The sequence below is a fragment of the Salipiger sp. ABF4_146 genome, from assembly GCF_056161345.1.
Genome location: NZ_JBSWYX010000006.1, coordinates 111,489 through 167,755, shown reverse-complemented (window position 1 = coordinate 167,755; position 56,267 = coordinate 111,489). Strand labels below are relative to the sequence as shown.

Annotated in this window: 51 protein-coding genes (2 of these 51 cut by a window edge); 26 read left to right on the top strand and 25 right to left on the bottom strand. The window is 66.4% G+C overall.

Features of this window, described 5'->3' with window-relative positions; translation table 11 throughout:
- Both ACXAJT_RS10760 and ACXAJT_RS10755 read right to left on the bottom strand, forming a co-directional pair.
- Window positions 1–303 carry the beginning of a pyridoxal phosphate-dependent aminotransferase gene (locus tag ACXAJT_RS10760; protein ID WP_475235154.1) on the bottom strand. 882 nt of this gene lie to the left of the window's left edge, so the window shows 303 of its 1,185 coding nt (coding positions 1–303); its start codon is at window positions 301–303; its stop codon lies beyond the left edge, outside the window.
- Between the two features lies 1 nt (window position 304).
- Entirely contained in the window at window positions 305–967 is a 663-nt protein-coding gene (locus ACXAJT_RS10755) for a TetR family transcriptional regulator C-terminal domain-containing protein (RefSeq protein ID WP_475235153.1), read from the bottom strand.
- 155 nt (window positions 968–1,122) lie between these two features.
- Between ACXAJT_RS10755 and ACXAJT_RS10750 the strand changes: the two genes are divergently transcribed.
- The 4 genes from ACXAJT_RS10750 (at window position 1,123) to ACXAJT_RS10735 (ending at window position 4,368) form a co-directional block, all read left to right on the top strand.
- Window positions 1,123–1,896: an ABC transporter ATP-binding protein gene (locus ACXAJT_RS10750; RefSeq protein ID WP_475235151.1), complete on the top strand. Its 774-nt coding sequence runs from the start codon at window positions 1,123–1,125 to the stop codon at window positions 1,894–1,896.
- Between the two features lie 63 nt (window positions 1,897–1,959).
- Window positions 1,960–2,736, top strand: a complete 777-nt coding sequence (locus ACXAJT_RS10745) for a transporter substrate-binding domain-containing protein (protein WP_475235149.1) — start codon at window positions 1,960–1,962, stop codon at window positions 2,734–2,736.
- A gap of 71 nt (window positions 2,737–2,807) precedes the next feature.
- The gene (locus ACXAJT_RS10740) at window positions 2,808–3,527 is read left to right on the top strand and encodes an ABC transporter permease (protein WP_475235148.1); all 720 of its coding nucleotides are present in this window, start codon (window positions 2,808–2,810) and stop codon (window positions 3,525–3,527) included.
- A 10-nt stretch (window positions 3,528–3,537) separates the two neighbouring features.
- A complete protein-coding gene (locus tag ACXAJT_RS10735) occupies window positions 3,538–4,368 on the top strand; it encodes an ABC transporter permease (RefSeq protein WP_475235147.1) in 831 nt (276 codons plus the stop codon).
- A gap of 21 nt (window positions 4,369–4,389) precedes the next feature.
- Here ACXAJT_RS10735 and ACXAJT_RS10730 read toward each other — a convergent pair whose 3' ends face one another.
- The 15 genes from ACXAJT_RS10730 to ACXAJT_RS10660 all read right to left on the bottom strand — a co-directional run bounded on the left by ACXAJT_RS10730 (window position 4,390) and on the right by ACXAJT_RS10660 (window position 20,756).
- Window positions 4,390–5,346 (bottom strand): NAD(P)-dependent oxidoreductase, encoded by a 957-nt coding sequence (locus ACXAJT_RS10730; RefSeq protein WP_475235146.1) that lies wholly within the window; start codon window positions 5,344–5,346, stop codon window positions 4,390–4,392.
- Between the two features lie 147 nt (window positions 5,347–5,493).
- Entirely contained in the window at window positions 5,494–6,492 is a 999-nt protein-coding gene (locus tag ACXAJT_RS10725) for a zinc-dependent alcohol dehydrogenase family protein (RefSeq protein ID WP_475235350.1), read from the bottom strand.
- A 139-nt stretch (window positions 6,493–6,631) separates the two neighbouring features.
- Window positions 6,632–7,366, bottom strand: a complete 735-nt coding sequence (locus tag ACXAJT_RS10720; RefSeq protein ID WP_475235349.1) for a class II aldolase/adducin family protein — start codon at window positions 7,364–7,366, stop codon at window positions 6,632–6,634.
- Between the two features lie 21 nt (window positions 7,367–7,387).
- Window positions 7,388–8,821 (bottom strand): carnitine 3-dehydrogenase, encoded by a 1,434-nt coding sequence (locus ACXAJT_RS10715; RefSeq protein ID WP_475235145.1) that lies wholly within the window; start codon window positions 8,819–8,821, stop codon window positions 7,388–7,390.
- Window positions 8,818–9,738, bottom strand: coding sequence for a 3-dehydrocarnitine:acetyl-CoA trimethylamine transferase BcoG (gene bcoG / locus ACXAJT_RS10710; RefSeq protein ID WP_475235143.1), 921 nt, complete (start codon window positions 9,736–9,738; stop codon window positions 8,818–8,820). The genes ACXAJT_RS10715 and bcoG overlap by 4 nt, the downstream gene beginning before the upstream one ends.
- 10 nt (window positions 9,739–9,748) lie before the next feature.
- Window positions 9,749–10,534, bottom strand: a complete 786-nt coding sequence (locus ACXAJT_RS10705; protein WP_475235140.1) for a carnitinyl-CoA dehydratase — start codon at window positions 10,532–10,534, stop codon at window positions 9,749–9,751.
- Complete coding sequence (locus ACXAJT_RS10700; protein ID WP_475235138.1) at window positions 10,531–12,585, bottom strand: acetate--CoA ligase family protein; 2,055 nt, start codon at window positions 12,583–12,585, stop codon at window positions 10,531–10,533. Before ACXAJT_RS10700 ends, ACXAJT_RS10705 begins: the two co-directional genes overlap by 4 nt.
- A gap of 3 nt (window positions 12,586–12,588) precedes the next feature.
- Window positions 12,589–13,749, bottom strand: coding sequence for an acyl-CoA dehydrogenase family protein (locus tag ACXAJT_RS10695; RefSeq protein ID WP_475235136.1), 1,161 nt, complete (start codon window positions 13,747–13,749; stop codon window positions 12,589–12,591).
- Between the two features lie 80 nt (window positions 13,750–13,829).
- A complete protein-coding gene (locus ACXAJT_RS10690) occupies window positions 13,830–14,642 on the bottom strand; it encodes an ABC transporter permease (RefSeq protein WP_475235134.1) in 813 nt (270 codons plus the stop codon).
- A complete protein-coding gene (locus ACXAJT_RS10685) occupies window positions 14,639–15,448 on the bottom strand; it encodes an ABC transporter permease (RefSeq protein ID WP_475235130.1) in 810 nt (269 codons plus the stop codon). The genes ACXAJT_RS10690 and ACXAJT_RS10685 overlap by 4 nt, the downstream gene beginning before the upstream one ends.
- Before the next feature lie 56 nt (window positions 15,449–15,504).
- Window positions 15,505–16,617 carry an ABC transporter substrate-binding protein gene (locus tag ACXAJT_RS10680; protein ID WP_475235128.1) on the bottom strand — a complete coding sequence of 371 codons (1,113 nt, stop codon included), beginning with the start codon at window positions 16,615–16,617 and terminating at the stop codon, window positions 15,505–15,507.
- Window positions 16,618–16,731: 114 nt separating this feature from the next.
- Window positions 16,732–17,763 carry an ABC transporter ATP-binding protein gene (locus ACXAJT_RS10675; RefSeq protein ID WP_475235127.1) on the bottom strand — a complete coding sequence of 344 codons (1,032 nt, stop codon included), beginning with the start codon at window positions 17,761–17,763 and terminating at the stop codon, window positions 16,732–16,734.
- 104 nt (window positions 17,764–17,867) lie between these two features.
- On the bottom strand, window positions 17,868–18,845 hold the full coding sequence (locus ACXAJT_RS10670) for a LysR substrate-binding domain-containing protein (protein WP_475235126.1): 978 nt from the start codon (window positions 18,843–18,845) through the stop codon (window positions 17,868–17,870).
- A gap of 37 nt (window positions 18,846–18,882) precedes the next feature.
- Entirely contained in the window at window positions 18,883–19,629 is a 747-nt protein-coding gene (locus ACXAJT_RS10665) for a class II aldolase/adducin family protein (protein ID WP_475235125.1), read from the bottom strand.
- Entirely contained in the window at window positions 19,626–20,756 is a 1,131-nt protein-coding gene (locus ACXAJT_RS10660) for a TauD/TfdA family dioxygenase (protein WP_475235124.1), read from the bottom strand. The genes ACXAJT_RS10665 and ACXAJT_RS10660 overlap by 4 nt, the downstream gene beginning before the upstream one ends.
- 125 nt (window positions 20,757–20,881) lie before the next feature.
- Here ACXAJT_RS10660 and ACXAJT_RS10655 point away from each other — a divergent pair, with 125 nt between their 5' ends.
- The 3 genes from ACXAJT_RS10655 to ACXAJT_RS10645 all read left to right on the top strand — a co-directional run bounded on the left by ACXAJT_RS10655 (window position 20,882) and on the right by ACXAJT_RS10645 (window position 24,377).
- Complete coding sequence (locus tag ACXAJT_RS10655; protein ID WP_475235122.1) at window positions 20,882–21,808, top strand: LysR substrate-binding domain-containing protein; 927 nt, start codon at window positions 20,882–20,884, stop codon at window positions 21,806–21,808.
- A 181-nt stretch (window positions 21,809–21,989) separates the two neighbouring features.
- Entirely contained in the window at window positions 21,990–23,141 is a 1,152-nt protein-coding gene (locus ACXAJT_RS10650) for a mandelate racemase/muconate lactonizing enzyme family protein (protein WP_475235120.1), read from the top strand.
- A gap of 312 nt (window positions 23,142–23,453) precedes the next feature.
- Window positions 23,454–24,377 carry a GNAT family N-acetyltransferase gene (locus ACXAJT_RS10645; RefSeq protein ID WP_475235117.1) on the top strand — a complete coding sequence of 308 codons (924 nt, stop codon included), beginning with the start codon at window positions 23,454–23,456 and terminating at the stop codon, window positions 24,375–24,377.
- Window positions 24,378–24,448: 71 nt separating this feature from the next.
- On the opposite strand, the gene ACXAJT_RS10640 is transcribed toward ACXAJT_RS10645, so the two are convergent.
- Entirely contained in the window at window positions 24,449–25,750 is a 1,302-nt protein-coding gene (locus ACXAJT_RS10640) for an NAD(P)/FAD-dependent oxidoreductase (protein WP_475235115.1), read from the bottom strand.
- Window positions 25,751–25,946: 196 nt separating this feature from the next.
- Here ACXAJT_RS10640 and ACXAJT_RS10635 point away from each other — a divergent pair, with 196 nt between their 5' ends.
- From ACXAJT_RS10635 to ACXAJT_RS10600, 8 genes are all read left to right on the top strand, one after another.
- Window positions 25,947–26,315, top strand: a complete 369-nt coding sequence (locus ACXAJT_RS10635; RefSeq protein WP_475235114.1) for a cupin domain-containing protein — start codon at window positions 25,947–25,949, stop codon at window positions 26,313–26,315.
- A 195-nt stretch (window positions 26,316–26,510) separates the two neighbouring features.
- Window positions 26,511–27,887 (top strand): aminotransferase class III-fold pyridoxal phosphate-dependent enzyme, encoded by a 1,377-nt coding sequence (locus tag ACXAJT_RS10630; protein WP_475235113.1) that lies wholly within the window; start codon window positions 26,511–26,513, stop codon window positions 27,885–27,887.
- Window positions 27,884–28,795: a 2-hydroxyacid dehydrogenase gene (locus tag ACXAJT_RS10625; RefSeq protein WP_475235112.1), complete on the top strand. Its 912-nt coding sequence runs from the start codon at window positions 27,884–27,886 to the stop codon at window positions 28,793–28,795. Before ACXAJT_RS10630 ends, ACXAJT_RS10625 begins: the two co-directional genes overlap by 4 nt.
- 276 nt (window positions 28,796–29,071) lie before the next feature.
- Window positions 29,072–29,803 (top strand): HAD-IA family hydrolase, encoded by a 732-nt coding sequence (locus tag ACXAJT_RS10620; protein WP_475235111.1) that lies wholly within the window; start codon window positions 29,072–29,074, stop codon window positions 29,801–29,803.
- 65 nt (window positions 29,804–29,868) lie between these two features.
- Window positions 29,869–31,476: an ABC transporter substrate-binding protein gene (locus ACXAJT_RS10615; protein ID WP_475235109.1), complete on the top strand. Its 1,608-nt coding sequence runs from the start codon at window positions 29,869–29,871 to the stop codon at window positions 31,474–31,476.
- A gap of 76 nt (window positions 31,477–31,552) precedes the next feature.
- Window positions 31,553–32,509 (top strand): ABC transporter permease, encoded by a 957-nt coding sequence (locus ACXAJT_RS10610; RefSeq protein WP_475235108.1) that lies wholly within the window; start codon window positions 31,553–31,555, stop codon window positions 32,507–32,509.
- On the top strand, window positions 32,509–33,369 hold the full coding sequence (locus ACXAJT_RS10605) for an ABC transporter permease (RefSeq protein ID WP_475235106.1): 861 nt from the start codon (window positions 32,509–32,511) through the stop codon (window positions 33,367–33,369). Before ACXAJT_RS10610 ends, ACXAJT_RS10605 begins: the two co-directional genes overlap by 1 nt.
- Entirely contained in the window at window positions 33,369–35,039 is a 1,671-nt protein-coding gene (locus tag ACXAJT_RS10600) for an ABC transporter ATP-binding protein (RefSeq protein WP_475235103.1), read from the top strand. The genes ACXAJT_RS10605 and ACXAJT_RS10600 overlap by 1 nt, the downstream gene beginning before the upstream one ends.
- A 58-nt stretch (window positions 35,040–35,097) precedes the next feature.
- Here the strand turns inward: ACXAJT_RS10600 and ACXAJT_RS10595 are convergent, their stop codons facing one another.
- Window positions 35,098–35,592, bottom strand: a complete 495-nt coding sequence (locus tag ACXAJT_RS10595; protein WP_475235101.1) for an Lrp/AsnC family transcriptional regulator — start codon at window positions 35,590–35,592, stop codon at window positions 35,098–35,100.
- Between the two features lie 343 nt (window positions 35,593–35,935).
- Between ACXAJT_RS10595 and ACXAJT_RS10590 the strand changes: the two genes are divergently transcribed.
- A complete protein-coding gene (locus ACXAJT_RS10590; protein WP_475235100.1) occupies window positions 35,936–36,982 on the top strand; it encodes a tartrate dehydrogenase in 1,047 nt (348 codons plus the stop codon).
- A 1-nt stretch (window position 36,983) separates the two neighbouring features.
- Window positions 36,984–38,456 carry an NAD-dependent succinate-semialdehyde dehydrogenase gene (locus ACXAJT_RS10585; protein WP_475235098.1) on the top strand — a complete coding sequence of 491 codons (1,473 nt, stop codon included), beginning with the start codon at window positions 36,984–36,986 and terminating at the stop codon, window positions 38,454–38,456.
- Between the two features lie 315 nt (window positions 38,457–38,771).
- Here ACXAJT_RS10585 and ACXAJT_RS10580 read toward each other — a convergent pair whose 3' ends face one another.
- Genes ACXAJT_RS10580 through ACXAJT_RS10560 form a run of 5 tightly spaced genes read right to left on the bottom strand, consistent with a single transcriptional unit; the run spans window position 38,772 to window position 44,455 of the window.
- Entirely contained in the window at window positions 38,772–39,707 is a 936-nt protein-coding gene (locus ACXAJT_RS10580; RefSeq protein ID WP_475235096.1) for an ABC transporter substrate-binding protein, read from the bottom strand.
- A gap of 46 nt (window positions 39,708–39,753) precedes the next feature.
- Window positions 39,754–40,758 carry an ABC transporter permease gene (locus tag ACXAJT_RS10575; protein WP_475235094.1) on the bottom strand — a complete coding sequence of 335 codons (1,005 nt, stop codon included), beginning with the start codon at window positions 40,756–40,758 and terminating at the stop codon, window positions 39,754–39,756.
- Window positions 40,755–42,260 carry a sugar ABC transporter ATP-binding protein gene (locus ACXAJT_RS10570; RefSeq protein ID WP_475235092.1) on the bottom strand — a complete coding sequence of 502 codons (1,506 nt, stop codon included), beginning with the start codon at window positions 42,258–42,260 and terminating at the stop codon, window positions 40,755–40,757. The genes ACXAJT_RS10575 and ACXAJT_RS10570 overlap by 4 nt, the downstream gene beginning before the upstream one ends.
- Window positions 42,253–43,380 carry a Gfo/Idh/MocA family protein gene (locus tag ACXAJT_RS10565; RefSeq protein ID WP_475235091.1) on the bottom strand — a complete coding sequence of 376 codons (1,128 nt, stop codon included), beginning with the start codon at window positions 43,378–43,380 and terminating at the stop codon, window positions 42,253–42,255. The genes ACXAJT_RS10570 and ACXAJT_RS10565 overlap by 8 nt, the downstream gene beginning before the upstream one ends.
- 16 nt (window positions 43,381–43,396) lie before the next feature.
- Entirely contained in the window at window positions 43,397–44,455 is a 1,059-nt protein-coding gene (locus ACXAJT_RS10560; protein ID WP_475235089.1) for a sugar phosphate isomerase/epimerase family protein, read from the bottom strand.
- Between the two features lie 122 nt (window positions 44,456–44,577).
- Between ACXAJT_RS10560 and ACXAJT_RS10555 the strand changes: the two genes are divergently transcribed.
- The 3 genes from ACXAJT_RS10555 (at window position 44,578) to ACXAJT_RS10545 (ending at window position 47,260) form a co-directional block, all read left to right on the top strand.
- Entirely contained in the window at window positions 44,578–45,591 is a 1,014-nt protein-coding gene (locus ACXAJT_RS10555) for a LacI family DNA-binding transcriptional regulator (protein ID WP_475235087.1), read from the top strand.
- Window positions 45,592–46,055: 464 nt separating this feature from the next.
- Entirely contained in the window at window positions 46,056–46,214 is a 159-nt protein-coding gene (locus ACXAJT_RS10550) for a hypothetical protein (protein WP_475235084.1), read from the top strand.
- Between the two features lie 53 nt (window positions 46,215–46,267).
- Window positions 46,268–47,260, top strand: a complete 993-nt coding sequence (locus ACXAJT_RS10545; protein WP_475235082.1) for a Gfo/Idh/MocA family protein — start codon at window positions 46,268–46,270, stop codon at window positions 47,258–47,260.
- A gap of 81 nt (window positions 47,261–47,341) precedes the next feature.
- Here ACXAJT_RS10545 and ACXAJT_RS10540 read toward each other — a convergent pair whose 3' ends face one another.
- Window positions 47,342–48,349: a LacI family DNA-binding transcriptional regulator gene (locus ACXAJT_RS10540; RefSeq protein WP_475235080.1), complete on the bottom strand. Its 1,008-nt coding sequence runs from the start codon at window positions 48,347–48,349 to the stop codon at window positions 47,342–47,344.
- Window positions 48,350–48,482: 133 nt separating this feature from the next.
- Between ACXAJT_RS10540 and ACXAJT_RS10535 the strand changes: the two genes are divergently transcribed.
- The 6 genes in view from ACXAJT_RS10535 to ACXAJT_RS10510 are tightly spaced (at most 56 nt apart) and all read left to right on the top strand, a layout consistent with a single transcriptional unit that may run on beyond the window.
- Window positions 48,483–49,565, top strand: a complete 1,083-nt coding sequence (locus ACXAJT_RS10535; protein WP_475235078.1) for an ABC transporter ATP-binding protein — start codon at window positions 48,483–48,485, stop codon at window positions 49,563–49,565.
- A 3-nt stretch (window positions 49,566–49,568) separates the two neighbouring features.
- Window positions 49,569–51,635, top strand: a complete 2,067-nt coding sequence (locus ACXAJT_RS10530) for a hydantoinase/oxoprolinase family protein (protein ID WP_475235077.1) — start codon at window positions 49,569–49,571, stop codon at window positions 51,633–51,635.
- Entirely contained in the window at window positions 51,632–53,629 is a 1,998-nt protein-coding gene (locus ACXAJT_RS10525) for a hydantoinase B/oxoprolinase family protein (protein ID WP_475235076.1), read from the top strand. Before ACXAJT_RS10530 ends, ACXAJT_RS10525 begins: the two co-directional genes overlap by 4 nt.
- 56 nt (window positions 53,630–53,685) lie before the next feature.
- Window positions 53,686–54,726, top strand: coding sequence for an ABC transporter substrate-binding protein (locus ACXAJT_RS10520; RefSeq protein ID WP_475235074.1), 1,041 nt, complete (start codon window positions 53,686–53,688; stop codon window positions 54,724–54,726).
- A 56-nt stretch (window positions 54,727–54,782) separates the two neighbouring features.
- Entirely contained in the window at window positions 54,783–55,625 is an 843-nt protein-coding gene (locus tag ACXAJT_RS10515; protein ID WP_475235073.1) for an ABC transporter permease, read from the top strand.
- A gap of 1 nt (window position 55,626) precedes the next feature.
- Window positions 55,627–56,267: the 5' portion of an ABC transporter permease gene (locus tag ACXAJT_RS10510; protein WP_475235069.1), read on the top strand. The gene runs 151 nt beyond the window's last position; the window shows 641 of its 792 coding nt (coding positions 1–641); it begins with the start codon at window positions 55,627–55,629; the stop codon falls past the right edge of the window.

Genomic DNA, 56,267 nt, shown 5'->3' with positions numbered 1-56,267 from the left:
CTGTGTGCCCGGGAAACACAGCACGTTCTCTGGCCCGATATCCGGCTGGCGCGGGCGGTAGGCCTCGACCAGCGCCGACACCAGCCCCGGCTCGCCGCGCCCATTGGAATATTGCGTGCGCCCGGCGCGCAACGCGGCAACGCAGGTCTCGACCAGTTCGGGGTCGGGCGCGATGTCCGGCTCGCCGATGGTCAACTCGATGATGTCCTCACCAGCCTCGCGCCGGGCGCGTGCGGCATTGTGGACCGCCCATTTGTCTCCGCCCAGCGTGCGCAGGCGCTCGGTGATCGCGGCATACCGCATGTCAGACCCTTTCGTTGTCGGGCGCCATATGGCGCGTCAATGTGGTTTCGGGCAGGCGCAGGATGCCCTCGGCGGCGCCAAGCGCGATGCCCGGCAGGCGGCGCGCGTCGTAAAGCCCGTGCGCCAGCGACCCTTCGATCCACAGCCCGTCGATCAGCCCGTTGAGCGCGATCGCAAACTGCTGGCAGCGTGCCGGATCGGCCGCGCGGCCCTGCGCCAGCAGCACCGGATGGATCATCGTGGCAAGCAGATCGAGCAGTTCGCGATAGCCTTCGCGGTGGATGTCGGCATAGCCGGGGTCGGCGCGGATCCGGCCGATGAAGGTCGCCCAGAGCGATACCTTGGTGCTGGACAGGCTGGGGGCGGCGAAGTTGGCGGCGATGACCTGCGCCAGCGCGGCCTCTGCCGACAGGCCGTCGCGGCTGCCGGAATCATGCACGGCGGCGGTCATCTGGCCCATCAGATAGGCGTAGGCGGCGCGCACCATGTCGTCCTTTGACGGAAAGTAGTGGCGGATCAGCCCGGCAGACACCCCGGCCCGCTCGGCGATCTGCCGCGCCCCGGCCTTGTCGAGACCCAGATCGGCAACGCAGGCCAGCGTCGCCTCAAGCAGATCGGTGCGCCGCCGGTCCTGCGACAGGCGGCTGTAGGCACGGCGGGTCATGCCAGACCTCCTGCCAGCAAATGCATCATGTCGCGTCGGTTCCGTATGGTCACTTTGACTTCCTCGTCGAGATTTGTTTTACAGTCGTACAACAGCGACGAAATTGCAAGAGATGCAGCCGCCCGGATGTGCCCGGTGCCGGCAGAGGGACAGCCATGAACAACGCAACGCCGGCCGTAGAGATCCGCGATCTTCACAAGCGCTTCGGACAGCTCGAAGTGCTCAAGGGAATCTCCCTCACGGCGCGTCCCGGCGACGTGGTGGCGGTGATCGGCGGCTCGGGCTCGGGCAAGTCGACCATGCTGCGCTGCATCAACATGCTCGAGACGCCGAGCGATGGCGAGATCGCCATTCACGGCGAGGCCTATGCCATGCGCCCGGCGCGCGGCGGCGGGCTGGAACCGGCGGACCGGGCGCAACTGCAGCGCATCCGGGCGCAGCTCGGCATGGTGTTCCAGAATTTCAATCTGTGGCCGCACCGCACCGTGCTTGGCAATGTCATCGAGGTGCCTGTGCAGGTACTGGGCATGCCCAAGGACGAGGCCGTGGCCCGCGCCCGGCAGGTGCTGCGCCGCGTCGGGCTAGCCGAGAAGGAAGATGCCTACCCCGCCCATATGTCCGGCGGCCAGCAGCAGCGCTGCGCCATCGCCCGGGTCCTAGCGGTGGAGCCGCTGGCGATGCTGTTTGACGAGCCGACTTCGGCGCTCGATCCAGAACTCGTTGGCGAGGTGCTGAACGTGATCCGCGATCTCGCCGCCGAGAAACGCACGATGATCCTCGTCACCCACGAGATGGGCTTCGCCCGCGACGTGGCCAGCCACGTCGTCTACCTGCGCGATGGCCGGATCGAGGAGCAGGGTCCGCCCGAGCAGATCTTTGGCGACCCGCAATCGCCGCACCTTCAGCAGTTCATCCGCTCGGTGGCCTGACCCGCGGGCAGGCCATGGCCCGACCACAAAACGAACACCCAAAAGACCCAGAGAGGAGACCTCATGTTCAAGACACTCGCGCTTGCCGCAACTGCCGCCGCCGCGCTCGCCGCTCCGGCCCTCGCCGAGCCCTACAAGGTCGGCATCGCCGCCGAGCCCTACGCGCCCTTCTACAGCCCGGATTCGAGCGGCAACTGGAGCGGCTGGGAGATCGACTTCGCCGATGCGCTCTGCGCCGAGATCGAAGCCGACTGCGTGATCACCCCGGTGGCATGGGACGGCATCATTCCGGCGCTCAACACTGGCAAGATCGACATGATCGTCGCCTCGATGAGCATCACCGAGGAACGCGCCAAGCAGATCGCCTTTTCGGACAAGTACTACGACACGCCGACCGGCGTGATCGCCCTCAAGGAAAGCTCGGTTGAGCCCACGCCCGAGGGCGTCGACGGGGCCTACCTCGGCGTCTCGGTCGGCACGATCCACGAGACCTACGCCCGCGCGCATTTTGCCGAAACCGCCGCCGACATCCGCAGCTATCCGACCGTTGACGAAGAACTTCAGGACCTCGCGGCGGGCCGCATCGACGCGGTGATCGGCGATATGCTGGCGATGATGCCCTTCCTTGACACCGAGGCCGGCGCGGCCTGCTGCGAGTACCGCGGCGCGGTCGAGAGCGATCCGGCAATTCTTGGTCAGGGCGTTGGCGTCGGCCTGCGCAAGGAAGACGGCGACCTGCTCGACCGCATCAACGCCGGCATCGCGGCGATCCGCGAGAACGGCACCTACCAGAAGATCTCGGCGCCCTACTTCGAAGGCTTCGACATCTACGGCAGCTAAGCCGCTTTGCCGGGCCGCGAAAACCACGTCGCGGCCCGGTCAGTCTCAACAACAAAGGACACAGCCGCACGATGTTCGACGCTCTTGATTTCAGCCTGCTCGCGCTCTCCTCTCCAGGATGGGGCGGCGCGCTCCTCGCCGGGTTTCTGCGTTCGGTGGAACTGGCGGCAGGCGGCTATCTGCTCGGGCTCGTCATCGGCCTGCTGGGCGCCAGCGCCAAGCTCTACGGCGGCAGCGTGCTGCGCGACATCGCCGAGATCTACACGCTGCTGATCCGCGCCGTGCCAGAGCTGGTCTTGATGCTGCTGTTCTACTACGCGGGCACCGATCTGCTGAACAAGCTGATGGCCACCATGGGGCGCGAGGGCATCGACATCGACGGGCTCAGCGCGGGCATTCTGGTGATCGGCCTCGTGCAGGGTGGCTATGCCACCGAGGTTCTGCGCGGTGCCATCCGCGCCGTGCCGCCGGGCCAGATCGAGGCGGCGCAAGCCTTTGGCATGTCGCCGCTGAAAGTGCTGCGCCGCGTCACCCTGCCTGCGATGACGCCGCACGCCCTGCCCGGCATGGCCAATCTGTGGATGATCGCCACCAAGGACACTGCCCTGCTCGCCGTCATCGGTTTTTCCGAATTGACGCTGGTGACCAAGCAGGCCGCCGCCGCAACGCGCGAATACTTCCTGTTCTTCGCCGCCGCGGGGCTGCTCTATCTCGCGCTCACCCTTGTCTCCAATCTCGGCCTGCGCTGGTTCGAACGGCGCGCGCGCCGCGGCCTGCCCGCCGCCGCCTGAGGAGCCCGAGATGCCTGACATCGATATCGCAACCCCGATCCGCCCGGCCCCCGCCCTGCCGCTGCGTACACGCCTCGCGCCGATGCTGATGCCGCACCGGCTGGCAATGGTCGCACTGGCTCTCGCGGCCCTTGCCGCGATCATCACCCAGATGGACTGGCACTGGCTGCCCGCCTACCTGCCAAAGCTGGGCCATGGTCTGCTGGTCACGCTTGCGCTTCTGGCCGCAAGCGTGGCGGCGGGCTTTGCGCTGGCGCTGCCGCTTGGCGTGGTGCAGGTTGCCGGGCCTGCGCCGCTGCGCTGGCTTGCGGCGGTGTTCTGCACGGTGATCCGCGGCACGCCGCTGCTGCTGCAGCTTTGGCTGATCTACTACGGGCTCGGCGCGCTCTTCGCACAGTTCCCCGAGATCCGCGGCTCGTGGCTCTGGCCCTATCTGCGGCAGGCATGGCCTTACGGGTTGCTGACGCTGACCCTGTCCTTCGCCGCCTATCAGGGCGAGGTCATGCGCGGTGCCTTCGCCGGTGTGCCCCGCGGCGAGTTGGAGGCGGCGCGCGCCTTCGGCATGTCGCGGTTCAAGGTGTTCCGCCGGGTGTGGTTCCCGCGCGCCGTGCACCGAGCCCTGCCAACGCTCGCCGGCGAGATCATCCTGCAGCTGAAAGCAACGCCGCTGGTGGCGACGATTACCGTGACCGATCTTTACGCGGTGATCACCCGCGTCCGGCAGGACACCTATCTGACCTACGAGCCGCTGCTGCTGCTGATCGCCATCTACCTGTGCCTGAGCGGCACGCTGACCCTGCTGCTGCGCTGGCTGGAAGGGCGGGTGCCCAGCGGGCGCTGAGCCCCGCCGGGCGTCGCGCGCTCAGTAGCCGCGCGACCGGTCCACCGCATAGGTCATCGGTGCCCCGTCACGCAGCGCTCGCGCAGTCTCGATCACCTGCGCGGCCACCACCTCGGGCAGCGAGTCGCTGGCCACATGCGGGGTGAGCCGCAGCCGCCCGTCGCGCCAGAACCGATGCTCTGGCGGCAGCGGCTCTTCGCGGAAGACATCCAGCGTTGCCGCCGCAAGTTGGCCGCTGTCCAGCGCCGCCTCAAGGTCGGCTTCGACAAGATGCTCGCCCCGGCCGATCTGCACCAGCGTCGCCCCCGGTGCCAGCCGCGCGAAAAGCGCGGCATTCAGCACATTCTCGGTCTCGGCGGTCAGCGGCAGCACGTTGACCAAGTGCTGCGCGCCTTCGGCGGCCCGCGCCACCGCGCCCGGTCCGCTCAGGTAGCTGACACCCGGCGATTGTTCCTGCGGCTGGCTGCGGCAGGCGACGCGCACGGCAAAGCCCACCGCCCGCAGCGCGCGCACCACGGCCCGGCCCATGGTGCCGTGCCCCAGCACGGCCACCTGCACCGACGCAGGCGCCCGCATGCGCAGTGGGGTCCAGCGCGCCTGCGCCGCATTGCGCGCCATCTCGGGAAATCTGCGTTCGGCGTGCAGCACCGCATGCACCGCGTAGCCGGCCATAAGCTCTGCCTGATGCGGATCCCGCACCCGCGCAATAGCGACCGGCTCGGGCAGGCCGGGGTGCGCCAAAAGCGCATCCACCCCCGCCGCCACCGACATCGCCAGCCCTAGGTTCGGATAGGCGGCGAAGGCCTCTTCCCCCGGCTCCCAGCAGATCGCGAAGCGCACATCTTCGGGACGGTCGATCTCGCGGGGGTGACGCAGCACCACATCCTGCGCGGCACAGCGCAGCGCCGCTCCGTAGAGCGCGTCTAGATCGGCCGTGTCGCTGAGGTAAACGCCAAGGATCGGTGATTGCACGGGCATGGTGTCGGCTCCCTTTCATACGGTTTCCGACTTATTGCACAACCGTACAACAGGTGCCACGCAACAGTGCAGGCGCGCGGTCGAAAATGGCAGGTCCGACCCGGCGTGCAGCAGGGCGGCCCCCCGTCCGGGGGGACCGCCGCAGGATCACATACTCACGCAGATCTTGCCGAAGTGCGCGCCGCTTTCCTGATGCCGGAAGGCATCGGCCAGTTCGTCGAGTGGGAAGCTGCGGTCGATCACCGGGCGCAGCTTCAGCACGTTCATCGCCTTGACGAAATCGAGCTGGTGCTGCCGCGAGCCGACGATCAGCCCCTGCAAGCGCTGTTGACGCGCCATCAGCGCCGCCGTCGGGATCTCGCCGGCAAAACCGGTCAGCACCCCGATCAGCGCCAGATGCGCACCGGGACGACCTGCGACGATGGACTGCGCCAGCGTTGCCGGGCCGCCCACCTCAACCACGATGTCCACACCGCGCCCGCCGGTGAGACGGCGCATTTCCTCGCCCCATTCGGGCGTGGTGCGATAGTTGATCACGTGATCGGCGCCAAGCTCGCGCAGGCGCCCGAGCTTCGCGTCCGACGAAGAGGTCGCGATCACCGTGGCACCCATCGCCTTGGCAAGCTGCAACGCGTAGATCGACACACCACCGGTGCCCAGCACGGCAACCGTGTCACCGGCCTTGATCTTCGCATCGACCACCAGCGCTCGCCACGCGGTCAGTCCGGCGGTGGTGATCGTGGCGGATTCCTCGTGGGTCCAGCCCTCGGGGGCATGGGTGAACCAGTTGGCGGGCCGCGTCACCCGCTCGCGCGCGTAGCCGTCGCGCCCGTCGCCCGGCGTCGTCGAGAAATCGCTGGGCCGGTCGTCGCCGGTCTGCCAATCGGGGAAAAAGCACGACACCACGGCATCGCCCACGGCGAACTCTTCGACGCCGTCACCGACGGCTTCGACCACGCCCGCGCCGTCGGCCATTGGGATCCGCCCATCCGGCAGCGCGCCTTCGACGGCGCAGACCCGGTAGTCGTGGTAGTTGAGCGAACTGCCGTGCACGCGCACGGTGATTTCGCCGGCGGCCGGCGCCGCGGGCTCTGCGACATCGCTCATCACGAGGTTGTCGAGGCCACCCGGCGCTTTGATCGTCACCTGTTTCAAGAGATTGCCTTCCTTTTGTCTTGGCCCTCGGACGGACCAACGCCCGCCTTATCGGCGGATCTAGTGCGCCCTCCCGAGAATCCATTCACGGGAGGGTCTCCTTAGTGGCAGCGGCAGGACCGCCGCAACCTCAGGCCCGGAAGTCGCTGCCAACGCCCTCGACCGAGCGCAGGTGCGCCTGCCACTCAAGTTCCAGATCGCCGTCTTCCTCGTTCATCTGCACGTATTGCTGATGCACGCGCCCAGCGATCTCGTCATCGACCATGCGCAGCGGCTGGCCGCTGGAGGTGGCGGCGATCTGAATTTCGCAGGCGCGTTCGAGATAGAAGATGTTGTTGAACATCTCGGCGGCGCTCCGCCCCGTCGCGATGAGCCCGTGATTGCGCAGCACCAACACCGGGTGATTGCCGAGGTCCTCGACGATGCGCTCACGCTCTTCGAGGTCCAGCGCGATGCCCTCGAAATCGTGATAGCCAACGCGACCCGCGAACTGCAGCGAGATCTGGTTGAGCGGCAGCAGTCCCTCTTCCATGCAGGACACCGCCACGCCCGCGCGGGTGTGGGTGTGCATGATCCACGCGGCATCGTGCCGGTTCATGTGCACCGCCGAGTGGATGGTGAAGCCCGCCGGGTTCACCCGATGCGGGCTGCCATCCACCTTGTTTCCATCCACGTCGATCTTCACCAGCGAAGAGGCGGTGATTTCTTCCCAGCGCCAGCCGTAAGGGTTGATCAGGAAGTGCCCGTCTTCGCCCGGAACGCGGGCGGTGATGTGGGTGTAGATCAGATCGGTGAATTTGTGCAGCGCCGCGAGACGGTAGCAGGCAGCCAGGTCTTCGCGGGTCTGTTTCTCTTCGGGGGACATGGTCATCTGTGTCTCCGGTCGTCAGTTGCGTTGGCCGACGGCGCCGCCGGCACCTTCGGCGGGGTGGCCGGCATGGGCCGCAGCGAGGGCTTCGAGAGCCTGCGCCACCTGCGGGTCGGGCGCGCAGGCACGGCGGGTGGTCAGATCGGTGTGCAGAAGCAGAGTTTCGAGCGTGGCTGCAAGGGTTCCGTCGGGCTTGGTGACCCGATGGAACAGCTTCATCTTCTTGCCCGCGCCCTCGAGCACCTGCGTGGTCACCGTCAGCACCGTCCCGCGATGCACCTCGTCGAGATAGCGAATGCGCGTGTCGACGGTGAAGAAGCTCTTGCCCGCTGCCACATAGGCCTCATCGGCGCCCACCAGCTTCATCAGCCCGTCGGTCGCCCATGTGCCAAGCTCGAGGTAGGCGGCCTCGTTCATGTGACCGTTGTAATCGGTCCATGTGACAGGCACCGCTTGGCGCAGGGTGATCGGCAGACCATCCAGCTCGCCCCCGGTCTCCAACGTCTCTTCGTGGCCAAGCACCACGCCTCCCGCGCCGCTGCCGGTGCGACGCAGTCCGCGCAGGATCGCCACCAGATTGTCGTCACGCAGCCGTTCCAGCGCACGAATGCTCATGTGGCCCGACTGGGCGTCGGACTGGCTGCTGATCGTTTCGATGAGCGCGGCGTCCAGTTCGGGCACGTCCATCAGCTTTGTCCACGGCCAGCTGAGCGTGGGGCCGAACTGTTCGATGAAACTCTGCATCCCGGCCTCACCGCCGGCGATACGGTAGGTCTCAAACAGGCCCATCTGCGCCCAGCGAAGACCAAAGCTCATCCGGATCGCGTCATCGATCTCGGTGGTGGTGGCGATGCCGTCCTTGAGCATCCACAGCGCCTCGCGCCAGACCGCCTCTTGCAGACGGTTGCCAACGAAGGCGTCGATCTCCTTGCGCAGCACCAGCGGGTGCATGCCGATTGCGCGGACCACCTCGACCGCCCTAGCGCAAACAGCCGGATCGCCCGAGATCTCGGCCAGCGGCAGCAGGTAGACCGGGTTGAACGGATGCACCACGGCCACCGGCGCGCCTTCGGCAGCAAGATCGCTGGCTTTGAAGCCAGAGGTGGAGGAGGCGATGAAACCGCCCGCGGGCAGGGCCTCGGCGATCTCGGCGTAGACCTCGTGCTTCAGATCGAGCCGTTCCGAGACACTTTCCTGCACCCAGTCCGCCGCTTCCACCGCCTCGGCGACGGACGCGGCGAAGCCTAGCGTGCCCTCAGGCGGCAGCGGACGGTCGTAAAGCGCGGGGAGCGACGCGCGGGCGTTGTCCAGCACCTCGCCGATCTTGCGCTCGGCCTCGGGGTCGGGATCGAAGACGGTCACGTCCCAGCCGTTCAGCAGGAACCGGGCGGCCCAGCCGCCACCGATGACGCCGCCGCCGACGATGGCCGCTTTCTTCGCGGTCCGCGTCATGCCAACACCGGCATGTCGCGTTTCACCAGGCCCAGCTGGTCGCGGACCTCCTGCGGGGTCATCAGCGATGCGCCCATGTTCGACAGGAGGCTCGCCGCCCTTTCAACCAACTGCGCGTTCGTCGCGAACACGCCACGATCGAGGTAGAGGTTGTCCTCAAGACCCACGCGGACGTTGCCCCCGGCCAGTGCCGCGGCGGCGACATAGGGCATCTCGTCCCGGCCAAGGCTGAAGGCGGACCACGTCCAATCGGCGGGCACGTTGTTCACCATCGCCATGAATGTGTTCATGTCGCCCGGCGCGCCCCAAGGAATGCCCATGCACAGCTGAACCAGCGCAGGGCTATCAAGGACGCCTTCCTGAACCAGCTGCTTGGCGAACCACAGATGGCCGGTGTCGAAGGCCTCGATTTCCGGCTTCACGCCCAGATCGGTCATTTGGCGGCCCATGGCGCGCAGCATGTCCGTGGTGTTGGTCATCACATAGGTGCCATTGCCAAAGTTCATCGACCCGCAGTCCAGCGTGCAGATTTCCGGCAGGCAGTCACGGATATGCGCCATGCGTTCGGTCGCGCCGATCATGTCGGTGTTCGGCGCATCCAGTTCCATCGGCGTCTCGACGTCGCCGAAGGTCAGATCACCGCCGGTGCCGGCGGTCAGGTTCAGCACCATATCCACCTCGGACGACCGGATGCGGTCCGTCACTTCGCGGAACAACGCCCGGTCGCGGCAGGGCGCGCCGGTCTCCGGGTCGCGGACGTGGCAATGCACCACGGCGGCACCGGCCTTGGCCGCGTCGATCGCCGCTTCGGCGATTTCCTGCGGCGAGCGCGGCACGAGGCGGCTCTTGTCCTGGGTGGCGCCCGCCCCGGTGATCGCAGCGGTGATGAAGGGTTTGCGGTTCATCGTCAGGGACATCGGGTTCTCCTTACCGGCCGGTCCAAACCGGGTCGCGTTTTTCGGCGAAGGCGCGAGCGCCTTCCTTCTGGTCCTCGGAGCGGTAGAGCCGCTCGACCGTCTCGAACTGGCTGCCGTTGATCCGGTTTAGCGCGTCCTGGAACTTCATATCCTCGGCTTCGCGGGCGATCTCCTTGATCGCGGCAAAGACCAGCGGCGGCCCGGCGGCCAGGTCGTCGGCCATCTTGCGCGCCTCGGCCATCAGATCGGCGGCGGGCACGATGCGGTTGATCAGCCCCCAGCGGTGGGCCTCCTCCACGTCGAACCAGCGGCCAGTGTAGAGCAGCTCCATCGCGATATGATAGGGGATGCGCTTGGGCAGTTTCAGCGTCGCGGCGTCGGCCACGGTGCCAGACTTGATCTCGGGCAGCGCAAAAGAGGCGTGATCGGCGGCAAGGATGATGTCGGCGCTGATCGCCAGTTCCAGACCACCGCCGCAGGCGATGCCGTTGACCGCGGCGATCACCGGCTTGTTCAGCCCGCGCAGTTCCTGCAGGCCGCCGAAGCCGCCCTTGCCGTAATCGCCATCGGCCCCCTCGCCACCGGCGGCGGCCTTGAGGTCCCAGCCCGGGCAGAAGAATTTCTCGCCCGCGCCGGTGATGACCGCAACGCGCAGGTCCGGATCGTCGCGGAAGTCGGTGAAGATCTCGCCCAGCTCGCGGCTCGTGGCCATGTCGATCGCATTGGCCTTGGGCCGGTTCAGCGTCACCTCGAGCACCGCGCCGCGGCGCTCGGTGAGCACGTTCGAAGAGGTCATTGGCTCTCTCCCATCCTGATGAGTGCATCCGCCGCCACCGCGCCCGCGGCGCGGCAGATCAGCGGGTTGATTTCGATTTCATGCAAGCTGTCCGCGTAGCCGCGGACCAGTTCCTGCAGCGCCATGATCGTGTCGAGCACCGCCTCCATGTCCGCCGCCGGGCGTCCGCGGTAGCCGGTGAGCAGAGCGCCGGTGCGCAGCCCTGTGAGGGCGCCTTGCACCTCGTCGCGGCTGGCGGGGATCAGCAGCGAGGCGGTGTCGCCGATCAACTCGGTCAGGATCCCGCCCAGCCCCAGCGTCAGCACGAAGCCATGCGCCGGATCGCGGGTCACACCGATCAGCAGTTCGGCGACGGTGCCGGTGATCATCTCTTCGACAAGGAAGCTTTTCGCGGGCATGCCCGCCGCCGCCTCGGTCACCGCCTCGCGGCAGTCGAGATTGAGCGCCACCGCCCCGGCCTCGGTTTTATGGGCGATGCCCTCGCCTTTCAGCACCACCGGAAAGCCGATGGCAGAGGCGCGGGCCCCGGCGGTTTCGGCGCAGTCGGCCCGGTCGGCTTTCGGCACCCGGATGCCGGCCTCGCGCAGCAGCGCCTTGGCCTCGGCCTCGGGGTAGATGCGGGGGGTGCCTTGGCCGCGCTGCGGCATCAGCACCGGCGCGGGCGGGCAATTGTCGCCCGTGCTGCGCGTGCCGACCTGCGCGGCGGCCCGGATCGCCCGCAGCGCCTCGCCCATGCCGCAGAGCGGGGTGATCCCCAAATCAAGCGCCTTGCCAGCCACCGCCTCGGGCAAGCCCTCGGCCAGCAGCGAGACCAGCGCCATCGGCGTGCCGGTGGTGGTCTTGGTGGCCGCAACCGCGCGCAGCACCTGATCATAATCGGGCGCGGTGAACCGGTCGTCGCGCGGATAGTCGATCACCACGCAGCCAAGTGCCAGATCGGCATCGCACAGCGCGGTGAAGGTGGCCTCGAGCGCCGCCTCGTCGCCCCAGATGTAGGTGTTGTAGTCGAGCGGGTTGGCCAGCGCGACCTTGGGCCCGAGCGCACCGCGCAGGGCGGTTTTCTGGCTTTCCCCGAGCGGCGGGAAATCCACGCCGACGCCCTCGCCCATATCGGCCATCAGCGAGGCCTCGCCGCCCGAGCAGGAGGCCGAGGCGATGCGCGCCGACGCCAAGCCACCGGTGACATGCAGCAGCTTCAGCGTCTCCACCAGTTCCGAGGGCGTGTCGACCTGTGCCATGCCAAGCCGGCGCAGCAGCGCCCGCGCCCCGGCATCGCTGCCGGTCAGTGAGGCGGTGTGCGACACCGCCGCCTCCTGCGCCTGCTGCGACGCGCCAACCTTCAGCGCGACGATGGGTTTGCCCAGTTCCTGCGCCCGGCGGGCCAGCCCTTCGAAGGCCGGCAGGTCGCTGATGCCTTCGATGTGCAGACCCAGCGCGGTGATACGCGGGTCTTCCAGCAGGGCAATCCCAAGATCGGCCATCGAGGTCTGTGCCTGATTGCCCGCCGCCACGACGGCTGCCAGCGGCAGGCCGCGGCGCTGCATGGTGAGGTTTATCAGCACGTTCGACGACTGTCCGATGACGGCGACGCCGCTGTCCACCGGCGCCATGCCGTGCCGGTCCGGCCAGAGCGCCACGCCGTCGAGCGCGTTGACGATGCCATAGCAGTTCGGCCCCAGAACCCGCATGTCGCCAGCAGCAGCGACCAGCCGCGCCTGCAGCGCATCGCCATCGGCAAGCTCGGAGACAGCCTCGCTGAACCCGGCGGCAAAGCAGACCGCGCCGCCGCAGCCCATCGCCGACAGCTCGCCCGCGATCTGCACCGAAAGCTCGCGGTTGACGCCAATGAAGGCAGCATCCGGCACGCCCGGCAGGGAGGTAAGGTCCGGGTAGGCAGGCAGTCCGCCCACCTCGGATTTCTTCGGGTGCACCGGCCAGATCGGCCCGTTGAAGCCGGTTTCACGGCATTGGCGCACCACGCTCTCGCACCAAGTGCCGCCGCCGATCACGGCGATGGCCTTGGGCGAGAGGAAACGGCTGAGCGGCTGCATGGATCAGGCTCCCAGCGGCCGGAAAATCTCCCGGCTGATGATGTGACGCTGGATCTCCGACGTGCCGTCCCAAATCCGCTCGACGCGGGCGTCGCGCCAGAACCGTTCGATCGGCAGCTCGTCCATCAGCCCCATGCCGCCGTGGATTTGCAGCGCCGCATCGGTGACGCGCGCCAGCATTTCCGAGGCATAGACCTTGGCCGAGGCGATCTCGCGGTTCGCCGGCAGCCCCTGATCAAGACGCCACGCCGAGGAAAGTGTCAGCATGTCGGCGGCGTCGATCTCGGTGATCATATCGGCGATCTGGAAGCTGACGCCCTGAAACTTGCCGATCGGCTGGCCGAACTGTTTGCGCTCGGCGGCGTAGCTCACGGCGTGGTCGAACACCCGGCGGGCGCGCCCGACCGAGTTCGTCGCCACGGTGATGCGGGTGGCATAAAGCCATTCGTTCATCACGTCGAAGCCGCCATCGACCTCGCCCAGCACCTGCGCGTCCGAAAGGCGGCAGTTGTCGAAATAGAGGATGCTGTTCTGATAACCCCGGTGCGAAACCGAGTTGTAACCGCGGGCGATCTCGAAGCCGGGGGTGCCACGATCGACGAGGAAACAGGTGATCCGCTTTTTCGGGCCGCGCGGTGTCTCGTCGACGCCGGTGGCGACGAAGACGATCACGAAATCAGCATGTTCTGCGCCAGAGATGAAGTGCTTCGAGCCGTTGATCACCCAGTCGCCGCCGTCGCGCACCGCGGTGCATTTCATCCCGCGCACATCCGAGCCCGCGTCGGGCTCGGTCATCGCCAGCGCGTCCATCTTCTCGCCGCGCACGGCGGGCATCAGGTATTTTTCGATCTGCTCGCCTTCGCAGGCCATCAGGATGTTCTGCGGTCGTCCGAAGAAATGGGTCAGCGCCATCGAGCCGCGGCCCAGTTCACGCTCGACCAACGCGAACTCGAGGTGCGACAAGCCCGGCCCGCCGACACTTTCCGGGAAGTTCGAGGCGTAAAAGCCCAGATCAAGGCACTTTTGCTTGATTTCTTGCCCGATCTCGGCGGGAACCTCGCCGCGGCGTTCCACCTCTGCCTCATGCGGGTAGATCTCGTTTTCGACGAAGCTGCGGACGGTGGAGACGATCATCTCCTGTTCTTCGGTCAGTCCAAAATGCATGTCGGACCCTCTTATTTTGTCTTGGGTATGTCTGGGGTTTTGCGGGGTCTCCCGCGCCGCGTTGGGCGCGGGAGACGGGATCAGCGGGCGGCGCGGTCCTTGCGCAGCAGCAGCAGGGCGCGGGCGATGACCAGCATGCTGACCACAAGGATCAACAGCACCGAGAGCGCGGCGATCGAGGGGTCGACGTTGTCGCGCAGGCCCATCCACATGCGGCGCGGCAGGGTGATGGTCTCGACCGAGGTGACAAAGAGCGTCACGCCGATCTCGTCCCAACTGAGCAGGAAGCACAGGAAGAACGCGCCCAGCAGGCCAAAGCGGATGTTGGGCAGGATCACCCCGAAGATGCGGGTGGGCACGCCGGCACCCATCGACTGCGCGGCAAGATCCATGCGCCGGTCGATCTGGCTCAGAGAGACCATGACCACGACCACCGCGTAGGGCACGATCATCACCATATGGGCGAGGATGACGCCGCCGAGGCTGTCGTAGGCAATGAAACTGTTCCACTGCGACAGCTTGTTGAGGAAGAAGTAGAGCGTCAGCGAGGAGACAACCGGCGGCGCCACCATCGGCAGCAGCACGAAGCCGGTCATCAGCCCGGCAAACCGCGGCCGCAGCATCCACAGGCCGATGCAGAAGGCGGCGGCCAGCGCAACGGCCAGCAGGCTGGCGATCCCCCCCACCTGCACCGAGGTGAGCAGGCTGCTGAGCCACTCGGGGTCTTCCCACAGCGCCTGATAGTGGCGCAGCGAGTATTCCCCGTCAGGCAGGCTGAGATACCGCCGCGAGGTGAAACTCACCGGCACCACTGCGATCAGCGGCATCAGCAGGAAGAGCGAGACCAGCGCGGTGAGCAGCGTGGCGAGGCGGCCGGGATGCAGTTTGATCATTTCGCCATCTCCCCGTAGCGGCGCATCAGCAGCACGAGGATGCCGCCCACCGCAAGCATCAGGATCACGCTCATCGCGGCGGCCATGCCCCATTGCGGGATCTGGAAAATCCACAGGTAGATCAGCTCGGCGATCAGCACCGACTGCCCGCCGCCGAGAAGTGCGGGGGTGACGAAGAACCCGACCGAGAAGACAAAGACCAGCAAGGTTGCGCCCATGATGCCGCTGGCGGTCATCGGCAGGAACACCTGCCAGAAGATACGCAGCCGCGAGGCGCCCATGCCGTCGGCGGCGGTCAGCACGCGCTCGTCGACGTTGCGCATGGCCGTGGCCAGCGGGAAGACCGCAAAGGGAATGAGATAGTGGGACATGCCGACGATCACCGCGAATTCATTGCGGGTCATCTGCAGCGAGGTCTCGATCAGCCCGAGGTCCTTCATCCATGTGTTCAGCAGGCCGCGGTTCGACAGCATCGACATCCAGCCGAAGGCGCGGCTGAGGACGGAGATCCAGAAGGGGATCATGATGCACAGCTCGGTCAGGCTGCGCACCAGCGGACGGCCACGGACCCAAAGAAGGGTGATGATATAGGCGGCTGCGACCGAAACGGCGGTAACGATCACGCAGATCCGCAGCGTGCGCCAGATCACGCTTTGCGTCAGCGGATCGGAGAGCACGTGTTGATACTGGCCGAGCCCGGGGTCGGGATCGGTGAGGCTGAGCTGCATGATCCCGAGGAAGGGCAGCAGGTAGCTGCCTCCGAGAAACAGCAGCACGGGGCATATCAGGAAGATATAGGCGCGCATGGAGGCTCCTTGGTGCCGCCCCGCGACGGGTCGCAGGGCGGCGGGGGGGGACGGGATCAGGCGGAGATGATCTGCAGGTAGGTGTCGAGCGCCGTGCTGTAGTTCTCTTCGTACCAGTCCATGTTCAGCGCGGTTTGATTCGGCAGGTTCGCAGGATCCATCGGGTTGAACATACGCTCTTCCTCGGGGATCAGCGCGTCGGCCGCCGGGTTGCTCGGGCCGTTGCCAAGCATCTGGAACAGCACCACCTGACGCTCGGGCTCTTGGGTGGCCGCGATGTAGCGCATTGCCGCCTCGGTGCCGCCCGGGTTGCCCTTGAGCACGCCAATGCCGCCCGGCCCGATGATGCCGTCGTCCCATGTGAAGGTGATCTCACCCTCGGTGTCCTTGTGCAGAAGGCTTGCCCGGGTGTTCCAGATCAGCGCCATCGACACGTCGCCATTGAGCAGCAGCGACTGGCTTTCGGCGCCACCGCCCCAGAACGCACCGATGTGCTCCTTGAAGCCTTCGATCTTCTTGTGCGCGCGCTCGAGGTCGAGCGGGTAGAGATCTTCCGGTGCCACGCCGTCGGCGAGCAGCGCCGCCTCCCACATGCCCGCGCCCCATTTGTACATGGCGCGCTTGCCCGGGAACTTCTCGGCGTCAAAGAAATCGGCCAGCGAGGTCGGCGGCGTGTCGAACTGCGTGGCGTCATAGGCGATGACGTAGGAATAGAAGTAGCAGGACGAGGAATACTCCCAGCCAAAGCCTTCCCGTTGCTTTGCGGGATCGACGATGCTGTAGTCGATCGGCTCCATCATGTCCTTGCGCCCCAGCGCCTGCGACGAGAAGGGTTCGGCGTCCACGAGGTCCCATGTCGGGCGGCCGCCCTGCACCTGCGCGGTGATCGCGCCTTCGGTCGGGCCGGAGCCATCGTAGAGCACGCGGATGCCGGTCTCTTCTGTGAACGGCGTGCCGAAGGCTTCGTCCATGGCGTCAAGCGCATCGCCGCCCCAGTTGACAAAGACCAGACGGCCCTCTTGCGCCTGCGCGCCATTGCCCGCGAGGCCGAGCGCCGTGGTGCCCATCAGCGCGCCAAAGCCCTGCAGCATCTGGCGGCGCGAGATCTGGCCTTTGGCCTGACGCTCTTTGAGGATTTCGACGCAATCGTTCTGGAAGTGGCTGTTCATGTTCTCACCTGTCGTTTCGTTTCTTGATGGGAGGAGGGTGTCATGACGACACAGCTTCCCCGCCCCGGCGCGCATGGCGCACCGGATCTCAGGGCGGGGCATTCTGGAGGGGTGTCAGACGGCGAAGCTGTCGTTCACGTCCCAGGCGACACGGACCTCTGCACCCGGCTGTGGCGCTGCGGGGCCGGCGCCATTGTCGAGGTAGAGCATCAGTTCCTCGCCGCCCTGCGTTTGCAGCAGCAGGCGGGACTTCGAGCCGAGATAAACCCGGTCGCGCAGACGCACCGGCAGCTGGTTCGCATCGCCGTCAGCAGCGAGGCGCATGTGCTCGGGGCGCACCGCCAGATGACCGAAGCCCGCGGCATTGTGCGGCAACTGGATCGGCGTTCCGGCAACCCCGGTGGCACCGTCGAGGCTGAGGATGTTGATGTCGCCAAGGAACTCTGCGGTAAAGCGGTTGGCGGGCCGTTCGTAAACTTCGTCCGGTGTGCCAAGCTGTTGCAACTCGCCGTGGTTGAAGATGGCGATGCGCGACGACAGCGCCAGCGCCTCTTCCTGATCGTGGGTGACGAAGACGAAGGTGGTGCCCAGCTCGCGGTGCAGGCGGCGCAGTTCTTCCTGCATCTGTCCGCGCAGGTTCTTGTCGAGCGCCGAGAAGGGCTCGTCGAGCAGCAGCACCTTAGGCTCGTAGGCCAACGCACGGGCCAGCGCAACGCGCTGCTGCTGGCCACCAGAGAGCGCGCGGGGCTTCTTGGTTTCATGCCCGGAGAGGCCGACCATATCGATCATCTGCGCCACGCGATCCGCGATCTGCGCCTTGGACCGCTTCTGCACCTTCAGCGGGAAGGCGATGTTCTCGGCCACCGTCAGGTGCGGGAAGAGCGCGTAGCCCTGAAAGACCATGCCAAAGCCGCGCTGTTTTGCCGGCCAATCGGTCATGTCCTCCCCGTCGAGCATAAGCCGACCCGAGGTGGGTGCCTCATAGCCGCCGAGCAGTGTCAGGAATGTGGTTTTACCCGAGCCCGAAGGACCCAGAAGAGAGAGGAATTCGCCTTCGGCAACTCCAAGGGAGACGTCGCTCAACGCGCTGAATTTACCAAACTTTTTTCCGACCGAACAGGCTTCGATCTGCGTTGTGTTCACCACAATCGCCTCGCTTTTTTCGTTCTTGTCCGTTGTGCGGCGAACGTGCCGGAGGCCTGCAGTGAGCGCAAATGAAACTTATTGGGGCGCTCGACAAATTCTATTTGTCACGCATCGTGCTTCGGGTGAAAGCGGCTCATTTCAATTCGGCTTTTCAACCAGTTATGAAACTCAATGACGATCGGATTTCCGAGGTTTTCCTCCGGCGTGCAAAGAAAATAACCCGTGTCGGCGTGAAGCGAGGGGGCGAACGGGCGCATCAGCTTGCCCTCTCGCAACTCCTTTCGCCACAGCACGGTGTCGCCGATCGCGATTCCTTCGCCTGCCAGAACGGCGGTATGGACGATGTTCATATCCGAGTAGCAGATACCGCGATGCGCGTTCTCCGGCGGCAGGCCGGACAGCTGCATCCAATCCTCCCAATCGGTGAAATCGCTCATGTGCAGCAGCGTTGCCGCCTTGAGAATGCCGAGGTCGTTGAAGTTCTTGAACTGGCTCAGATAGGCCGGGCTGCACAGCGGGGTGAATTCCACCGACAGCAGCGGCTCGACCACCAAGTGGGCGCGAGGTTCGTGCCCGAAGGTGATGAACGTGTCGACCTCGGGGTTGTTGGTGTCGGCAAGGTTATGGGTGCTCACCACGTTGAGCACCACCTCGGGGTTCTCGGCCAGAAAATCCCCGATGTGCAGGCACAGCCATGCCGAGGCGAAGCCCGGTGGCGCGCTGACCGTCAGGCGCCCGGTCAGCCCATGCTGCGAGACGCGCGCCGTCGAGGTGGCGATCATGCTCAGCGCCCGGCGCACATCTTCGGCGTAGGCCCGGGCGCGCGGCGTGATCTCGGTGCGGTTGCCGGTGCGTTCGAGGATCTTGAAGCCAAGATCGGCTTCGAGCATGCGCAGCTGGTGGCTGATAGCGCTGCGGGTCACGTTAAGCTCGGCGGCAGCGCGCCAGAGCGCGCCGTTGCGGGCCACACTTTCAATCGCGCGCAGCGCCTGAATGGATGGGAAGCGTTTGATGGGGGGCCTCGTCTGCTTTGGACTGCCGCTGCTTAGCGCAGCGCCGCCCCGGGGGCGAGCCCCCTGCACGGGGCGAAGCAGGTGAACGGGCCTCGCCCCGGAGTTCTTAAAGCGTGGGCACCTGCGATTTCAGGAACGCAAAGTGCCGCTCTGCCATGCCTCGATAGGCGCGCCAGCCGTCGGCGGTGTTCTGCGCCACCGCGTCAGAAAGCACCGACAGCGGTGCGCCGGTCGACCGTGCGAGGATCAGCGTCTGCGCCGCCTTCTCGAAGAAGTAGAGGTCCTCATAGGCCTCGGCCACGGTCTCGCCGACCACGGTGACGCCATGGTTGCCCATCACCAGCACCGATTTGTCGCCCAGCGAGTCCGCCAGCCGCTCGCCCTCTTCCTCGGCATCGGCGATGCCGCCGAAGTCGCGATCATAGGCGGTGCGCCCGTAGAACCGCGCGGTGTTGTTGTCGATCGGCACGATGGTGGGATCGGCAAGGCAAGACAGCGCCGTAGCATAGGGCGCGTGGCAATGCAGGATCACCTTCGCCTCGGGCTTCTTGCGATGCAGTGTGCCGTGTACGCACCATGCCGACGCGTCGGGCGCATTTGGGCCCTCCAGAACCGTCTCATCGCTGCTGTCGAGCAGCAGTAGATCCTCGGGCCGGATCGTCGCGAAGTGCTGCCAGCACGGATTGAGCAAGAAGCGCGCGCCATCCTCCGAGACGGCGGCGCTGAAGTGATTGCCGACGGACTCGCTCCAGCCCATCTGGTGGCAGATGCGGAAGGCCGCGGCGAGGTCCTGCCGCAGCGCGGCAGGGTCTTCGGCGTTCTCCGTCAGGGTGTGCAGGGGGACGCTGCTCATGCCTTGAACCGCCCCTCGCTGACCAGCGCGCGATAGGTCGAGCGCATCTCGGCACGGTCGGTGTAGCAGCCGCGCAGATAACGATCGCCGCTGGTGGCCGAATAGGCGGCGCGGCCATGCACGATGCGGTGGTTGTCGAACACCATGCACTCGCCCGCCTTCATCACGAACTGCATCATGTACTTTTCTTCCTGCAGCATCCGACCAAAGCGGCAGAAGGCCGGATAATAGTCGTCGAGCAGCGCCTGATCGAGGTCGATGAAATCAAGCATGTGCTGGCTAATCGTCAGGCCCGAGACCTCGCCGTGCTGGTCAAGCTCGATCACGGTCTGCCGCGAGCGCATGTCGTAGCTGTCATGCTCGCAGTAAAAGGGCACCGGCACCTCCGACAGCAGCTTGAAGCCTTCGGGATCGCGCGCCCGGAAGTCGTTGGCCACCGCCACACCGTCGGAATAAAGGCTGCCGCCGCCCTGCACCGTGTTGGCCCGGCAGTGCAGGAACTGAACGCCCGGCGCGTGCTCTTCGGCGGGGGTGTCGGTGTGCAGCTCCAGCGCGGCAGCGGTATAGGCGGTGTTGGTCGGGTTGATGTGGGTTTTCACATCGAAGTAATCGCCAAAGAACGTCGGGCGCACCTGCCCGATCAGGCTGGCGGTCTCGGTCAGTGCGGCATCGCTGTCGGGCATGTCGGTGACGATGGTGAAGCCTTCGACCAGCATCGCCTCGATCCATTTTGCGCGCACCGCCGGGTCGGCGACAAGCTCGGGCTGGCTGAACCGCGGCACCTGCGGGTAGTGATCGCCGTACCACGCCCGGCGCGGCAGGTCAGAGGGGTCATGGCGCGGCGTCGCCCCGCGGTAGTCTTCGAGCCAACTCAGCGGAAAGCGGGTGACGTGCTCTTCGTCGGCCCATGTGAGCTTAAGCGCATTGCCAACCACCTCGGCGGTCTCGGCGCGGGGCGCGGCCTCAAGGTGGAAAATGTCGAAGCTGCGCTCGCGCGTGTCGGCGTTGAACGAGCTGGGGCAATTGTCGCGCAGCCAGTAGTAGTTAAAGTAATGGCTGGCACCGTCAGAGAGCACAATCTCGAGGCCTTTGTCCTTCAGGACCGGCGCCGCGACCGGGGAGGTCATTACATTCATGTTATATACCAATGCGTTGGATGTGGGCTTGGGAGGTTATGGCAAAACCATCTCACGGCTTCCCATTTCCGAACAGGCCGATTAGCGTGATGCTAAGTTAAGCAACTGGTTATGATATGGACCGCCTGCCCCCACTCCGCCTGCTGACCACCTTCGAGGCGGTCGCGCGCAACGGCTCGATGCAGATGGCCGCCGCGCGGCTCAATGTCACGCAGCCCGCGGTGAGCCAGGCGCTGAAGGCGCTTGAGGACCATGTGGGCGCGCCGTTGGTCGACCGCGCGACCCGCCCGGCCCAGTTGACCGAGGCCGGAGACCTGCTGGCCCGCGCGGTGCGCGACGGGCTGGGGCAGATCGCGGCCGCGCTTGAAGACATCCGCGCGCTCAGCGGTCAGGGCGACAGTCAGGTCACCGTGTCCTGCACGCTGGGGATGGCGACCTACTGGCTGATGCCGCGGCTTCCGGATTTCTACGCCCGCCACCCCGAGATCACCGTCAACGTGCAGGCCCCGGCCACCGATCTGCCGCATCTCTCGCCGGGCATCGACATCGCGATCCGCTACGGCACCGGCGGCTGGCGCGAGGGGCAGACGGTCAGGCTCTTCGACGAGCGGGTCTGCCCCGTGGCCGCGCCGGCGCTGCTCGCGCAACTTCTGGACGAGGGCGTCGGACTGCAGCGCGCGCCGTTGATCCACGTGCGCAGCCCGCACAACCAGCACTGGGCGGGCTGGGAAGACTACCTCAAAGCGCGCCGCATCGAGCGAGGCCGGCTCTCGGGCCAGACCTTCAACAACTACGTGCAGGCAGCGCAGGCGGTGCTGGATGGGCGCGGCGTGATGCTGGGCTGGCGCTCGATCGCCAGCGGCGCGGTGCGCGAGGGCGCGCTCAGCATGTGGCCAGACGCCGAGGTCGACCTCGGAACCTCGTATTTCGTCACTGGCGCCAGCCCCCTTTCGCAGACCGCGCAGGTGTTTCTCGAGTGGATCAAGGGGGCCGCGACCGACACGCATGTCAAAGACCATGCCGCTGACACGGGCGCGCCCTGAGCGGAGACAAACGCCGCGCGCATGAGCTTCGGATCGCTTAAAAAAACAGTTTCTGAGCGCTTATGCATCAGTCTCTAATCGAGCCGCGCGCAGCCCCCCTTTTGGACGCTCGCCATATCTTGCCTCTCTGCCCCTTGGCTTCGAGAAATGAGCCGTCAACAGCCTCGAACGGATTTACTTGATGAAGATTACCAAAATTGACGTGTTCAAGGGGCGCAGCGGCAAGCTCAATCCCATCCTCGTGCGCATCGCCACCGACGCCGATCTTATTGGCTGGGGGGAGGCCGGGGTTGCCTATGGGAAAGGGGCCAGCGCCGCCGCGGGGATGATTTCCGACCTCGCGCCGTCTCTCATCGGAACCGATCCCACCGCCATCGAGGCGTTCCTGACCCGGTGCCACGACCACACCTTCTGGGGCAAGAACGGCGGCACGATCTTCCATGCCGGCGTCAGCGCCTGCGAGATGGCGATGTGGGACATTCTCGGCAAACAGCTGGACGCGCCCATTCAAAAGCTGATGGGCGGCGCGGTGATCGCTGACCTGCCCTGTTACGCGAACGGCTGGTATGAAGCATCGCAGACCCCGGATGACTTCGCCCGGGCCGTCGAGCGACCGATGAAGGACGGCTTCACAGCGATCAAGTTCTATCCGCTCGGGCAGATGGTCGGGCAGAACATGCGGCACGTCAGCAGGCGGCAGATCGACCGGGCGGCGGCTGACCTCGCGGTGGAGCGGGTGCGCGCGGTTCGCGACGCTGTCGGGCCGGACGTGGACATCATGCTCGACCTTTCGGGCGGGATCACCGCCGCCGAGGTCATTGCGCTTTGCCACCGGTTCGCCGAGTTCGACATCCGCTTCGTCGAGGAACCCGTCGACCCGGCGGACCCCGCGGGCCTTGCCGATGTCGCGCGCTCGGTGCCGATGCCGATCGCGGCGGGTGAACGGCACTACACCCGCGAGGGGTTCCGCCCGCTGATGGAGCAGCGCGCGATCAGCATCGCCCAGCCCGACCCCGGCAATACCGGCGGCCTGTCCGAGATGCGCAAGATCGCGGCGATGGCGGAAGCCTTCGGCATGCTGTGCGCGCCGCATGTCTGTGCCTCACCGCTGATGACGGAAGCGGCGCTGCAGGTCGGCACCACCATGCCCAACTTCATGTCGATGGAGCTCTATCCCTATTTTCGCCATCACGACGGCTGGGTCGATTTCGTGCGCAATCCCGCCGAAACGCGGCCAGTGAACGGAATGATCCGGCCCAGCGACGCGCCGGGGATCGGCGTCGAGATCGACGTCGCGCGGATCGAGCCTTGGCACGTCGCCTCGATAACATGACCTGCGAGGCGGCGCTTCGCCCTCTGGGCCTCTCGACTTTCGGCCACGGCGCGCGTTTGGCACATTGGCCACGGTGTGAACGGGTTCAGACCGGCCGGGTCATGGCGCCCTTCACCTCTTGCCGCAGATGGGCCACAAAGCCAGATCGATCTGCCTGCGCCGTCTCTGGCGCATCCCACAGATCGGCATAAAATTCCGGCAGAAGAGACTATTCGGTGGAAAAGGCTTCGCCGATCGCGGGATACTATCGCCGGGACAGGCGCGCGCAAAGCGCCGCGCGCAGGACGCAAAGACGAAGCGAAAGACACGGACATGTGGAGCGAAGAGCGCTACAAAGCCTTCATGGCAAAGCGGACGGTGGACGACGACGACCACCTGCAACTGGAAAGCTACAAGGCGACCATTGAGCCGACGGACCTTTCCAAGCGCGAGTTGCTGCACCAGCTCGCCATGACGGTCTTTTGGCCGCATCGTGGTCGCGACATCGATCTGTTTCTGGCGCTTGGCAAGGGCTACATCGCCTGTGACGAGATCGGACGGCCACTGGCCTCGGCGATGTATTTCCCGATGGGCGACGATTTCGCCATGCTTGGCATGATGGTGGTGACCCCGCGGCTTCAGGCGCAGGGCGCCGGGCGCCGACTGTTGCGCCGGGTCATGCGGGATTGCGCGGGGCGCGATCTGCGCGTCACCTCGACCCGCTCGGGCTTCCGGCTCTATGAATCCGCGGGGTTCGCCCCGATCGCAACGATCTCGCAGCAGCAGGGTATCGTGCAGGCCGTCACGCCCCCGCCCGCGCCCGATGGCGCCCACCTCCGTCCGATGACCGCAGACGATCTTTTGGCCCTCGTGGCGCTTGATCGCAGCGCCTACGGGGCCGACCGCAGCCGGGTCTACGAGCAGCTTCTGAAAGTGTCGGACGGGCTGGTGCTGGAACAGGGCGGTGAGATCACCGGCTTTGCCGTAAAACGACCGTTCGGCAAGGGCACGGTGATCGGCCCGGTTCTCGCGCCCGACGAAACCTCGGCGATCCAGCTCATTGCACCGCTGCTGCAACAGTGCAAGGGCAGATTCGCCCGCGTCGATACGCAAATCGACAGCCCCGCTCTTCGGAACTTTCTGACAGAGGCCGGGCTCGAGGTTGTCGACACCGTGACCGAGATGCGCATCGGCGACTCGCGTCGCAGCCAGACCGGCACCCGCATCTACGCACTCGCCTCGCACTCGCTCGGTTGAGGCCGGCGCCGCGCGAAAGTCAGGGGCCCCCCGAAGGGCCCCTGCGCCACCTTATTGGTCGCGATGAGGCGTCAGGAGAGCCGGTCTTTCAGACCAAAATACATCCCCACCAGCGGCAGGAACCACGGCGTTCCGGTGTGCATCGGGATCGTCGGCCAGCTCAGACCCTCAAGCGGGTTGGTATCGGTCTGCCCCATCGCCATATCTGCCAGCGCCTGCCCGATCAGCGTCGACATCTGAGCACCGTGACCGGAATAGCCCATGCCGTAGATCATCCCATCAACCTCTCCGGCCCGCGGATAACGGTCCTGCGTCATGCCGACGAGCCCGCCCCAGCAATAGTCGATGTCGATATCGGCAAAGCCCGGGAAGATCTCGGCAAAGCTCTTCTTGAGGATCGCGCCTGACTTGGCGTCCGAACGCTGGTCCGAGGTCGCCGAGAACCGCGCCCGACCGCCGAAGATGATGCGGTTGTCGGGCGACAGCCGGATGTAGTTGCCGATGTTCATCGAGGTCACATAGGTGCGGTTCCCCGGTAGGGTTTTTGCCACCTCGGCCTCGGTCAGCGGGCGCGTGGCGATGATGAACGAGCCCACCGAGATGATACGCCGCCGGAAATAGCGGAACGGCGACGGCTTGCCGCGCGCCGCATGGACGCCCGAATATGCGCCCGTCGCCACGATCACCCGCTCGGCGGTCAACTGGCCCTTGGGAGTGCTCAGCAGCCAACCGCTGCCGCTCTTGCTGCGCTCGGTGACCGGCGCGCCTTCCCATATCTTTGCGCCATGGCGATGCGCCGCCTCGGCCAGCCCGGTGACATAGCGGCCCATGTGCATCATCGCGGTCTTTTCATAGAGCATGCCGCCGTGAAAGCCGTCCGACCCGATCTCACCTTCAAGATCGGCCTTGTCGAGCCAGCGTGTCTCGGGATCGACCTCGCGGTTGATCAGCTCGAAATTCGCCTTGAGCCCCGCCACATGCGACGGTTTCGACGCCAGCTTCAGCTTGCCCGCGCGGCGGAAGGCGCAGTTGATGCCCTCTTCGGCGATCACCTGCTCGATCATGTCGATCGAGCGGTCGTAGGCCTTGTAGAGCGCGTGCGCACGCTCTGTCCCGAGATGCTGCTTGGCGCTGGCGTAGCCATGCGCGATGCCGTTGTTCAGATGGCCGCCGTTGCGGCCCGAACCACCGGCGCCAACGTGCTCGGCCTCCAGCAGCGCCACCGAAACGCCCTCGCGCGCCAGCTTGCGCGCCGCGTTGAGACCGGTGAAGCCGCCGCCGATGACGACCACGTCGAAGCGCCCGGCGACCGGACCGGCCTGCGGATTTGCGAAGGCCGGGGCGGTGTCGTGCCAGTAGGACTGATATTTCATGACGAATCCCTGTTTCGAACTCCCCTATCCTCTCGCGGTTGTCGCGAAACCGCCTGCCGCTCTTGCCGGGTGCGGAGCAGGAAATTTCTTTTCCCGCACCCTTGGCGGCACGGGATGCCGATAGCGGCGGATCTTCGGTGCCGACGGCGGGCATGGTTCGCCGAGAGTGGCCGCAAAGACCACGAAAGGATCCAAGATGGCCAAGCTGCTGCCCGTGACCACCGCCCCCGACTTCGCCCCGCGCGAGGATGTCGCGCCCGAAGAGCGCCGCATCGAGGGCGCGCCCGCCTACAAGACTTGGGAGCTCGACGCCGCGATGGCCGAAGCCGCCAAATGGGGCAAAATCCGCACCGGCATCTGGGAAGCGACGCCGGGCAAGACTGTGTCGAAGAAAGGCGAGACCTTCGAGTTCTGTCACATCCTGTCGGGCCGCGTCGAGATCGGCGAAGACGGCGGCGAGACCCATGCCTTCGGCCCCGGCGACAGTTTCATCCTCAAGCCCGGGTTCGTCGGCACGTGGAAGACCCTCGAGACGGTGCGCAAGATCTTCATCATCGCGTCCTGAGGGCCTTTGCGGCGCGCGGCAGGAAATTCGGTGGCGCGCGCCGATTGAACACGAAGCTGCCGCGCGGCTGGTGCCCATCGGCATCACGCCACCGCCGCAGCGCCCTATCCTGATCCCGATTTTCACCCAAACGCCCCGACCGGCCCGCGTTCGCGCCATGACCGACCGAGGCGGCACATCCTTCTGGAGAGCATCATGCTGACCAATTCTCTCGTCGAGCTGGACCGCCGGCACCTCGTTCACCCGGTCTCGTCGTTCAAGGGCCACGAAGAGCGCGGCGTGCGCATCCTGCAATCGGCCAGTGGCGCCCGCGTCACCGACGCCGAGGGCCGCGAACTGATCGACGGCTTCGCCGGCCTGTGGTGCGTCAACGCCGGCTACGGCCACGAAAGCGTGGTCGAGGCCGCGGCCAAGCAGATGCGCGAGCTTCCCTATGCCACCGGGTATTTCGACCTTGGCGCCGAGGCGCCCATCCGGCTGGCGTCGGAACTCGCCGAGCGCAGCCCCGGCGACCTCAACCACGTCTATTTCTCGCTCGGCGGCTCGGATGCGGTCGACAGCTCGGTGCGCTTCATCCGCTACTACTGGCACGCCAAGGGCCAGCCGCAGCGCGACCAGTTCATCTCGATCGCACAGGGCTACCACGGCTCGACCACCGTCGGCGCCGGTCTCACCGCCCTGCCCGGCTTCCACGAGGGCTTCGGCCTGCCCTATGACTGGCAGCACAAGATCTCGTCGCACTACGTCTATCGCAACCCGCTGGGCGACGATCCGCAGGCGATCATCGATGCCTCGGTCGCCGAACTGAAGGCAAAGATCGAAGCCATCGGCCCCGAGCGCGTCGCCGCCTTCTACGCGGAGCCGATCCAGGGCTCGGGTGGTGTGCTGGTGCCGCCCAAGGGCTGGATCAAGGCGATCCGCGATGTCTGCGCAAGCTATGGCGTGCTGTTTGTCGCTGACGAGGTGATCACCGCCTTCGGCCGCACCGGGCCGCTGTTTGCCTCTGAAGAAGAGGGCATCGTGCCCGACTTGCTGACCACCGCGAAAGGTCTGACCTCGGGCTATGTGCCGATGGGCGCCGTGATGATGCGCGACCACGTCTACGAGACCATCGCCGAGGGCGCAGGAGCCAAGGCCGTGGGTCACGGCTTCACCTATTCGGCGCACCCGGTCTCGGCGGCCGTGGCGCTGGAGGTGCTGAAGCTCTACGAGGGCGGGCTGCTGGAAAACGGCGTCAAAGCCGGCGCGCGGCTGATGCAGGGTCTGCAGGGGCTCGCCGATCACCCGCTGGTCGGCGACGTGCGCGGCCGCGGCATGCTCGCGGCGCTCGAACTGGTGGTCGACAAGGACAAGAAGACCCCGCTGCCCGCCGCTGTGCAGCCTGCGACGCGGCTGTTCGACCGCGCCTGGGAGCAGGGGCTGGTGGTGCGGTCTTTCCCGCAGGGCATCTTCGGCTATGCGCCGCCGCTGTGCTGCACCGACGAGGACATCGACGCCATCGTGGCGCGCACCAAAGCGGTGCTGGACCTCACGCTCGAGGACCCGGAGGTCCGCGCGGCGATGGCCGGATGAGCCTGCTGCTTCTCGCCGAACCGCGGCGCGCGGAGGCCTGGAAACAGGTCTTCGACGCGGCGGGCGAAGAGATCGTGCTTGGTGAGGCCGCGGTGCAGGACGCCGCGGCCATCACGCATCTGGCCTGCTGGCAGCCGCCCGCGGACCTCGGGCGCTATCCGAATCTGCGGGTGGTGCTGAGCGTCGGTGCCGGGGTCGATCAGATGCCGCCGCTGCCGCAGGGCGTGGCATTGGCGCGGACCGTTCTGCCCGGCATCACCGACATGGTGCGCGACTGGGTGGTGATGGCCACGCTGATGCTGCACCGGGAGATGCCGCGCTATCTGCAGCAGGCGCGCGAGGGCCGCTGGCAAAGTCACGTCACCCGCCCCGCCGCGACCGCTCGCGTTGGCATTCTTGGCATGGGCCGCATCGGTCGGCAGGTGGCGGGCACGCTGGCAGGACTGGGTTTTGCCGTTTCCGGCTACAGCCGTTCGGGCCGCCCGGTGCCGGAGGCCGACATGTTCGGCCCGGAGCAGCGCGACGCCTTTCTTGGGCAGAGCGATATCCTGATCTGCCTGCTGCCGCTGACCGACGACACCCGTGGGCTGCTGGGGGCCGACCTCTTTGCGCGGCTGCCCCACGGCGCGGCATTGGTGCACGCCGGACGCGGCCCGCAGCTCGACATGACGGCGCTGCGCGCGGCGCTCGACAGCGGCACGCTCGGCGCGGCGATGCTGGATGTCACAGACCCCGAACCGCTGCCCGCCGAACATTGGGCATGGCGGCATCCACAGCTTGTGGTGACGCCGCATGTGGGCTCGGTCACCGAAGATGCCGAGGGCGCGCGGCACGCGCTGGCGGTGATTGCCGCCGACCGTGCGGGCATCGAGATTCCGGGCCTCGTTGACCAGCGGGTGGGCTATTAAGCCCGCCTCGGAGCATGCCGCGCGATATGCCGCGCGACCGCCGAATACGAAAGATTCTGCCGAAAACCCCGCGCCATTTGGCGTTTCACGCGAAGATTTCCCGTCCAGACTGGTCCTTGCGAGGAGAGTTTCGAACGCCGCTTTCCTAGGGAAACTCGGGCGCCCGGCATGAAAACCGCAGAAAATGCGGCACGGCGGGGCCCAAATGACCCGGAAGGCGACCCGGAGAACAATATTCTGCGCCGCACCCGGCGCGTAGAAGAAAGGACCGCCAAGATGGCGACTGAGACCGCAGTGAAACCCCTGACCGCCTTCGGCTACGTCACCTTCGACGTGGTGGGAACGCTCATCGACTTCGAAGGCGCGATCAAGGGCGCGCTGGCCGAGATCGCCGAGAAGGAAGGCATCGAGCTTGACGGCGAGGCCGCGCTCTCGGTCTACCGCGACGCCCGCTACGAGCCGGGCGCGGGCCTCTTCCCCGATGACCTCGGCCGCTGCTATTCGCGCATCGCCGCCGCCTTCGGCCTGCCCGACACCGAGGACTACCGCTCGTTCATGGTCGAACAGGTCGGCGAAGCAAAGCCCTTCCCCGACAGCGCCGAGGCGATGTCGCGCCTGAAGGCGCGCTACAAGCTGATCGCGATGACCAATGCCCGCCGCTGGGCCTTCGACAAATACGCCGAGAAGCTTGGCCAGCCGTTCTGGGCCGGGTTCACCACCGACGACACGGGCACCGAAAAGCCCGATCCGATGTACTTTCAGAAAGTCTTCGAGTTCGTCGAGAAGGACGGTGCCAGCAAGGACGACATCCTGCACACCGCGCAGAGCCAGTACCACGACATCGGCATCTCGCGCGAGCTGGGCATGACCAACGCCTGGATCCAGCGTCGCCACGCGCAGAAGGGCTATGGCGGCACCATCGAGCCGAAGGAATACACCGAGCCCGATTATCACTTTCACGCGCTGATCGAACTGGCCGAGGCCGCCGACGCCGCATTCGACGCGTGATCCATCCGGGCCAAACGGGCATAAAGACCCGTGCGGCCCGCCTTTCACCATCAGGGAGCTGACCCATGACCAAGACACCGACGAACTGGACCGGCCGCGACGACGCGCGCGTCGAGAACATGATCCGCCGCGGCGCGTCGCGCCGCGAGCTTCTCAAGATGCTCATGGCCTCGGGCGTTGGCGCCGCGGCTGGCGGCTCGCTGCTGCTGAAGGCCGGTGCTGCAGTGGCCCAGACGCCGCAGAGCGGCGGCTCGCTGCGTGCCGCCGGCTGGTCCGCCTCGACCGCCGACACGCTTGACCCGGCGCTCGCCTCGCTGTCGACCGACTACGCCCGCATCTGCGCCTTCTACAACCGCCTCACCGTGCTTGATGAGGCGGGTACGGTGCAGATGGAACTGGCCGATAGCGTCTCGTCCGACGACGCGCAGACCTGGGAGATCAAGCTCAAGTCCGGCGTCACCTTCCACGACGGCAAGACCCTGAGCGCCGATGACGTGGTCTACTCGCTGAAGCGTCACCTTGACCCGGCCATCGGCTCCAAGGTCAACGCCATCGCCAGCCAGATGACCGAGATCTCGAAGACCGACGATCTGACCGTGCGCATCGTGCTGTCGGCGCCCAACGCTGACCTGCCGACGATCCTTGCGCTGCATCACTTCATGATCATCGCCGAGGGCACCACCGACTTTAGCACCGCCAACGGCACCGGTGCCTTCATCTGCGAGACCTTCGAACCCGGCGTGCGCTCGGTCGGCGTGAAGAACCCCAACTACTTCAAGGCCGAGGGCCCCTACCTCGACAGCTTCGAGTTCTTCGCCATCGCCGACAACTCGGCACGGGTGAACGCGCTGATGTCCGGCGACATCCAGATCGCCGCCAACGTCAACCCGCGCTCGCTGCGGATGCTCGAAGGTCAGGACGCGATCAAGACCTCGATCACCACCGCCGGCAACTACACCAACCTGAACATGCGTCTCGACATGGAGCCCGGCCAGAACGCCGACTTCGTCGAGGGCATGAAGCATCTCATCAACCGCGAACTGATCCAGAAATCGGTGCTGCGCGGCATGGCAGAGATCGGCAACGACCAGCCCGTCTCGCCCGCCAACCGCTACTACAACACCGAGCTGGCGCCGCGCGCCTTCGATCCGGAAAAGGCCAAGTTCCACTTCGAAAAGGCCGGTCTTCTGGGCACCGAGATCCCGATGGTCTGCTCGGATGCCGCGGCAAGCTCGGTGGATTTCGCCACCGTCATGCAGCAGGCAGGTCGTGATATCGGCATGAACCTCGCGGTGGAGCGTGTGCCCGCCGATGGCTACTGGTCGAACTACTGGCTGAAAGCGCCGATCCACTTCGGTCACATCAACCCGCGCCCGACGCCGGACATCCTGTTCTCGCTGCTCTACGGCTCGGACGCCAAGTGGAACGAGAGCCACTACAGCTCGGAGACCTTCGACAACCTGATGGTCGAAGCGCGCGGCGAGCTCGACGAGGCCAAGCGCACCGAGATGTACTGGACCATGCAAGAGATGATCTCGAACGAGGCGGGCACCATTATCCCGGCCTATATCTCGAACGTCGACGGCATGTCCGCAAAGGTGAACGGCATCAAACCGAGCCCGCTTGGCGGCCTCATGGGCTTTGCCTTCGCCGAGCACGTCTGGCTGAGCTGATCCCAGCCAAGGCCACCGGTCGGCGCGCCCACCGCGCGCCGGCCCCTTCCCCTCTCGCCAACTCCGAGGTGCGAACTTGCGACACGCGCTCAAGCCCTGGTTCCTGGTCCTGCAAAGGCTCGGTATCGCCTTTCTGACCCTGATCATCGTCTCCTTCGCCGTCTTCTTCGCCACCGAACTTCTGCCCGGCGACGTGGCCGAGGTGCTGCTCGGACAGGCCGCGACCCCCGAGGCGGTGGCCGCCCTGCGCGAGTCCATGGGGCTTGATCAGCCGGCGCTGAGCCGCTTTCTGGGCTGGCTCTTCGGACTTGCCGGCGGCGATCTGGGTACCTCTTACGTCAACAACATGTCGGTCGCCGAGCTGATCTCCGGGCGTCTGGCCAACTCGCTGCAACTGGCCGGCATCGTCACGCTGGTGTCGGTGCCCGTGGCGCTGGCGCTGGGGATCTCTGCCGCCATGTGGCGCGGCTCGCTGTTCGACCGCGCGGTGTCGGTGCTGACGATCTCGGTGATCTCGGTGCCCGAGTTCATGGTCGCCACGCTGGCCGTGCTGATCTTCGCGGTCTGGCTCGACTGGCTGCCGGCGCTCAGCTTCGGCGCCGATGCCGAGGGCTTCTGGGCGATGCTGCGCGCCTATGCCATGCCGGTGATCACCCTGTCGTTCGTGGTCTGCGCGCAGATGATCCGCATGACCCGCGCCGCGGTGATCGAGACGATCAACACCCCCTATGTCGAGATGGCTCTGCTCAAGGGCGCATCGCGGTCGCGCATGGTGCTGCGCCACGCCCTGCCCAACGCGCTCGGCCCGATCGCCAACGCCGTGGCGCTGTCGCTGTCGTACCTCGTGGGCGGGGTGATCATCGTCGAGACGATCTTCAACTACCCCGGGGTGGCCAAGCTCATGGTCGACGCGGTCTCGACCCGCGACCTGCCGCTGATCCAGTCCTGCGCGATGATCTTCTGCGTCAGCTACCTGTCGCTGATCACCCTCGCCGTCATGGTCGCCATCCTTTCCAACCCGAGGCTTCGCTGATGACGACACGCACTTCCTTGCTCACCGCGCTGCCGACCCCGCGCAAGCTGGGCTATCGGTTCAACCTCACCGGACAGATCGGCCTGGCGATCATCCTGTTTTGGGCACTCGTCGCCATCTTCGGGCCGATGCTGGCGCCCTACCCGCCGGGCGAGATCGTTGACTGGGACTACTTCGGGCCGATGACCCCGGAGTACTGGCTGGGCACCGACTACCTCGGACGCGACATCTTCAGCCGCATCCTGATGGGCGCGCGCTACACGGTCGGCATCTCGCTGGCGGCGGTGACCATCGCCTGCGCCGGCGGCGTGATCCTCGGCATGATCGCCGCGGTGGCCGGCGGCTGGTTCGACATGGTGCTGTCGCGGCTGCTCGACGCGTTCAACGGCATCCCCTCGCTGCTGTTCGGCCTCGTCACCGTGGCCGCCGTCGGCTCGTCGATCCCGGTGCTGGTGCTGACCCTCGCGGCGATCTACCTGCCCGGCGCCTACCGGTTCGCCCGCGCACTGGCGGTCAACATCAACACGATGGATTTTGTCACTGTCGCCCGCGCCCGCGGCGAACGCACGCCCTATCTCATCCTGCGCGAGATCTTCCCCAACATTCTCGGCCCGGTGCTGGCCGACCTCGGTGTGCGCTTCGTGTTCATCGTGCTGGTGCTCTCGGGCCTGTCCTTCCTCGGCCTCGGCGTGCAGCCGCCGAATGCCGACTGGGGCGCGCTGGTGCGCGAGAACATCGAAGGCCTGAGCTTTGGCGCGCCTGCCGTGCTGTTCCCATCGGTAGCCATCGCCACGCTGACCATCTCGGTGAACCTGTTCATCGACAACCTGCCCACCAAGATCCGCGACAGGAGCGAATGATGACCCAGACACAGCCCCGCGTCAGCGTCCGCAACCTTAAGATCGGCGCCGTCACCGACTCCGGCCGCAGCGTCGAGATCATCAAGGGCGTCTCTTTCGACATCGCCCCCGGCGAGATCGTCGCGCTGATCGGCGAGAGCGGCTCGGGCAAGACCACCATCGCGCTGTCGCTGATGGCCCACACAAGGCCCGGCTGCTCGATCCGCGGCGGCGAGATCCGCCTTGGAGATGCCGAGATCACCGGCATGACCGAGCGTCAGCGCGCCGCGCTGCGCGGTACGCAGGTGGCCTATGTGCCGCAATCGGCGGCGGCGGCGTTCAACCCGTCCAAGCGGATCATGGAGCAGGTGATCGAGATCACCGCCATCCACAAGCTGATGCCGCGCGAGGCCGCCGAGACAAAAGCGGTCGAACTGTTCCGCGCGCTGGCCCTTCCCAACCCCGACAGCATCGGCGATCGCTACCCGCACCAAGTGTCGGGCGGCCAGCTGCAGCGGCTGTCGGCGGCGATGGCGCTGATCGGCGATCCCGAACTGGTGATCTTCGACGAGCCCACGACGGCACTCGACGTGACGACGCAGATCGAGGTGCTACGCGCCTTCAAATCGGTGATGCAGCAAAACGCCATCTCCGGGGTCTACGTCAGCCACGATCTTGCGGTGGTGGCGCAGGTCGCTGACCGGGTGATCGTGCTCAAGGGCGGCGAGGTGCAGGAGATCGGCGAGACCGAACAGATCCTCCACGCCCCGCAGCACCCCTACACCAAAGACCTGCTCTCGGCCTTCGAGCCGGTCGGCCATGTCGCCAAGGCTGCCGCCGAGGCGCGCAAGGACAACACGCCGATCCTCGAGGTCAGCCACCTGCACGCCGGCTACGGCGACATGGTCCGCGGCGAGCCAGCGGTGAAGATCCTCAAGGACGTCAGCTTCAAGATCGAGCGCGGGCGCAACCTCGGGGTGATCGGCGAAAGCGGCTCGGGCAAATCCACACTGGCGCGCGCCGTGGCTGGGATTCTGCCGCCTTTCAAGGGCGACGTGCTGATCGACGGGCACGAGATGCGCCCCGGCCTCAAGGCGCGGTCGAAGGACGAGCTGCGCCGCGCGCAGATCGTTTTCCAGCTGGCCGACACCGCGCTCAACCCGGCGCATTCCGTGGGTGCGATCCTCGCCCGACCGCTGACCTTCTACCACGGGCTCAAGGGGGCCGCGCGCGAGCGCAGAGTGATCGAACTGCTCGACATGGTGCACCTGCCGGCCAACCTGCGCCACCGTCTGCCGGGCGAGCTGTCAGGCGGGCAGAAACAGCGGGTGAACTTCGCCCGCGCCCTCGCCGCCGAGCCCGAACTGATCCTCTGCGACGAGATCACCTCGGCGCTCGACACCGTGGTGGCCGCCGCGATCATCGACCTGCTGAAGGAATTGCAGAGCGAGCTTGACCTGAGCTACATGTTCATCAGCCACGACCTGTCGACCGTCGAGGCGATCTGCGACGACGTGCTGGTCATGTACAAAGGCGAGATCGTCGAGGCGCTGCCCGCAGCCGACATGTCGCGGCTGGCCCAGCACCCCTACTCGAAGCTGCTGATCTCTTCGATCCCGCAGCTCGACACCGGCTGGCTGTCGTCGCTGGAGCAGGATCCGGACCTGGTCGCACAATTCGCGCTGCGCTGAAGGCGCCGGTCCCCGGCGGCGCCCCGCGCTCCCCGGAACCAGCGTGGCGCGTGCCCCCTCACACCTTGTCTTCGAACAGGCGTGTGAGGGGGATTTGTGTTTTTGAAAACGGCGTCTTCATCACCACGAAGCTGAAGTATTTGTCGACACCGACCTCGCGATCGATCAGCCCCTCGATGATCGTCTGGTAATCCGAGATCGAGGCGGTGATGAACTTCGCAAGATAGTCGTAGCCGCCCGACACAAGATGACATTCGACGCAGCTGTCGACCTTCTCGAGCGCTTCTTGAAAGCGCGCGAAGTCGATCTGGCGGTGGTTCTTCAGGGTGAACTCGGTGAACACGGTCAGCGTGTCGCCCAGTTTGGCCAGGTCGATCTGCGCGCTGTAGCCGGTGATATATCCCGCCTGCTGCAGTTTTTTCACCCGCATCAGGCAGGGCGATGGCGACAAGTTCACCAGATCGGCCAACTCGACATTCGTCGTGCGCCCGTTGCGCTGGAGTTCGGAAAGGATCTTGAGGTCGATCCGATCGAGCTTGTAACTGCCGCTCATGGTGAATTCCCTTAGGCCCCGGGGCTTGTCCCCTCTTATCGCCGCAACGTCTGACAGGTGGGGCGTATACCACCTGAAATGTGCGCGCTTGTCCATATTTGCCGCGCCGCTCTTGCGCAATCACCGGGTGCCGCAAAGACCCGCCAAATTGTGCAAACCTGCCCGGTTCAAACGAAACGGGGCTTCACCACGCTTTGCCTATACCACAGAGCGCCGCGAAATCTTCTGCCTGCCGGGACGAGGGCAGGAGTGGAATGTGCTGCGTCTCTGGCGCTTTCGGCAGCTTTTTCCGCGCCGTGCAGGCAATATCTGAAGCAACGCTACAAACGTCGAGGAGACCGAAATGACCAGCCACAAGATCGCCCTGATCCCCGGAGACGGGATTGGCGTCGACGTGACCGATGCCACGATGCGCGTGCTGACGGCCGCCGGAAAGACATTCGGCTTCGGCCTCGAGACCGAAAGCTTCCCCTGGTCGTGCGAATACTACGTCGAACACGGCAGCATGATGCCCGAGGACGGGATCGAGACGCTGCGCGGGTTCGACGCCATCTACCTCGGTGCGGTCGGTTGGCCGGCCACGGTGCCGGACTCGGTGTCGCTGCACGGGCTGCTGCTGCCGATCCGCAAGGCGTTCAACCAATACGCCAATATCCGCCCGCACCGGCTGCTTTCGGGCGTCGAGGGGCCGCTGAAGGCCGAAGGCTTCGACATTCTGTGCATCCGCGAGAACACCGAAGGCGAATACTCCGGTGCCGGTGGCCGCGTCCATGAGGGCAAGGACAACGAGGTTGCGGTCGAGACCTCCGTGTTCACGCGCGCCGGGGTCGAGCGCATCCTGCGCTTCGGCTTTGAGCAGGCACGCAGCCGCCGCAAGCACCTGACCTCGGTGACCAAATCCAACGCGCAGAAATACTCGATGGTGTTCTGGGACGAGGTCACCCGCGAGCTGGCCGCCGAATACCCCGATGTCACCGTCAGCCACATGCACATCGACGCGATGGCCGCCAAGATGGTGATGGCACCGCAGGATCTTGATGTGGTGGTCGCCTCGAACCTCTTCGGCGACATTCTGACGGACCTCGGCGCCGCCATTCAAGGCGGGCTGGGCTTTGCAGCCTCGGCGAACATCAACCCCGACCGCAGCGCGCCGTCGATGTTCGAGCCGGTGCATGGCTCGGCGCCGGATATCGCGGGCAAGAACATCGCCAACCCGATCGCCGCCATCTGGTCCGGCGCGCAGATGCTCGAGCATCTGGGCGAGACCGAGGCCTCTGCCGCCGTTCTAGGCGCCATCGAGGCGGCCACGGCCAAGGGCATCGGCATCCGCCCCGGCCTGAACACCACCGACGAGATCACCGCGGCCGTCATCGCCGCTCTGGAGGCCTGATATGACCCTGCACGCTGCATTCGCCGCCGACATCCGCGAAAGCCTGAGCGATCCCGACCTCTTCCGCGAGGCCGCGCTGATCGACGGGCAGTGGATCGACCGGGCCGACATGGAGGTCTCCAACCCGGCCACCGGCGGCACCCTCGGCCATATGCCCGATTGCACTGCCGCCGAGACCACCCAAGCCATCTCTGCTGCCGAGCAGGCGATGACCGCATGGAAGAAGAAGACCCACGCCGAGCGCGCTGATCTGCTGATGGCATGGTATGACCTGATGCTCGCGCACGCCGACGATCTGGCACTGATCCTCACCGCCGAGCAGGGCAAGCCGCTGGCCGAAGCCAAGGGCGAGATCATCTACGGTGCCTCCTTCATGCGCTGGTTTGCCGAGGAAGCGCGGCGGATCAACGGCCACATCATTCCCTCGCCGGTACCCGGCAAGAAGATCTTTGCGATGAAAGAGCCGGTGGGGGTCTGCGCGATCATCACGCCGTGGAACTTCCCCAACGCGATGATCACCCGCAAGGTCGCGCCCGGCCTCGCGGCGGGCTGCACCATGGTGATCAAACCCTCGGACTTCACCCCCTATTCGGCGCTGGCGCTCTGCGTTCTGGCCGAGCGGGCGGGCATTCCGAAGGGCGTGCTGAACGTGCTCACCGGCCGCCCCGAGGAGATCGGTGCGACGCTCACCGCCTCGCCGGTGGTGCGCAAGCTCAGCTTCACCGGCTCGACCCGCGTGGGTGCACTGCTCGCCGAGCAATGCGCGCCGACGCTGAAGAAGATGTCGCTGGAACTGGGCGGCAACGCGCCCTTCATCGTCTTCGACGATGCCGATCTTGATGCGGCGGTCGAAGGCGCCATGGCCAGCAAGTTCCGCAACGGCGGGCAGACCTGCGTCTGCGCCAACCGCATCCTCGTGCAGTCCGGCATTCACGACCGTTTCGTCGCGGCGCTGGCGGCAAAGGTCGACGCGCTGAAGGTGGCGCCGGGCACTGAAGAGGGGGCGATGATCGGCCCGATGATCAACGCCGCCGCGATCACCAAGATCAGCGCCCACGTCGCAGACGCGCTGTCCAAAGGCGCCGCCCGCGCCACCGCACCGCGCGATCTGCCCGAACAGTTCGCCGATCCGGTGGTCCTGACCGGCGCGACGCCGGAGATGCAGCTGGCGAGCGAGGAAACCTTCGGCCCGGTCGCCCCGATCTTCAAGTTCGAGACCGAAGAAGAGGCGTTGGAGATGGCCAACGGCACGCCCTTCGGGCTGGCTGCCTATTTCTACACCACCGACATGGCGCGCGCTTTCCGCTTCGGCGAGGCGCTGGAGGCGGGGCTGGTGGGGCTCAACACTGGCGCGGTGAGCCACGCCGAAGCCCCCTTCGGCGGCGTGAAAGCCTCGGGTCTCGGGCGCGAAGGTGCGCAGGAAGGCATCGAGGAATACCTCGAAACCAAGGCCTTCCACTTCGGCGGGCTGTGATCTGAGCCGCTTGGCGGGCGCCCCTTACCCGGGCCTGAAGCGCCGGTTCGAACCTTCGGACCGGCGCTCTGCCATGCGCGCGGGGCGAAACGCGCTCTTCTTGGCCCACGTCCGCGGCGCGTGAGGCAAGCCTCTTGCGTGCCGGATCTGCACAAGACGTGGCGGGTACCCAATGGGCTGAGTACCGGTTTCATGTGATGTGTCGGGGCCTGTCCCGCTCAGCGCCCGCACAAGAGAAGCCGAGCGGCGGGGCCTGAAGGGGCGCTTGCGCGATGCTAAAGGCGCGCGGCAATTGCCGCGCGCCAAGAGTTTCGATCAGTAGGGGCTGTCTTCGAAATAGAAGTCATCCGCGTTTTCCGGCGTGATCAGCTCGGACGCGATGATGAACTCGCCGCTCATCGGCGCCGCGCCGGTCACGCCGACCGCGGTCATCTCGATCGCGGTGGAGATCATCGCAGGCGGATAGGTCACGTTCACCGGCACCGCTTCATCGCCGTTGCGGATGCGGTCGACCATCTCTTTCATGCCCGCACCACCCACGACGAACATCTCGCCGCTGCGCCCGGCCTGTTCGATCGCCGCCAGCGCGCCCACGGCCATGTCGTCGTCGGCGGCCCAGACCGCGTCGATCTCGGGGAAGCGCGACAGCCAGTCCTGCATCAGCGTGAAGGCGGTGTCGCGGTTCCAGTTGCCGTGATCCATCGCCAGCACCTCGATGCCCGAGCCGTCGATCGCAGCCTCAAAGCCCGCCACCCGCTCGTTGTCGACGGTCGAGGGAATGCCGCGCATCGCCACAACCTTGGCGCCCTCGTCGAGCGTTTCGGCGAAATACTCGCCGGCGGTGCGGCCAAAGCTGTCGTTGTCACCGGCGACATAGAGCGTCTCGATGCCCTCCACAGCCAGCCCGCGGTCGACCACGGTGACCCAGGTGCCGCTTTCGGCGATGCGCTGGATCGGACCGGTCAGCGGCTCGGACTCGAAGGGCAGCACGACCAGCGCATCGATGCCGCGCGTGGCCACCATGTCTTCGAGGTCGGAAACCTGCGTCGCCGAGTCCGGCGTGGTGGCCAGCACGAAGTCATGGTCGGGGTAGACCTCTTCCAGCCGCTCGATGGTGCGCTCGGCGTGGTAGTTCAGCGCGCCGGCCCAGCCATGGGTCGCCGCCGGGATCGAGACGCCAATGGTCTCGGCCTGCGCGGTTCCCGCAAGGGCGCCGACGAGCGCGGTGGTTGCGATCAGGAATTTCGTCATCTGGTAGTTCCTCCCAAAGAAAGACGACATGGATGCCGGTGGTGGCTCAGCGCTCGGAACCTCCCTTGCGCTGCAGCACCACGGCAAGGATGATCACGGCCCCCTGAATGGCTCCGTTGAGGTAGGGGCTCACGAAATCGGTGAGATTGAGAATGTTGCCGATCAGGCTGAGGATCAGCACGCCGACGACGGTGCCCCAGACCCGACCGAAGCCGCCCTTGAGCAGCGTGCCGCCGATGATCACCGCGGCAATCGCCTCAAGCTCCCACAAAAGGCCGGTCGAGGCCGAAGCCGAACCGAGGCGCGGCACGTACATCACCACCGCGAAACCGACCAGCAGGCCAAGCAGCGCATAGGTCGCCAGCCGCACCTTCAGCACCGAGATCGACGAGTAGCGTGCGACCTTCTCGTTCGAGCCGATGGCGGCGCAATGGCGGCCAAAGGCGGTGTGGCGCATGACGATCTCGCCCAGCACCGCGACCACCACGAATGCGATGATCGGCCAGCTGATCCCGGCGATGCCGCCATAGTAGACCGGACGGTAAAGCTCGCGCATCTCGAAGCCGAGGCTCAGCGTGCCACCATCGGCCAGCCAGGTGATCAACGAGCGATAGATGCCCATGGTCCCGAGCGTGACGATGAACGCCTCGATCCCGACGCGGGTGATCAGGATGCCGTTGATGAACCCGGCCACCAGTCCGGCGACCAGCGCCAGCGCGACGCCAGCCAAGATCACCGGCAGCGTCACCCCCATGCTTTCGGTCAGCCCGTTCATCGTCAGGATCATCAGTCCGGCGACGAAGGCGGCCATCGATCCGACCGACAGGTCGAGCCCCCCGGCGGTGATGACGAAGGTCATGCCCACCGCGATGATGCCGATGAAAGCCGAGCGCGCCAGCACGTTGGTGATGTTGGCATAGCTCAGGAAGTTCGAATTCAGCGCCATGCCGATCAGCACGAGCGCGATCAGGGCGAGGATCGGGCCGATCACCTGAAGGTTGATCCCGCGGCCCCGGCCCGCTGTGGTTTTCTGTGTCGTGGCCATGGTCATGCAGCCGCCTCTCCGTTGCTCTCCCCAAGGCCCATCGCCAGACGGACGATGGCCCCCTCGTTCACCTCGTCTCCCTCGAGCCCGCCGACGATGCGTCCGGCGTGCATCACCAGCACTCGCGAGGCGAGGCCGATCAGTTCGGGCATCTCCGAAGAGATCACGATGATCGCATGCCCTGCGGCGGCCAGTTCAGAGATAAGCGTGTAGATCTGCTGCTTGGTGCCGATGTCGATGCCGCGCGTCGGCTCGTCGATCAGAATGACCTGAGGATCGCTCAGCAACGTCTTGGCCAAAAGCAGTTTTTGCTGGTTGCCACCAGACAGGTTGCCGACCGGCATCTCGCGGTCCGGCGCGCGGATCGCGAAGTCCTCGATCGCCTTGTCCAACGCCGCCTCCTCGGCCTTGCGGTCGATCAGCACGCCGCCGAAGCGGTGCAGAAGTGGCAGCGTCAGGTTCTCGCGCAGCCCCTTTTCCAGCAGCAGCCCGGCCCCCTTGCGGTCCTCGGTGAGGTAGACGAGCCCGCGTTCCATCGCGGTCTTCACCTGCCCCTCCGGCAGCGTCTCGCCCATCAGCCGCACCTCGCCGCTGCGCGGGCGCAGCCCGGCGATGGCCTCGGCCAGCTCGGTACGGCCCGCGCCGACCAGCCCGCCAATGCCCAGCACCTCGCCGCGGCGCAGTGTCAGGCTGGCATTCTCGATAAGCCCGGGGACCGAAAGCCCCTCGACCTCAAGCATCACCTCGTCCTGCGGGATCGCCTTGGCGGGATAAAGGTCCGACAGCTCACGGCCAACCATCGCGGCAGCCATCTCGTCTTCGCTGATCTCTGACACTTTCGCCGAGCGCACCATCGCCCCATCGCGCAGCACGCTGACGCGGTCGCAAATGCGTTTCACCTCTGAAAGCTTGTGCGAGGTGTAAAGGATCGCCACGCCTTGTTCGCGCAGCCGCTCGATCTGCCGAAACAAGATCTCGCAATCGCGCTCGGTCAGCACGGCGGTCGGCTCATCCATGATCAGCACCCGCAGGTCGCGCGACAGCGCCTTGGCAATCTCGACCATCTGCTTCGAGGGCACCGAGATCTGCGAGACCTGCGCCGACGGGTCGATATTGCACTCGAGCTGCGCCAGCAGTTCGGCGGTGCGGTCCCGCATCGCCGTGTGATCAAGCCGCCAGCCGCGCTTGATCTCACGCCCGAGAAAGACGTTCTGATCGACGCCCAGATGTTCGGCGAGGTTGAACTCTTGGTGGATCATCACGATCCCCCGCGCCTCGGCCGCGTCGGATCCGTCGAAGCGCACCGGCTGACCCTGCCAGCGGATCTCGCCGCCGGTTGCATCGATGTAGCCGCCGAGGATCTTCATCGTCGTCGACTTGCCCGCGCCATTCTCGCCGATCAGCGCGTGGATTTCGCCCGGACGCAGCTCAAAGTCGACGCCGTGCAGCACTTCGATCGGGCCGAAGGACTTGTTGACCCCGTTCAGTGAGAGGATCGGGTCAGCCATCGCTCAACTCCACCCACGCACTGTCGGCGCGGTCCGAGCGGATGCAGGCGTCGATGAACTCGAGCCCTTCGACGCCGTCGCGGATGCCGGGCAGCAGGGTCGGCAGGGTCTCGCCCGCCTGATGCGCACGGATTGCCTCGGCCGCCTCTGCGTAGATGTTGGCAAACCCCTCAAGATAGCCTTCGGGGTGGCCCGGCGGCACGCGGCTGCCAGCCATGGTCTGCGCGCCGCGGCGCAGCTTCTGCGCTGGCTCGCCGAGCGGTGTGAACCACAGCGTTTCAGGCACTTCATGCGCCCATTCGATCCCGGCCTTCTCGCCGTAGATGCGCAGCTTCAGCCCGTTTTCGGTGCCCGGCGCGACCTGGCTGCACCAGAGCGTGCCCTTCGCGCCAGAGGCGTAGCGCATCATCACGTGCGCGTTGTCGTCCACAGCACGTCCCGGCACGAAGCTGGCAAGGTCCGCCGCCAGCCGTTCGGGGGCCATACCGCTGACGAAGCGCGCCAGTTGGAAGGCATGCGTGCCGATGTCGCCGATCGCGCCGCCTGCCCCGGCCTTCGCCGGGTCGGCGCGCCACGTGGCCTGCTTGCTGTCGCTGGGTTCGGCCAGCCAGTCCTGCGCGTATTCCACCTGCACCAGCCGGATCGGGCCCAGATCACCGCGCGCCACCATCTCGCGCGCCAGCCGCAGCTGCGGATAGGCCGAGTAATTGTGGGTCAGCACGAAGAGCGCATTGGACGCCTCGGCGATCTTTGCAAGTTCGCGCGCATCCGCCAGCGTCGAGGTCATCGGCTTGTCGCAGATCACGTGGATGCCGGCCTCGAGGAACGCCTTGGCCGCCGGGAAGTGCACGTGGTTGGGCGTGCAGATCGAGACCGCCTCGATGCCATCGGGACGCGCGGCTTCGTCGCGTGCCATGACCGCGAAATCGTCGTAGGTGCGCTCGGGCATGATGCCGATCTCGGCGGCGCTTTCGGCGTTGCGCTCGGGCGTGGTCGACAGCGCACCGGCGATCAGCGCGAAGCGATTGTCGAGCCTTGCTGCGATGCGGTGCACGTTGCCGATCATCGCGCCCTTGCCGCCGCCGACCATCCCGAGCCGGATGGGGGTGTGAGTGGTCATGTCAGTCTCCCGGATCTCAGGTGCCCAGCCCCAGCATACGCCGGTTGGCCGCATCGTCGGTTCCCGCCGCCGCGAAATCGTCGAAGGCGCGCTCGGTGACGCGGATGATGTTGTCCTTGACGAACTGCGCACCCTCGCGCGCGCCATCCTCGGGGTGTTTCAGCGCGCATTCCCATTCGACAACCGCCCAGCCGTCAAAATCCATCGCGGCGAGCTTGGCGAAGATCGCCTTGAAATCCACCTGCCCGTCGCCGGGGCTGCGGAAGCGACCGGCGCGATCGACCCAGCTCTGGAAGCCACCGTAGACCCCCTGCCGTCCGCTCGGGCGGAACTCGGCGTCCTTGACGTGGAACATGCCGATGCGCTCGGCATAGATGTCGAGGTTCGCCAGATAGTCGAGTTGCTGCAAAATGTAGTGGCTGGGATCGTAGAGCATCATCGCCGCCGGGTGCTGGTCGACCCGATCGAGGAACATCTCGAAGCTGGCACCATCGTGCAGATCTTCGCCCGGGTGGATCTCGTAGCAGATCTTCACACCCTTCTCGGCGGCATGGTCGAGGATCGGACGCCAGCGCGCCGCCAGCTCATCGAAGGCCGCCTCGACCAGACCCGCCGGACGCTGCGGCCACGGGTAGAGATAGGGCCATGCCAGAGCCCCGGAAAAGGCGGCCATTCGGTCGATCCCGAGGTTCGCCGAGGCATCGATGGTCTTGATCACCTGATCCACCGCCCAGGCCTGCCGGGCTTTGGGGTTGCCGCGCACGCTCTCTGGCGCGAAGCCGTCGAAAGCGTCGTCATAGGCCGGGTGCACCGCGACCAGCTGGCCTTGGATGTGGGCCGAAAGCTCGGTGATCTCGACGCCATTCTGCGCCGCCGTGCCGCGCAGCGTGTCGCAGTAATCCTTCGAGGCGGCGGCCTGATCGAGATCCATCAGGCAGGCCTCGCCGGTCGGCACCTGCACGCCGCGATAGCCGCAGGAGGCAGCCCAGCCAGTGATGCCGTCGAAACTGTCGAACGGCGCATCCGCACCAACGAATTGCGCAAGGAACAGGCCGGGGCCTTTCAGTGTCCGCATGGATCCTCCCAAATAGCCGATCATAAATGTAATCGGTTTCATTATTCCTGACATAGGGTGAAAAGGTTTTCAACATGAGTCTTTCCCCCTATCGTGCAGACCTCGTAACAGGAGGCCAGCCTTTGAAAGATCCCGCGACCGCGCCCCGGATCCATGATGTCGCGAAACTTGCCGGGGTTTCCGTCGCCACCGTCAGCCGGGTGCTGTCGAATCCCTCCATCGTGTCCGAGCGCACCCGCAAGGCGGTGGAGAAAGCGGTCGAAGACACTGGCTACACGGTGAACCTGATGGCGCGGAACCTGCGCCAGCAACAGGTCGGCGCCGTGCTGGCGCTGGTGCCCAATCTGGCCAACCCGTTCTTTTCTGAAATCCTCGCCGGGATTTCCGAAGCCCTGCGCGCCGAGGGGCTGAGCCTGCTGGTGCTCGACACCCGCCAGACCGATCCCGGATCGGCCAGCCGTGGCCTGCGGGCCTATCTCAACCGCTCCCGCGCCGATGGGGTGATCGTTCTCGACGGCAGCCTAGACAAATCGCTCTTCGAGCACGCCGCCTGCCCGCCGGTGGTGCAGGCCTGCGAATGGATCGACGGGCTGCCCGGACCGCGGGTGCTCGCCGACAACCAGACCGGGGCACGGATGGCGGTCGAGCACCTTCTGGAGCTTGGACATCGGCGCATCCTGCATCTGACCGGCCCCGCCGAGAACACGCTGTCGATGTCGCGCGCCGCGGGCGTGGCGCAGGCCCTCGCGGCCGCTGGCCTGCCGCCCGTCCCGCGCATGGAAGGCGCCTTCACCCTGCGCTCCGGCCATGCCGCCAGCGCCGAGGTCTTGTCCCTGCCAGAGCGTCCGACCGCGATCTTCTGCGACAATGACGAAATGGCGATCGGCCTGATGGCCGGGCTGCGCGCGGCGCATGTACGGACCCCCGAAGACATCTCGGTGGTCGGCTTCGACAACATCGAGATGTCGGCCTACGCCAGCGTACCTCTGACCACCATCCGCCAGAAACGCGCGCATCTCGGTCGCCGCGCCGCCGAGGTTCTTCTGGCGCAGCGCGGCGGGGCCGCGCCGGAAGAACAGCTCACGCTGCCGGTCGAACTGGTGATCCGCGAAAGCACGGCCCCCGTCCGCGGGTGAAGATCCGCGCGTTGGGAACAAGCTATGTGGCTCATCGCTCCCGGACGGCCTGCGATGAGCCACAAATTCCGATCCCGATGTCTGGACCCACGCGGAAGGTGGCCCCACTCACTTCTTCAGAGCCAGACGCAGCCACGTACGGTCAGAGTTGACCGGCACCAAAGCCCCGCGGCAGCGCGCGGCAGGCGCGCAGGCTGAGCGCCATGGAGGTCCGCAAGCTGCCCGAAAAGAACGCGACGCGGGCCTGCACCGGCTGACCTTCGAGCGGGGCCCGGGCAGGGTCCCAGATATTGAAATCACCCTGCGGCGGCCTTTTCCGGCTAAAGTCGAGACCTTGCGGGGACCGTCGCTGTCAATCGGCAGCAGCACGTTGAGGCGCTGCTCGGTCAGGTCTTTGCCAGCAACCGAGGACAGCGAACGAGCCGGTTTGGCCTGAGCCGACGACGATCGGGTCATAGTGGCTGTTGGACATTGCCCCCATTGGACGAGAGAAAGCGCGCCGCAGCTTCATGGCCGAGCAGATCGGCGTATCGCTGCACGACGACATCCTGCCGACCTCGAACACGCCGCTCTGCCTTGCCCCGTTCTGGCTGCGCTCTAACATGTTGCTGGCAGTCGACTGACCATAATGCCCGCTCCCGGCCACGGGGGCGGGCTCCGCATTTCCGGAGGACCGATGACCGAGCAATGCAGATGGGGCATCATGGCCACAGGCCTGATCGCCGAAACCTTCGTCAAAGACCTCCTGATCGCCGGCCTTCCGATCGCCGCGGTGGGCTCGCGCTCTGCCGAGAAAGCACGGGCCTTCGCCGCCGAGCACGGCATTCCTGTGGCCCATGGCAGCTACGAGGCGCTGGTCGCCGACCCCTCGGTCGACGTGATCTACGTCGCCACCCCGCACCCCTATCACCTCGACGGCGCGCGGCTGGCGCTGGAGGCCGGCAAGCACGTGCTGATCGAGAAGCCCTTCGCGATGAACGCCCGCGAGGCGCGCGAGATCGTCGCACTGGCCGAGGCGCGCGGGCTTTTCGTTATGGAGGCGATGTGGACCCGCTTCCTGCCGCATATGCTGCGCCTGCGCGAGATCATCGCCGAGGGCACCTTGGGCGAGATCCTCTCGCTCCGGGCCGACCATTCCCAAAGCCTCCCCGACGATCCCGAACACCGGCTCAACAAGCTGGAGCTTGGCGGCGGGTCGCTCCTCGATCTGGGGATCTACCCCGTGTCCTTTGCGTGGGACCTCCTCGGCGCGCCGTCGAAGGTGCAGGCCATCGCCCGGTTCAAATCCACCGGCGCCGACGGCGCGGTCGAGATTCTGATGCAGCATGGCGCAGACGCACTGGCGCAGCTGAGCTGTGCAAGCGACGTCAACGGGCCGAACTCCGCGACGATCATCGGGCGCAACGCCACGGTCGAGATCGACGCGATCTGGTACGCCCCTGCACGGATGCGCGTGCTATCGCGCGACGGCGAGGTGCTCGAAGAGTTCGAGCCCGACACCCAAGGCCGCGGCATGCAGTTCCAAGCCTTGGCGGTGCAGCAGGCCATCCAGAACGGGCACCTGTCCGATCCCCTGATGCCCCCTGCCGAGACGATCCACATCATGGAAACGATCGACCAGATCCGCGCCGGGATCGGCCTCACCTACGACGCGGACCACAAGGGCTAACCTTGGCGCCGCCTACCGCATCGAAGGCGGAGCGAACTGCTTTGATCGGGTAGCGCCGTCCTGCGTCAAAGCCCTAGGCAGTCAGGCGCTCTCACGCACCTCAAGCGCGTAAGGCGTCAGCACCGGCGCGGCGTCTTGCGCATAGCCCTCCAGCAGCACTGACACCGCCGCGCGGCCGATCTCGTCGGAAAAGGGCGCGACCGTGGTCAGCGAGGGCGAAAGCTGGCGGCTGATGTCATAGTCGCCCCATCCGGCGATGGCGATGTCACCGGGCACCGACAACCCGCGGCGCTGGCATTCAAAGACCGCGCCCGCCGCCACAACGTCGGTCGGGCAAAGCACCGCGTCGAGCCGCGCCTCCTGCGCCAGCAACTCGTCGAGGATCCGCGCGCCCGAGCCGAAGCCATCGGCGGCCCGGATCGTCAGCACCAGCTTGTCGGACAGGCCCGCCGCGAACATCTCCTGCCGGAACGCCGGCAGCCGCATGGCATAGCGTTGTCCGCCGCCGCCCGAAACCTGCACGAAGCCAATCCGCCGCCGCCCCTGCGCGATGAGATGCCGGGTGAGATCGCGACTCGCGGCACCGACGTCGTAACTGACGCCGCGCCCGATCGCCGCCTCGCCACCCCAGCTCTCGACCACCGGCGTGCCCGACCGTGCCAGCAACTGGCGCAGTTCGGGCGCATGCGGCGCGGCGACCAGAGCGATTCCCGCCACGCGCAGGCCAAGCAGCGTCTGCACCGCCTCAAGCTCTTCCTCCTCGCTCTCGGCGATCATGGTGATCAGCTTCAGCCCGTGGTCAGAGGCCGCCCGCCGCAGCCCGCTGGTATACATGTAGAACGACGAGTTGCGCATCGAGGGCAGCACGGCGCCGATCACCCGGCTGCGCCCGGCCGCCAGCAATCCTGCAGACATATTCGGCACATAGCCAAGCTCGGCTGCGACTTTCATCACCGTCGTGCGGGTCTTCTCGCGCACCCGGTCGGGGTAGCGAAAGCAGTTGGACACGGTCATCGGCGACACCCCGGCGGCGTCGGCAATGTCCTGCATCGTCAGCTTGTTGCGGGGAATGGATGGCCTGTCCGGCATGTGAACTCTCTTGTTTCGTAAAAAACTGCTCTGGTTTCACCGGATTGGCAAGATGTGCGCGATTGTCACGTTTTTGCTCTTTACAAAATTTTGTAGCGCTACAATCGTGGAGACAAATCCGACTGGAGTCCGCATGACCGACGCCCCCTCCGCCCTCAAGCTCTCGGCGATCCGCAAGACGTTCGGCTCGCTGATGGCCGTGGACAACCTCGACCTGGCCGTGGAACCCGGCGCGCTGGTCTCGCTGCTTGGCCCCTCGGGCTGCGGCAAGACCACGACGCTGCGCATGGTCGCGGGCTTTGAAAGCCCCGACAGCGGACAGATCACCATCGGCGGCGAGGATGTTACCCGGCAGGCGCCCAACAAGCGCGGCCTCGGCATGGTCTTCCAAAGCTATTCGCTGTTTCCGCATCGCACCGTGGCCGAGAACGTCGCCTTCGGCCTGCGCATGGCAGGAGCGTCGAAACAGACACAGGCGGACGAAGTTCGGCGCATGCTGGACATGGTTCACCTGACAGGCCGCGAGGAGATGTTCCCCTCCCAGCTCTCCGGCGGCCAGCAGCAACGCGTGGCGTTGGCCCGTGCCCTCGTGGTCAACCCACGCGTGCTGCTTTTGGATGAACCTCTGGGCGCGCTCGACAAGGCGCTGCGCGAGTCGATGCAGTTCGAGATCCGCGAGATGCAGCAGCGGCTGGAGATCACCGCGCTTCTGGTGACGCACGATCAGGAAGAGGCGATGTCGATGTCCGACCAGATCGCCGTGATGCACGGCGGGCGTATCCTGCAGCTTGGCGCGCCGAACGACATCTATGACCGCCCCGAGACCGCCTTTGTCGCCACCTTCCTCGGCACCTCTAACCTGTTCGAAGGGCAGGTGCAGGATGACCAGTTGATCACCGGCGCCGGCGCGCTGCCACTGCCGCAGCGCCCCGCCGACAGCACCGCCACGCTGTCAGTGCGGCCCGAGCGCGTTGTGCTTGGCGCCGAGGCCGCGGCGCTGCCGCAGGGGCTTCGCGGACGCATCACCGCCGCCAGCTTCCGCGGCGCCTATGCCGCCTATCACGTGACGCTCGAGGGGTCCGGGGTCGAAGTGACCGCCTACCGGCAGGCCGACACCGCGCTCGGCCAGACCAGTCTGGCCGTCGGCGCCGAGGTGCCGGTGGGCTGGCCGGTCGAGCATGGCGTCCTCGTCACCGGCCCCGCGCCGAAGGAGTAAGACATGAAAGACCTTGCAACCGGGGCAACCGGACGGCTGCGCATCGGCATCGACGTCGGTGGCACGTTCACCGATTTTGTCATGGCCGACGCCGAGACCGGGAACGTCGCGCTCTACAAGGAGCCCTCGACTCCCGACGATCCGTCGCGCGCACTGATCGAGGGCATCGAGAAATTCCTCGCCCGCGAAGGCATGTCGGCCGCGGATGTCGGCGGGCTGATGCATGGCACCACCATCGGGCTCAATGCGATCATCATGCGCCGCGGCGCCAAGATCGGGCTGATCGTCACCAAGGGCTATCGCGACATCCTCGAGATCGCCCGCTGCCGGATGCCGTCCTCGTTCGACCTGCACGCCGAAAAAGAGGTGCCGCTGGTGCCCCGTGCGCGGGTGGTCGAGATCGACGCCCGCTTTGATCGCGACGGCAAGCTGACCCGCGCGCCCTCCGAGGCCGAGCTCGACCGGGTCGCCGGCGAGTTGGCGGCGCTGGGGCTCGACGCCGCGGCGCTGATGCTGATCAACGGCTATGCCGACCCCGAGACCGAGGCGGGCATCGCCAAGGCGCTGTCGGACCGTATCGAAGCGCTGTCGATTTCCTCGGCGGCGGCGATCTGGCCGGAGATCCGCGAATACGAACGCACGCTGGTGGCCTGCCTCAACGCCTATATCCAACCCCTGATGGACGCCTATTTCGCCCGCCTGACCGAAGGGCTGTCCCGCATCGGCATCACCGCGCCGCTGCTGGTCACTGCCTCCAACGGCGGCTCGCTGTCGGTCGGCTCGGCGGTGGCGCGACCGGTCGAGACGATCCTGTCGGGCCCCGCCTCGGGCGTCATGGCGGCGGTGCGTCAGGCGGGCCAGTCGGGCATGGATAATATCATCACCTTCGACATGGGCGGCACCTCATCCGACATGGCGGTGGCCACCGAGGGCACCGCCGGCATCGCCACCCGCACCGACATTGGCGGGCTGCCGCTGGTGCTGCCGGTGGTCGACGTCAACGCCATCGGCGCCGGCGGCGGCTCGATCGTCTGGGCCGATGCGCAAGGCGTGCTGAAGGTCGGCCCGCAGAGCGCCGGGGCCCATCCCGGCCCGGTCTCCTACGGTCGCGGCGGCACCGACCCCGCGGTCACCGACTGTTTCATCGCCAGCGGATTCATCGATCCGGCCAATTTCGGCGGCGGCTCCATGCCGCTTGACGGCGACGCCGCGCGCGCCGCGCTCGAGGCGGTGGCCGAGCGCATCGGCATGACCGGCGAGGACCGCGCCGCGCGGCTGGCCGAAGGTGCGCTGGCCGTGGCCTCGGCGGGCATGGCCGGATCGCTCTTCCGCACCATGGCCGAACGCGGTCTCGATCCGCGCGATTTCGTGCTGCTGCCGTTCGGCGGCGCCGGACCGACCCATGCCAACCTGCTGGCCGAAGAGATCGGCATCGCCCGCATCCTCGTGCCGCAGGCCGCGGGCGCCTATTGCGCCATGGGCGCCGCCGGGGCCGACCTGCGCCGCGATTTCGTCCGCTCGCTGCGCGTCGAACTGACCGCGGCCACGGCGGCCGAGGCCGAGGCCACCTTTGCCGCGCTGCAGGCCGAGGGCGACGCCTGGCTCGATGACGAACTCCCCGAGATCGCCGAACGCCGCGGCGAACGCTCCGCAGACATGCGCTACGCCGGTCAGGCGTATGAGCTGCGCGTGGACCTGCGGCCGGGCGACGATGCGGAGGCCTATGCCGAGGCCTTCCACCGCGAGCACGAACGCATCTACGGCTTCCGAGACGCGGGCGCGCCGGTCGAGATCGGCACCATCCGCCTTGCGATGATCGGCGCCGGTCAGCCGCTCGCCCCCTCCGCCGCCACCGGCGACGGCGCGCCCGTCCGCACCCGCCGCCCGCTCTATCACAAGGGCGCATGGGTCGAGGCGAGCGTCTACGACCGCGCCAGCCTCGGCGAAGGCGCGCAGCTTTCTGGCCCCGCCGTGGTCGAACAGCCCGAGACCACCACCGTCATCCTGCCCGGCTGGGCCGCCCGCGTCGACGAGCAGGGCAATCTGATCATCGAAAGGACCCCGGCATGAGCAGCCTCGATCCCGTTCTGCTGGAAATCCTCGGCAATAAGTTCGCCTCCGTCACCGAGGAGATGTGCCTGACGCTGCAGCGCACCGGCCGCACGCTCTACGTGAAAGAGACCGCCGATTTCGCCTGTGCGCTCGCAGGTCTCGATGGCCGGTTCTTTGCCTATCCGCGCTCGATCGGCGTGTCGGGCTTTGTCGGGCTGGAATGCCTGCCGGCGATCGAGGCGGTCGAGGCCACGCAGGGCGCGCTCGAGCCCGGCGATGTGATCCTCACCAACGATCCCTATCGCTCGACCGGGCTGGCGACCCACCTGCCCGACCTGCATATGATCGAGCCCTATTTCCACGACGGCGAGATCGTCGCCTATGGCTGGTGCTTTGTGCACTGCTCGGACGTCGGCGGGCGCGTCGCCTCGTCGATCTCGCCGGTCAACACCGAGATCTTTCAAGAAGGGCTCCGCATCCCGCCAGTGAAACTGATGCGCCGGGGCGAGATGTCGCCCGAGGTGAAGCTCTTCCTCGACGCCAACTCGCGCACCCCCGAGGCCAACATGGGCGACATTCGCGCCATGCTCGCCTCGCTGGCCACCGGTCGTCGCCGCGTCGCGCAGATGCTCGGCCAGCACGGCCCGACCGAGCTGACCGCCGCGCAGGAGGCTCTGATGGGCTATGCCGCTGGTAAAGCCGAGGCGGTGCTGCGGCAGATGCCAGAGGGGCGCTACAGCTTCTCCGATTATCTCGACGACGATGCCGCCAGCACGCTGCCGGTGCGGGTGGCGGTGGCCATCGAGATCAAGGACGGCAAGGTCCACCTCGATTTCACCGGCACCGACCCGCAGGTGGCGACCGCGATGAACATCCCCTCCTGTGGTCGGCCGCACGCATGGCTGACGCTACGCATGCTGGCGCTGGTGCAGACGCTGGACCGTTCGGCGCCGCTCAACGCCGGTCTGCTGCGGCCACTGTCGATCACCACGCCGCTCGGCTCGCTGGTCAACCCCGAAGAGCCCGCCGCCACTGGCGTGCGCCACGCCGCGGCGATCCGCGTCAACGACATTCTGAACGGCGCCTTCGGCCTCGCGTTGCCCGATGTGCTGCCCGCCGCCGCCTCGGGGACGGTGATCCCGATCGTGATGAGCGAGCCCAAGCCCACCGGCGGGCGCATGGTGCAGGTGATCGAACCGCTGATCGGCGGCACCGGCGCGCGCCGCGGCCATGACGGCGTGGACGGGCGCGACAGCGGCATTTCCAACCTTGCCAACAACCCGGTCGAGACGGTCGAGGCCGAGCTTGGCGTCGAAGTGCTGCATTACGCGCTGCGCGCCGACAGCGGCGGCGCCGGGCAATGGCGCGGCGGTTGCGGCATGGAGCTGTCTTTCCGCGTCCTGACCGACGGCAGCCACGTGCTTGGCCGCGGCATGGAACGGCTGCTGTTCCGGCCCTGGGGTCAGGCCGGCGGCCAGCCCGGCCAGCCGGGCTCGCTGGTGATCAACGAGGGACAGCCGCGCGAGCGCCGTCTCGGCAAGATCGACGTGCTGGAAGTGCAGGCCGGCGACATCGTCACCTTCCGCACCCCCGGCGCCGGCGGCTGGGGCGACCCGATGCAGCGCGAGCCCTCGGCGGTGCTGGCCGATGTCGAGGCCGGCTTCGTCACCGAGGCGCGCGCCCGCCGCGACTATGGCGTGGCGCTGGTCGATGGCCGCGTCGATCCGGACGGCACCGCCACGCTGCGCGCCGAAACCGGCCGCAAAACCAACGCGGGCACCGTCTTCGGCCCCGAGCGCGAGACATGGGATGGCATTTTCGCGCCCGAACTGATGGACCGGCTCAACGCCGCGCTGCTGACCCTGCCGCTGTCGCGCCGCCAGACCCGGCGCCGCGAGATCTTCGAGACCGTGCTGGCCGACCTGCCCAGCAGCTTCCCGCGCAGCCCGGTCAACGACACCCAGCGCGAGGCGGCGCAACGCCGACTCGAAACCTGTCTGAGCACACTGTGAACCAGAGCCGGAAAACGGCCCCACTTCCAACGGCCCAATCCCAACGGAGAGACCCGATGACACTCAACAGACGTACCTTTCTCGGCACCGGCGCTGCGGCGACCGGCCTTCTGGGCCTCAGCGGCCTGCCCCTGCGCGCGCAGGGCGGCACGCTCAATGTGACCGCCTACGGCGGCGTCTGGGAACAGGCGATCCGCGATTGCTTCGTCGCCCCCTTCGAGGCCAAGACCGGCGCCACCGCCACCGTCTCGCTTGGCGGTCCGGCGCAATGGCTGGCGCAGGTCGAGGCGAGCCCGGAACAGCCGCCGCTCGACGTGCTGATCATGTCGCCCGACCTTGCGGTGCTGGCCGCCGAGGGTGACCTTATGGACGATTTCACCGTCGAGAAGCTGCCCAACCTCGCCCACATCCCGCAAGAGTTCACCGACGCCTGCCTCGGCAAGGGCACCTATTTCGACTATGGCGTCGGCGGCATCACCTACAACAAGCAGATCGTCTCCGAGCCGCCGCGCAGCTTCGCCGATTTCGTCGAGCGCGTGTCGTCGGGCGAGTTTGTCGCCTCGGTGCCGTCGATCAGCTACGGGCCGACCACGGTGTTCTTCCTCTGGGCGCTGAACAACGCGCTTGGCGGTGACGTCAACAACACCGACCCGTTCTTCGAGGCGATGGCCAAGATGAAAGACAATCTGGTGTTCTGGGCGGGCCCCAACGACTTCTTCAACCACCTCGCCTCGGGCGAGGCGGATCTGGGCATCTACTTCGACGGCCGCACCTGGAACCACGTCGACGAGGGCGTTGACTGGATCGACTTCATCAACCCCGAGGAAGGCGGCGCGATGACCGCCGTGGCAATCCAGAAGCCGAAGAACGCCTCGGATCTGGCATGGGACTACCTCAACGAGGTGCTCGACGCCGGCAACCAGGCCAAGTTCGCCGAGATCCTCAACTACGGGGTGACCAACACGCAGGTCGAATACAGCGAGAAGCTGGCCTCGCGCGTCACGCCGCTGTCGGAAGCGAACCTGCCGCCCTACGCCGAGATCGCCCGCGTGCGCAACGACTGGATCGATCGCTGGAACCGCGAAATCGGCATGTGATGCCGCCGCCCCCGCCTGAGCCACAGGCGGGGGCACCCTGACTGCCCGGAGGCCATATGACGCCAACCGTTCCCCTCTCCGCCGGAGCCCGGCGCGCGCTGCTGCTTGCCCCGGCGCTGATCTTCCTCGCGGTGTTCTTCGTGATGCCGCTGGCGGACAATTCCGCGCGCTCCTTCCTTGCCGAAGAGGGCGGCTTCACGCTGGCGCGCTACATAGATTTCCTGACCGACCGTTTTTACCTCGGGGTGATCGCGGAAACAATGATCCTGTCGGCGGTGGTAACGCTGATCTCGGTGGTGATCGCCTATCCGGTCGCCTATGTGCTGGTGCGCAAGGCCGGGCGGTTTTCGGGGCTGATCATCTTTCTGCTGATCGCGCCGCTGCTGACCTCGATCATCATGCGGACCTTCGGCTGGCAGGTGCTCTTCGCGCGTCGCGGGCTGGTCAACCAATGGCTGGTCAACGATCTGGGGCTGCTCGACGTGCCGCTGCGCTGGCTCAACACGCCGGGGCTGGCGATCGCCGCGCTGGTGCATGTGCTGGTGCCCTTCGCGGTGCTGTCCATCGCCTCGGTGCTGCAGGGCGTCGACCGGCGGCTTGAAGAGGGCGCGCAGATGCTCGGCGCCTCCAAGCTGCGCACCTTCTTCGAGGTGACGCTGCCACTGACCACCGACGGCATCGGCACCGGCGCCATTCTTGTGTTCATGATCGCCAATGGCTCGTTCGTCACGCTGGTGCTGCTTGGCGGTGGCTTCCAGACGCTGCCGCTGCTGATCTACCAGCAGTTCAACACAACCCGCGATTTCGCGCTGGCCTCGACGATGAGCACCATCCTTCTGGTGATCGCGCTGGCCTGCCTGTGGCTACAACTGCGCCTGCTGCGCAGACAGGGGGTATAAGATGCGCCTGACCGATGTCGCCCTCTGGGCCTTCACCATCGCCTTCTTCGTCTTCATGATCCTGCCGATCGCGGTGGTGGTGGTGATCTCCTTCACCTCCGCAGGCTACGCCGCCTTCCCGATCCCCGGCTGGTCGCTGAAGTGGTTCGCGCGGATCTTCGAATACCGCCCGTTCATCGACAGCCTCTGGGTCAGCCTGCAACTGGGCGTGGTGGCCACCGTCGCCTCCTGCGTGCTGGGCGTGCCAGCGGCGCTCTACCTGAGCCGGGCGCGCTCTGGCTGGGCGACGGCGATCACCACCTTCCTGCTGTCGCCGCTCAGCATGCCGATGATCGTCATCGGCTTTGCCTCGCTGTTCTTCCTCTCGGCGCTCGGCTTCGGCGTCTCGTTCCTGAGCCTTGCCATTGTGCACACGGTGATCTGCCTGCCTTACGTGATCCGCACCGTCACCGCGGTCTATCGCGCCGTCCCCCCGGCCTATGAAGAGGCGGCGCAGATCCTCGGGGCGTCACGGCTCACCACCTTCCGCGAAGTGACGCTGCCGCTGATCCGTCCGGGCATCGCGGCGGGCTCGCTGTTCTCGTTCCTGACGTCCTTCGACAACCTGCCGGTGAGCTACTTCTTCGGATCGGCGCAGACCAA

What these genes read in the sequence shown, in the direction of transcription:
- ACXAJT_RS10755 (WP_475235153.1), bottom strand. Translation starts at nt 967, where the DNA reads ATGACCCGCCGTGCCTACAGCCGCCTGTCGCAGGACCGGCGGCGCACC.
- ACXAJT_RS10750 (WP_475235151.1), top strand. Translation starts at nt 1,123, where the DNA reads ATGAACAACGCAACGCCGGCCGTAGAGATCCGCGATCTTCACAAGCGC.
- ACXAJT_RS10745 (WP_475235149.1), top strand. Translation starts at nt 1,960, where the DNA reads ATGTTCAAGACACTCGCGCTTGCCGCAACTGCCGCCGCCGCGCTCGCC.
- ACXAJT_RS10740 (WP_475235148.1), top strand. Translation starts at nt 2,808, where the DNA reads ATGTTCGACGCTCTTGATTTCAGCCTGCTCGCGCTCTCCTCTCCAGGA.
- ACXAJT_RS10735 (WP_475235147.1), top strand. Translation starts at nt 3,538, where the DNA reads ATGCCTGACATCGATATCGCAACCCCGATCCGCCCGGCCCCCGCCCTG.
- ACXAJT_RS10730 (WP_475235146.1), bottom strand. Translation starts at nt 5,346, where the DNA reads ATGCCCGTGCAATCACCGATCCTTGGCGTTTACCTCAGCGACACGGCC.
- ACXAJT_RS10720 (WP_475235349.1), bottom strand. Translation starts at nt 7,366, where the DNA reads ATGTCCCCCGAAGAGAAACAGACCCGCGAAGACCTGGCTGCCTGCTAC.
- ACXAJT_RS10715 (WP_475235145.1), bottom strand. Translation starts at nt 8,821, where the DNA reads ATGACGCGGACCGCGAAGAAAGCGGCCATCGTCGGCGGCGGCGTCATC.
- bcoG (WP_475235143.1), bottom strand. Translation starts at nt 9,738, where the DNA reads ATGTCCCTGACGATGAACCGCAAACCCTTCATCACCGCTGCGATCACC.
- ACXAJT_RS10705 (WP_475235140.1), bottom strand. Translation starts at nt 10,534, where the DNA reads ATGACCTCTTCGAACGTGCTCACCGAGCGCCGCGGCGCGGTGCTCGAG.
- ACXAJT_RS10700 (WP_475235138.1), bottom strand. Translation starts at nt 12,585, where the DNA reads ATGCAGCCGCTCAGCCGTTTCCTCTCGCCCAAGGCCATCGCCGTGATC.
- ACXAJT_RS10695 (WP_475235136.1), bottom strand. Translation starts at nt 13,749, where the DNA reads ATGCATTTTGGACTGACCGAAGAACAGGAGATGATCGTCTCCACCGTC.
- ACXAJT_RS10690 (WP_475235134.1), bottom strand. Translation starts at nt 14,642, where the DNA reads ATGATCAAACTGCATCCCGGCCGCCTCGCCACGCTGCTCACCGCGCTG.
- ACXAJT_RS10685 (WP_475235130.1), bottom strand. Translation starts at nt 15,448, where the DNA reads ATGCGCGCCTATATCTTCCTGATATGCCCCGTGCTGCTGTTTCTCGGA.
- ACXAJT_RS10680 (WP_475235128.1), bottom strand. Translation starts at nt 16,617, where the DNA reads ATGAACAGCCACTTCCAGAACGATTGCGTCGAAATCCTCAAAGAGCGT.
- ACXAJT_RS10665 (WP_475235125.1), bottom strand. Translation starts at nt 19,629, where the DNA reads ATGAGCAGCGTCCCCCTGCACACCCTGACGGAGAACGCCGAAGACCCT.
- ACXAJT_RS10660 (WP_475235124.1), bottom strand. Translation starts at nt 20,756, where the DNA reads ATGACCTCCCCGGTCGCGGCGCCGGTCCTGAAGGACAAAGGCCTCGAG.
- ACXAJT_RS10655 (WP_475235122.1), top strand. Translation starts at nt 20,882, where the DNA reads ATGGACCGCCTGCCCCCACTCCGCCTGCTGACCACCTTCGAGGCGGTC.
- ACXAJT_RS10650 (WP_475235120.1), top strand. Translation starts at nt 21,990, where the DNA reads ATGAAGATTACCAAAATTGACGTGTTCAAGGGGCGCAGCGGCAAGCTC.
- ACXAJT_RS10645 (WP_475235117.1), top strand. Translation starts at nt 23,454, where the DNA reads ATGTGGAGCGAAGAGCGCTACAAAGCCTTCATGGCAAAGCGGACGGTG.
- ACXAJT_RS10640 (WP_475235115.1), bottom strand. Translation starts at nt 25,750, where the DNA reads ATGAAATATCAGTCCTACTGGCACGACACCGCCCCGGCCTTCGCAAAT.
- ACXAJT_RS10635 (WP_475235114.1), top strand. Translation starts at nt 25,947, where the DNA reads ATGGCCAAGCTGCTGCCCGTGACCACCGCCCCCGACTTCGCCCCGCGC.
- ACXAJT_RS10630 (WP_475235113.1), top strand. Translation starts at nt 26,511, where the DNA reads ATGCTGACCAATTCTCTCGTCGAGCTGGACCGCCGGCACCTCGTTCAC.
- ACXAJT_RS10625 (WP_475235112.1), top strand. Translation starts at nt 27,884, where the DNA reads ATGAGCCTGCTGCTTCTCGCCGAACCGCGGCGCGCGGAGGCCTGGAAA.
- ACXAJT_RS10620 (WP_475235111.1), top strand. Translation starts at nt 29,072, where the DNA reads ATGGCGACTGAGACCGCAGTGAAACCCCTGACCGCCTTCGGCTACGTC.
- ACXAJT_RS10615 (WP_475235109.1), top strand. Translation starts at nt 29,869, where the DNA reads ATGACCAAGACACCGACGAACTGGACCGGCCGCGACGACGCGCGCGTC.
- ACXAJT_RS10605 (WP_475235106.1), top strand. Translation starts at nt 32,509, where the DNA reads ATGACGACACGCACTTCCTTGCTCACCGCGCTGCCGACCCCGCGCAAG.
- ACXAJT_RS10600 (WP_475235103.1), top strand. Translation starts at nt 33,369, where the DNA reads ATGACCCAGACACAGCCCCGCGTCAGCGTCCGCAACCTTAAGATCGGC.
- ACXAJT_RS10595 (WP_475235101.1), bottom strand. Translation starts at nt 35,592, where the DNA reads ATGAGCGGCAGTTACAAGCTCGATCGGATCGACCTCAAGATCCTTTCC.
- ACXAJT_RS10590 (WP_475235100.1), top strand. Translation starts at nt 35,936, where the DNA reads ATGACCAGCCACAAGATCGCCCTGATCCCCGGAGACGGGATTGGCGTC.
- ACXAJT_RS10585 (WP_475235098.1), top strand. Translation starts at nt 36,984, where the DNA reads ATGACCCTGCACGCTGCATTCGCCGCCGACATCCGCGAAAGCCTGAGC.
- ACXAJT_RS10580 (WP_475235096.1), bottom strand. Translation starts at nt 39,707, where the DNA reads ATGACGAAATTCCTGATCGCAACCACCGCGCTCGTCGGCGCCCTTGCG.
- ACXAJT_RS10575 (WP_475235094.1), bottom strand. Translation starts at nt 40,758, where the DNA reads ATGACCATGGCCACGACACAGAAAACCACAGCGGGCCGGGGCCGCGGG.
- ACXAJT_RS10570 (WP_475235092.1), bottom strand. Translation starts at nt 42,260, where the DNA reads ATGGCTGACCCGATCCTCTCACTGAACGGGGTCAACAAGTCCTTCGGC.
- ACXAJT_RS10565 (WP_475235091.1), bottom strand. Translation starts at nt 43,380, where the DNA reads ATGACCACTCACACCCCCATCCGGCTCGGGATGGTCGGCGGCGGCAAG.
- ACXAJT_RS10560 (WP_475235089.1), bottom strand. Translation starts at nt 44,455, where the DNA reads ATGCGGACACTGAAAGGCCCCGGCCTGTTCCTTGCGCAATTCGTTGGT.
- ACXAJT_RS10545 (WP_475235082.1), top strand. Translation starts at nt 46,268, where the DNA reads ATGACCGAGCAATGCAGATGGGGCATCATGGCCACAGGCCTGATCGCC.
- ACXAJT_RS10540 (WP_475235080.1), bottom strand. Translation starts at nt 48,349, where the DNA reads ATGCCGGACAGGCCATCCATTCCCCGCAACAAGCTGACGATGCAGGAC.
- ACXAJT_RS10535 (WP_475235078.1), top strand. Translation starts at nt 48,483, where the DNA reads ATGACCGACGCCCCCTCCGCCCTCAAGCTCTCGGCGATCCGCAAGACG.
- ACXAJT_RS10530 (WP_475235077.1), top strand. Translation starts at nt 49,569, where the DNA reads ATGAAAGACCTTGCAACCGGGGCAACCGGACGGCTGCGCATCGGCATC.
- ACXAJT_RS10525 (WP_475235076.1), top strand. Translation starts at nt 51,632, where the DNA reads ATGAGCAGCCTCGATCCCGTTCTGCTGGAAATCCTCGGCAATAAGTTC.
- ACXAJT_RS10520 (WP_475235074.1), top strand. Translation starts at nt 53,686, where the DNA reads ATGACACTCAACAGACGTACCTTTCTCGGCACCGGCGCTGCGGCGACC.
- ACXAJT_RS10515 (WP_475235073.1), top strand. Translation starts at nt 54,783, where the DNA reads ATGACGCCAACCGTTCCCCTCTCCGCCGGAGCCCGGCGCGCGCTGCTG.